The following is a 54895-nucleotide window of genomic DNA, read 5'->3' as shown; positions in this document are numbered from 1 at the left end:
CGAGGCGCTGGCCAGCGGCGTGCCGGTCGCCGCCTACCCGGTTACCGGCCCGATTGACATCATCGAGGAGGGTTCCGGCGCCGGGGCACTCAGCGAAGACCTGCGCGAGGCCTGTCTTGCGGCGCTCGGCTGCTCGCGCGAAAACGCAAGGCAGCTCGCCCGCAAGTTCACCTGGGAAGCGGCTTCGAAACAGTTCCTGAACAATGTGCTCATCGCCCAAGGGCGGCCGAAACTGCCGGCCCCACGCGGCGGAATTCGACCTTCGGCGGTGTAGTCGCTCGCTTTTGGCACCCTCTTCTCCCCGCTGGGAAGAAGAGGGCAGTATGCCTTACCGCTTCTTCTTGCGTCCCTCGAACGGGTTTTCACCCGCCTTGAAATGCATGCGGATCGGCACGCCCGGAATATCGAAATCGGCGCGCAACCCGTTGATCAGGTAGCGGATGTAACTTTCCGGCAGCGCGTCGGGCCTGGTGCAGGACACCATGAAGGCCGGCGGGCGGGCTTTGACCTGGGTCATGTACTTCAGCTTCAGCCGGCGGCCGGAGACGGCCGGTGGCGGATGCTGGGTCTGCACGCCGTCGAGCCAGCGGTTGAGCCTGGCGGTCGAGATGCGCTTGTTCCACACTTTGTCCGTGTCGATGATGCTCTGCATCAGCTTGTCGAGCCCGTAGCCGGTCTGGCCGGAAATCGGCACGGCGCGAAGCCCCCGCGCCTGCGGCAGCAGCCGCTCGGTCTTTTCGCGCAGATCCGCGAGCACCGCCTGGGTATCCTCAACGAGATCCCACTTGTTGAAGGCGAGCACGGCGGCGCGGCCTTCACGCAGCACCAGGTCGACGAGCTGCAGGTCCTGTTTTTCGAACGGAATGGTCGCGTCGAAAACGATCACCACCGTCTCGGCGAACCGGATCGAGCGCAGCGCATCGGCAACCGAGAGTTTTTCGAGCTTCTCCTGGACGCGCGCCTTCTTGCGCATGCCGGCGGTGTCGAACATCTTGATGGTGCGGTCGCGCCATTCCCATTCGACCGAGATACTGTCGCGGGTGATGCCCGCTTCCGGTCCGGTCAAAAGGCGGTCCTCGCCGAGGAAGCGGTTGATCAGCGTCGACTTGCCGGCATTCGGGCGGCCGATGATGGCGACACGCAGCGGCTTGGTCTCGTCGTATTCCGGCTCGGCCTCGTCCTCGCCCTCATCCGCAAAATCGGAATCCCGGACGTCTATATTGGTCTCCGCCTCGTCATCGTCTTCCGGAAACGCCCGCTCCTCGCCGAGCGCCTCGACGATCGCGTCGCGCAGGTCGATCATGCCCTGGCCGTGTTCGGCCGAGATCGGCACCGGCTCTCCGAGACCCAGCGTATAGGCATCGTAGAAACCGGCGTCGGAACCGCGCGCTTCCGACTTGTTGGCGACCAGCACGACCGGCTTGCCGCTGCGGCGCAGAAGCTCGCCGAAGGTCTTGTCGAGCGGCGTCAGGCCCGACTTCGCGTCGACCACGAACAGCGTCAGGTCGGCATCGTCGACCGCAGCCTCGGTCTGGGCGCGCATGCGGCCCTCGAGCGTCTCGGGTCCCGCCTCTTCGAGACCGGCGGTATCGATGATCGTGAATTTGAGGTCAATGAGCTTCGCGTCGCCTGGGCGGCGGTCGCGGGTGACGCCCGGCGTGTCGTCGACAAGCGCCAGCTTCTTTCCAACCAGGCGATTGAAAAGCGTGGACTTGCCGACATTCGGGCGTCCGACGATGGCGACGGTGAAGCTCATTCTGTATCCTTAAAGCCCTGGGCGAAAACCGTCAGGGCGCCTTGCCTGAAGAGGCGATGTTGTCGAGCATGATCTGCGCGCGGTTGGCGACGTTACGCGGCGCAGAGGCATCATTGGCAATTTGCTGGAACCATTCCTTGGCTTGCGCGAAGTTGCCGGCCTTGTAGGCGGCAAGACCAAGCGCCTCGCGGGCGGAATTGGCAAGCGGGTTGGCCGGCACCGCCATCGGCTGCACTTCGGCGGCCACCTGTTCATAGGTACCGTTGTCGATCAGCAGCCATGCGGCGCGCATCCTGGCAAGGTCGCGCATCGCCTGCGGCGCTGCATTGTCCTTGCCGATTGCCGAGAAGGTGGCGATCGCCCCGGCTGCATCACCCTTGGACTGCTGCACCGAGCCGGCGCGCAGCTTGGCGAGCACGGGATAGGCACCGGTGCCGTCCTTTTCGAGTGCTCCGAAGGCGGCGAGCGCCTCGTCGTTCTTGTTTTCCGAAGCAAGCTTCAAGGCTGCCAGGAAACGGTCGCCGGACTGCGAGGAATTATGCGTGTCCCAGTACTCGTAACCGCGGTAGCCCGCCGTACCGACGACGATCAGCACGGCCACACCGATCACGATCCTGCCGTAACGCTGCCATGCACCCCTGAACTGATCGGAGCGAAGTTCCTCGTTCACTTCGCGAATAAAACTGTCGTCGTCCTGCGCCATCAAAGTCTCCGGCCCAACCGGCCCATCATGCGGAAAAGCGCCTTCTAGCCTATTTTCCCTGAGATGTAAGGCCCCCCTTAACTCCTGTCGCGCAAAAGTGGGCGCCGGTTTTGCCAAGACGGTGAGCGCAAAGCCAAAAACACCCGCCCGGGAGCGCTCGTAGGCGGCCTTTCGGCAGGAATCCGCACTTAAACCCAACCGCTCAAAGCTTTGCCTTATTCAGCGGCCACAAAGCCGGCTGCCCTTTGCCATGATTCAGGTACCTTATGCGTTCGCTTGCCCTCCCCCTCGCCCTCTGTCTTCTCGCCGCGCCCGTCGCAGCCAACGCCGCCGACAATACCTCTGGCAACCCGAAACAGCTGGTGATGGTCTCCTTCGACGGCGCCGGCGCCAACAATCTCTGGCAGCGCAGCCGCGATCTCGCCCGGCGCACCAATGCCCACTTCAGCTATTTCCTCTCCTGCACGCTGGTCATCGAGCGCGCCAATGCCAAAAGCTATCAGGGGCCGAACGAGAAGCCCGGCAAATCGAATATCGGCTTTGCCCAGACGGCTGCAGAGGCCCGCGAAAGGCTCGGCCACGTCTGGCAGGCGCATCTCGAAGGCCACGATATTTCCAGCCATACCTGCGGCCATTTCGACGGCAAGGACTGGACGGCGGCAGATTGGACCACCGAGTTCAGTACCTTTCACGACGTGATGACCGATGCCTGGAAGACCGTCGGCGCCGGATCGGAGGAACCTCCAGGTTGGAAGAATTTCGTCGCGACCGGGATCACCGGTTTCCGCGCTCCCTATTTTTCCATCGGTCCCGGCCTGGGCGAAGCCGAAAGACGGGCCGGCATCCGTTATGACGCCAGCCTCGTCACCAAGGGGCCGACGATGCCGGAGGAAAAGGGCGGCCTCATCCGCTTCGGGCTGCCGCTTATCCCGGAAGGCCCGGCGGGTCGGCCGATCATCGCCATGGACTACAACCTCTTCATCCGTCATTCCGGCGGCATCGACAATCCGAGCAGTTCCGCCGAATTCGAGGAGCGCGCCTATTCCGCCTTCAAGGCCGCTTTCGACAAGGAATATGACGGCGACCGCATCCCCCTCCAGATCGGCCTGCATTTCGTCGAAATGAACGGCGGCGCCTATTGGCGGGCAATGGAACGGCTCGTGACCGAAGTCTGCGGCAAGCAAGACGTCGCCTGCGTGAGTTATTCGGCGGCGATCAGGCTGATCCGCGAACGGGAGAAACCGCGGGTGGCGTCAGGGCTGTAGGGGTCCTTTGCCGGGGACGATTTCCCGCGTCTGCGGAAAACCGGTCCAGCCTCGTCAACCCCTTACCCGCATTCACGTCCCCGTCCATCCCCGCCTCCCGAAACCCGCTCCATAATCGACCCGTCATCGGATGGGAAACCGGGTTCGCGAACCGGCATTCTCCTCCAAGGGTTCTCGGACCCCGGTTTCCGGTGACGGCCGTCGAACGTGGTGGAACGGGAACTGACAACTCCCGAAAAGCTGCAGGAACCGGTCGGAGCAGGCAAAACCACCTACCTCCCATATACTCGACGCCGCCTGCCCCATTCCCAAACCAAAACCGCGCCGGGGTGACGTCCGGCGCGGCCAAAAATGCTGTCCTAAGACCTGTTACCCAAATCAATAAGGCTTGTCGGCCGCCAGCTCGCCGGCTTCGGCTTCCCGCTCCAGGTAATGCTGGTCGATGGTCGGCAGGGGCTGATCGTCTATGGCCGCTTCGAAGGCCTTGAGGCGCTTGTGGATGGAGAGCAGTTCGATGATCGTCGACCAATAGCTCACAAGATATTGGAAGCTGTCACTGACTTGGCCGAAGGCGGTGGAAATCTGTTGCCAGATGCCGAGCGTAATACGGCCGGCGACGAAAGTCGGCACCAAGATAAACATAAGAAAGATCGCGTCCAACTGGCCAAACGAATAACGTGCGACGTTGAAATAGAGATAGTGCCAGTACATTCGGAAATAGTTGCGCCGCACGTTACCGAACAGTTCACGTATGGTGACCGGATCGGCGCGATCCACATGGTCCTCACCATAGACCAACTCCTTGCGGTACGCCGCCTCGACGCGCTGGTTACGGAAATTCAGCCCCGGAAGCTTGATGCCGGCAAGCGCCAGAAGGCCGGTGCCGAACAGTGACCAGATAATGGCAAGCCAGAAAAGCGCATGGGGAATGGCGCCTATGATGGGAAGATCGCTGACATGTTGGGACATATTGAACAACAGGGGCAGAAAGACCACCAGCGTCATCACGGAGTTGATGAGGGCCACGCCTAGTCCTTCGAGAATATTGGCAAATCGCATTGTGTCTTCCTGCACACGTTGCGAGGCTCCTTCAATGTGACGGAGCTTGTCCCATTTCGACATGTAGTAGTCGTTCATCGCGGTGCGCCAGCGAAATACGTAGTGGTTGGTGAAAAAGGCGGTTACGACGCTGAGAACGACCCCGACGAAACCTATCTCGAAGAAGCGGAGTTGGAAATCGTAGAACTGCCATGCCGTAATGCCCGGTTCTCGGGCCAGTGCGCGCTGCAGGAGATCGAAGAAGGGGCCACGCCAATTGTTGACGGCGACGGATATCTGGACGCTGAAGTACGCGATAAAAATGATGAAAGCGGAGCCCCAAATTGACCAGTTCGCCCACGGATGATCCCGCTCGATCAGCTTCCAAGTGGAACCGAAGAGCACTACGAAGATCGTGAAATACAAATAGAACCAAAGATTGTCCGATGTGAAAAAGAAGCCCAGCCCAACTGGTGGCTGCACGCCCTCTGCAAGCGGCGGCAACCCAACGGCCGCCCCAATCTGCGGTCCAACCGTATACCAGACAAGAATACAGATCAGTGTCCAGATCGCAGCAGAAGTAAAGAACAGTTTAGGTCGGGGAAAGAATGAGTGGAACACGGAGCTTGGGCTTTCCTGAGTTCGAGTCGACGGGATGTCGGAACGACTATTGAGCCGGAAACTAAGGCAGTTCCAAGGGAGCGGCAATGGCCGCGTTCCGTGGTTACGTAATTGTAACCGTGGGATTATTAGGAGGCGCTGCGCGCAACCGGGAGTGCGAGCAGGACGCAGACGACAAGCGCCGCCGCCGCAATCAGCGTCGGGGCGACAAAACTGCCGCCGCTTGCTTCGGCGATCCAGCCGGCCACGAGCGGGCCGATGATCTGGCCGGTGCCGAAGGCGGCGGTGGCCGAGGCGAGCGCCCGGCGCGGGCTTTCCGGCGAGAGTTTCCGGCCGATCTGCAGCCCATAGGCGGTGATCACCATGAAGGTGACGCCGAGCAGCAGCCCTCCTACAAGCGCCCCGACGGTCGGCGGCAGCATCACCGAACCAAGCACCCCGACCATCTGCAGCCCGAGTGCTGCGGTATAGGCCCTGGCGAGCCCGAAGCGATTGAGCACCGGCCGCCACAGGATCAGCGAGACGGCGGCGGCCGAACCGGTCAGGAACCAGGCCAGGAATTCGACGATCGGGCCGGCATTGCCGATCCGCGCGATGGTGACGAGGAAGGTCGCGGTGATCACGTAGCCGAAGCCGAACAGGCCGTAGGAGGCAGTGAGCAGCACCAGCGGCCTGCGCCATTCAAGCGGCGGCTCGACCACTGAGCCGGTGCCGATCGCCTGTTTCGGCAGGATCCAGGCGACTGCGGCGAGCACGACGAGCACGATCGCCGCACCGGCAAGCCAGTTCATGCGCCATCCATGTGCGCCATCGCCGGCCATCGCGTTGACGACGAAGACCAGCGCCGAAGACAAGGCGATGCCAAGCCCGACACCGCCGAAATGCAGGACGTTCACATTGTCGCGGCCGACCGCATAGGGCAGCACGATCGACGAGGTGAAGATCATCGCAAGCGCGCTCGCAAGCCCTGCCAGAAACCGGATGACGGTGAAGGCGACGACGGAGTTCGTCGCAGCCATGGCGGCAAGCAGGATCGCGGTCGCCAGAAGCCCGCAGAGCGCCACCTTGCGCTCGCGCCCGGCCGCCCAGCCATAGGCCGACAGGATGGCGCCGGCGAGATAGCCGGCGAAATTGCCGGCCGCGATATACCCCGCGTCGGCCGCCGAAAGAGGGATTCCCGTCATCATCCCGGGCAGGATCGGCGTGTAGAAGAAGCGCCCGAAACCCATCGCCGCCGCCATTGCGATCGAGCCGGCAAAGCCGATCAGCAGGGGGCGGTGCGAATAACTCGTATTGATCTGCAGCATGGAACGGTTATCGCAGCCGCGCCCGGCCGCGGCAAATAAGGAATTTTCATTGCAGCGATGCACCGGAATGATGGATCGATATACAAGCGATCGTGCATGTGCCGCGACGATTTGGTGCAGTGCATGACGGAAATCGTCTTGCTGCTGACATGAAAGCCAGCCAATCTCTCACCCATCGCCATCGGGGCGCGGAGGCATGCGCATGGAACATGACCTGACCCTATCCGAAGTACTCGTCGATCCGTTGATCACCCAGCTTCGCCAGGCCGACTCCGTCGGTTACGCCGCTTTTGCACAATTGCTGCAGAGCGCAGCCCGCGTCCATACGCGCCAGATGCTTGGAAACCTTCAGACAGAGCGTACCGACGCCTTCTATCGTCGTGTCGATGCCGTGTCTGCCGGCAACAAACACAACTGACCGATCTGCCGTAACGGCAGCATTTTTCCGTAACGGCAGAAGTCTTCGCTCAATCGGCGAGGGTCAGGATCAGCGGCCCGTTTCGGGTCGCGACGATCGTATGCTCGTATTGCACGGTGGGTGCCTTGGGATCGCTGTAAAGCGTCCAGGGGTCGCCATTGCCGCCGTCCTCGGCCCAGTTGGCGCCCAGCGACAGGAAAGGTTCGACGGTGAAGACCAGCCCGTCTTCCATCGAACGCGTCTCATGGCGATCCGGCCAGGTCGGGATTTCCTTCGGCTCGTCATGAAGTGTCAGGCCGATCCCGTGGCTCGAAAGATTGGTGATCAGCGTATAGCGGTTCTTCTTGGCGAAGGTCCCGATCGCATTGCCGATGCCGGAAAGCGGCTTGCCGGCCTTGACCTGCTGCAGCCCGGTCCAGAGAGCACGGCGACCGTCGCGGCAGAGCTTTTCGATCTCGCGCTTCACCGGCGGCACCGCGTAGGAGGAGCCCGTATCGCCGAAGAAACCGTCCTTGACGGCCGACACGTCGATATTGACGAGGTCGCCCGCCTGGATCACCCGATCGCCCGGAATGCCGTGGGCGACTTCCTCGTTGACGCTGATGCAGGTGGCGCCCGGAAACTGGTAGCAGGTCTCCGGCGCCGACTGCGCGCCGTTGTCCTCCAGGAACTTGCGGCCGATCGCGTCAAGCTCGCGGGTGGTGATGCCCGGCTCCAGTGCCTTCGCCATGGTCTCCATCGCCTGCGCGCAAAGCCTGCCGATCTCCTTCAGCTTGGCCAGTTCGTCTTCGGTGGAGATAACCATGGTCTGCCTAACGTCCTAACGCGTCCTGTCTCGATCAGGCGCCGGTTTCGCGCCATCGGCCGAGCCCGTCAATTCTTTTCTGATGGCCCCAGTTCTTTTCTGACCAGCGGCGCCACTTTCGTGCCGTAGAGCTCGATGCCGCGCATCACCTGGTCATGCGGCATCGGACCGATCGCCATCTGCAGCAGGAACCGGTCCATGCCGAACACCTTGTGGGCGGCGATGATCTTTTCGGCCACCAGTTCCGGCTCGCCGAGGAAGAGATTGCCGAGCGTCGAGCGCGCCTCGTCGAAATGCGCCCGGTTGGTCGGCCCCCAGCCGCGTTCGCGGCCGATGCGGTTCATCACCTCCGCCTGCGGGCCGTAGAACTGGTCGGCCGCCGCCTCGGTCGTATCGGCGATGAAGCCGTGCACGTTGATGCTGGTCTTCAGCTTGGCCGGATCCTGGCCGGCGCGGCGGGCGGCCTCGCGGTAGAGGTTGAAGAAGGGGGCGAAGCGCGGATATTCGCCGCCGATGATGGCGACCGCGAGCGGCAGGCCCATGGCCCCTGCCCGCGCTACCGATTGCGGCGTGCCGCCGACGGCGATCCAGATCGGCAGTTCCTTCTGCAACGGACGCGGATAGACGCCGCGACCGTTGATCGGCGCGCGCTTCTCACCCTGCCAGGTGACGATCTCCTCGTCGCGGATGGCGAGCAGCAGGTCGAGCTTTTCGGTGAACAGTTCGTCATAGTCGCCGAGGTCGTAGCCGAACAGCGGATAGGATTCGATGAACGAACCGCGGCCTGCCATGATCTCCGCTCTCCCGTTCGAAATGAGATCGACGGTCGAAAATTGCTGGAAGACCCGCACCGGATCGTCGGACGAGAGCACCGAGACGGCGCTGGTCAGCCGGATGTTTTTGGTGATCGCCGCTGCCGCGGCAAGCACGGTGGAGGGCGACGAGACCACATAGTCGGGGCGATGATGTTCGCCGAGCCCGAACACGTCGAGCCCCACCTGATCGGCAAGCGCGATCTCCTCCAGCAGATCCTTGATCCGCCTTGCGCCTTCCGCGCCCTTGTCCAGCGCCGCGGCATCGACATCGCCAAAAGTATGAAGCCCGAGTTCCATCTTGCAAAAATCCATTCGTTGATGCCCGTCAGATAGTTATCGGGCTTGCTTGGCGCAAATGCTATTCTTTCGAAGGGAACGTTCGATGGAATCGATGGGTGCCGGGGCGACGGCCGTCGCCGACCCCCGTGACTTGGCAACCGACACGGGACTACGAGATTTTGGACGCAAACATAGGTTTAGATTCTAAGGGAATGGTAATCCATCGGGCATATTCTTCCCGGCCAACAGGAACAGCGTTTAGGCAATCGAATGAATGACGGCACCGGAAATCGGCCCGACTCGGACTTTCCGAACCTGCAATCATCGAATGACATCCTTATTGTCGAGGATTCCGCCGCCCTTTCGGCCTTGCTGCGACAGCGGATCGAGCGGGAGACTGCCGGCAGGACCTTTTGCTGTGCGAGCCTGGCTCAAGCCCGCATGCTACTGGCGGGGCAGAAGTTCACCCTGGCCCTGACCGGCCTCAATCTGCCTGACGCGCCCCACGGCGAGATTCTTGCCCTGCTTGCCGAATACGCGCTTCCGACGATCGTCTTCACGGCAACGTCCGAGACGGAGGCCACCATCCGCTATACCGAGCGGAAGATCATCGACTACATCGTCAAGAGCGACAACACGACGGTCGATACGGTCGTCAGGACCGTGAACCGCATCCTGACCAACGGCGCCTTTTCCGTTCTCGTCGTCGATGACGCGAGATGGGCCCGCTCCGGTCTGGTCGAGATCATGCAGCGGCAGAACTTCCGTGTCCTCGAAGCCCTTTCCGGCAAGGAGGCCCTGGACATGCTTGCCGACAACCCATCGATCGAACTGGTCATCACCGACTACAACATGCCCGACATGGACGGACACGAGCTGACGAGGCGCATTCGCGCAACCCGGCCTTCGGACGAACTGCGCATCATCGGCGTTTCGTCCTCGTCCGACCGAGGACTTTCCGCAAGCTTCCTGAAGGCCGGCGCGTCGGATTTCATCTACCGTCCCTTCGTCCCGGAAGAGCTGCAATGCCGCATCGACAACAATGTCGAAACGCTGACCCAGCTGAAGCGGCTGCGTTACCTGGCGGAGCGAGATCACCTGACGGGCCTCGCAAACCGCCGCTTCTTCTTCGAGAAGAACCCGCCCCTGGAGCCTGCACCGGCAAACGACGCGGTTGCCATCCTCGACATCGACCATTTCAAATCGGTCAACGATACCTACGGCCATGAGGCCGGGGACCAGGTGCTGAAGCGTCTTGCCAGCACCCTCAAGGAGATGACCATCGACAAGCGATACCTCGCCGCCCGCCTCGGCGGCGAAGAGTTCGCAATCTACATGAAGGATACCAATGCCTTCCAGGCCCATTCCTTCTGCGAGCAGGTACGCAGCCGCGTCCAGACCACCAGCATCCCGGTGCAGGACAAGGACATATCGGTGACCATCTCCATCGGCGTCATGGAAATGGAGGAGCGCGAGACCTTCGGAAACCAGCTCAACGCCGCCGACCAGCTTCTCTACATGGCGAAAAAGAACGGCCGCAACCGCGTCTATTCGAGCCTGACGATACCGGAAGCGCTGATCCCCCAGCCGCAGGAACCGGAGGAACCCCGTACCCGGGTGACCCGGCGCCCCGGCACCCGGTAACTTGTCAGACGGAATTCGAATCCGTTTTCAAAGACTTCCGGCTACCTTTTGAATCGATTTCGAAAGCGCCTTGAGGTGAACCGCCCGAGCCTGGCCCGGGCGGCAGCTCTCTGCTTCAGAAGGTCCTGGCGACCTCTTCGAGCTGGTCGGCGACGATGCCCCAGCCGGCCGTGAAACCCATCTGTTCGTGGGCCTGCTTGTCTTCTTCCGTCCAATGATAGGCCGTTGCCGTGTATTTCGTGCGGCCGTTGCCGAGATCTTCGAATTCGACGACCGCGGTCATGAACGGTTTTTCCGACGGCACCCAGGCGCTCGTATAGGCGTCGGTGAAGACCAGCTTCTTGTTCGGTACGACTTCCAAGTAGATCCCGTAATTGGGGATCTTTTCGCCGTTCGGCCCTTCCATCAGGATGAAGCTCGATCCGCCGGCACGGACGTCCACCCGGGCTTCGGTCACCTTCCACGGCTGCGGGCAGAACCATTCGCCCATGCGTTCGGGCGTGGTCCAGGCCTTGTAGAGCTTGTCGGCCGGAACGTCCATTTCGCGGACGATCTGCAGGGCGTGCTTGGCGGTGTTGGCGGTCATTGTCTGTCTCCCTTGAGTTTTACAAACATCTCATCCGATGCTGAACTAAGGACGTGTGGTTGAGATGAAACCCGACAGGCGCCGCGAAAAATTTTTGGGAAAATTCAGCAGCCCCAACCAAGACCGGTGCGAATCCGGCGATCGTTAAGCCTGGGGAGGCCGATTGAAGCCATCAGACAACTTTAGGGAGCGCCAAGTAGCGCAGATCACCACCAAGATGCATGGGATATAATTCTCCCTGATTCCGCGCACCCCGGAGACCGGCACCAGGCCACGGGTCGGCTAAACCGATATTGAAAATCTGCGGGTTTCCAGGGACGGGAACATAAGCGATGCTGGTCAATACCATGGCATGGGATCGAGTTCCCATAATCAATGGCCGTTCATCATTCAACGCGTCGATGATCATCGAATTGGTCAAACCGGTGATGCCGGCGTCGAAATCATACAAGCCTTCAATTTCCACTGAAAACTCAAGGCCATCATTGTCAACCCAGTCCCGGCTGAGTTGGGAGGAAATGGTGCGACCGGCCATTGCAGGCAGATTGACCTCTCGACCGTAGACAGCCTTGACGATCTCGCGCTGTGAGACGCGATACCCGTGGAATGCAAAGATCATCGAAATGGATGCAGCCCAGCACCACTGATTGAGCTTCTGATCTCGATAGGAGTGCTGAACCCGTGGGAGCTTAACTCCGGATTCGCAAACCTTCCCCATCGGATTCATTGCGGCCATACAGCGACTATAGGCGTAACTGGCCTGCGGAGACACGAGAGAGCCCACTCCCAATGCGGCAAATGACTTGAGTAGCTGACGGCGCTTCATTTTCGACCTTATATGTCAGCACGGCATGCGTGTGGGTGAAATTTGGTGGCTAAATACCTTCCATTGCAGGTCTTGAGTTGCACGCAAGACAACGACCTCGGCACGGCACTGGCCCTCATCGGCACTGAATTTTGATTTGTAAGTTAGCCCTCGATAGAGACCGATGGGCACACCCGTCGGAGAGTTCATTCCGGTCGTTCCAACCAGCAAACGGGACTCCAGCAAACCGAGCGGCACCCGGAAATTTCGGTATGTGACTTCCCAGTCCTGTACATTCGGCACGACCAGACCTTTGGCTTCTTCATCCATAAGATTCCATGCCGTCTGCATGTCACCTGTATCGGTCGCTTGAAGATAGGTAAGGGCAACGGGTTCAACCGGAACCGTAGGCTCCACCAACCGAACGGCCGCGGTCTGCAAGACCGGACTGAACGCCAGCACCACAACAAATAGACCGAGCGCGCCGCCCGCCTTAACCACAGGAACGCCGGCAATGGCGCCGCCCCACTCTATTCCAAGAGCACCCGGTAGAATCGCTCCGACACCAGCGGCAGCAAGCGAAAGAACAACAATAAAAACGTAGTATTGAAACTGCGTGGGATTTGGAAATCCCACAGCGAATACCAGTATGACGGTGACGAAGAAGACGCCGAAACCAAACCCGAGCAGATTGTTTATATTGATTCTTCCGTCGACTAGACCTTGTGGATGATTATTGGCTGGAGGAATAACCATGGAGTTCACCCGCGCTAGAATTTTTGAGTGAGAACCACCCCAGCCGGCACTACAACCCACTGGCTGACGGTATTTCTAATCTCTGATGGCCCACTACCATGGATAGAATTACCTAGCTCGCAAGATGAGTCAACCGTACCTTGTCTCTGCAGGCGAGTACCATCGGGAACCTATAAATTAGAAAGCGAAAATATTATTTATGACTACGGAGAATTATTTCTTCGCTTCAGCAGCGCGCCCATTCCGGACCCCAATACACAAACCGACTAACACGGCTACGTATCGGCAACACCGAGCTTGTCGATCTGCTGGCGGATGTGGGCGCATTCGGCGGCTGAATTGGCAAGCGCAATCGCCCGGTCGAAGGCCTCGCGGGCTTCACGCCGTTGGCCGGCCTGCATCATCAGCCCGCCCTTGACCCCGTGGAAATAGAAATAGCCATCGAGCTTGTCGGCAAGCGGCGCGATCATGTCGAGCGCAGCCTCCGGCCCTTCGAGCTTCGAGACCGCGACCGCCTTGTTGAGGGTGACGACCGGCGACGGCTGGATGCGCTCCAGCAGTCCGTAGAGCATGGTAATCTCCTTCCAGTCCGTATCCTTCGGCGTCGCCGCGCGGGCATGCAGCGCCGAGATCGCCGCCTGCACCTGGTAGGGGCCGGGCTTGCGGTGCCGGATCGCCTTGTCGAGCAGCGCCAGGGCCTCGTTGATCAGCTTGCTGTCCCAGCGGCTGCGGTCCTGGTCCTCGAGCAGCACGATCTGGCCGTCCTTGTCGATGCGCGTTCTGGCACGCGAGTGCTGCAGCAGCATCAGCGCCAACAGGCCCATGATCTCCGGCTCGGCGGGAAAGATCCGCAGCAGCAGCCGGGCAAGCCGGATCGCCTCGTCGCAGAATGCGGCGCTGTCGGGATTGGTGATGCCGGCGGAATATCCCTCGTTGAAGACCAGATAGATCATCGATGAGACGATGCCGAGCCGTTCTGCCCGTTCCGAAGGCCCCGGCGTCTCGAACGGCACGCCGGCCTTGGCGACGCGGGCCTTGGCGCGGGTGATGCGCTGTTCCATGGCGCTGTCGCCGACCAGGAAGGCCCGGGCGATCTGCGCGACGCTGAGGCCCGAGACGATCCTGAGCGCCAGCGCGACCTGCTGGGTCGCCGGCAGGTCCGGATGGCAGCAGATGAACATCAGCCGCAGGATGTCGTCGCGGTAATGGGAGTTGTCGAGCCGGTCGGCCATGTCGCCTTCGGCATCCGACAGATCGGAGAAGGCTTCCTCCTCCGGCAGCGGATCGTTCTTGGAGCGCTTGCGGACCACGTCGATGCCGCTGTTGCGGCCGACGAAGATCAGCCAGGCGGTCGGATCGCGCGGCGGCCCCTTGTCCGGCCAGGTCTTGATGGCGCGCAGGCACGCCTCCTGGAAGGCTTCTTCCGCGGTATCGAGATCGCGGAAGTAACGAAGGAGCGCGCCGAGCGCCTGCGGCCGGGCCGCCGTCAGCGCAAGATCGATCCACGCAATATCTGTCATGTCTTGGTCTCGCTATTCTTGATCTCGCCGGGATGGAAGACGTAGAAGGGCCGGATTTCATAGGAGCTGGAGCCGGGATTGACCGCCGAAAGCGCCTTCGAGAAGGCGACTGCTTCTTCCAGCGTCTCGGCCTCGAGCGTGTAGAAACCGAGCAGCACTTCCTTGGTTTCCGCAAACGGCCCGTCGAGCACCAGCGGCTCCTCCTTGCCTTTTCGCACCGTGGTGGCGGCGGTCGTCGGCATCAGCCGCCCGACCGGGCCGAGCTTGCCGGCCTGTGCGTAGGGCGTCTGCACCTCGATGAGCTTCGCCATGACGGCATCCTCTTCCTCCTTGGACCAGGCGAAGACGGTTTCCTCATGGGCGTAGCAAAGGATGGCGTAAAGCATGCGTAGCTCCTTCTCCTAATGAAGACGAAGGATTAGCGCGGGTGCCGACAGGACGCAGCAATTTTTTGTGGGATCAGCGCCGACCGGTCGGGCTGGTGCCGAACGTTTCGCGGAAACGGCGGGAGAAATGCGACCGCGAGGCGTAACCCGCCGCCTCCGCCGCCGCGATGCTGGAGGCGCCCGAGGCAATTGCACTGTGGGCCGCCTTCAGGCGCTCGCGGCGCAGAATGGCGCGAAAGGACGTGCCCTCAGCCGTGAGATGACGGCGCAGCGTCGAGGCGCCGATACCTAGCTCTCCCGCCATGTCGGTGACGCTCCAGGGCTCGGAGGGTGCGGTGGCGATCAGCCATGCGACCTCTTCCGAAAGGCTCTGGCGAAACAGCGCCCGCGCCTCCGGCAGAGGCCTGAGCAGCGCCAGGACCTCGGTCAGCCTCAGGCGCTTGATCGTTTCACTTACGGCCCCGTCGGTGACCGCTGCCGCCGCATGGCAGAGCGCTTCCACGAGATCTTCGCCGAGCGGGACGCCGAACGAACCCGCCTCGCCGCCTTCCAGTCGCTCCGTTGCCGAAAGCGGAGCAATCCCCTCCGGCAGCGACGGAACGTCGAGGCGCAGTGCAACGTAGAACCCGGTCGTCTCGTCGGGAATGTTGACGACATCCATCGGCACCTTGCCCGGCAGCACGAAGACGGAGCCCGGCGGGAAGGCATGCGTCCGGTCGCCGAGCCAGATTTCCTTCTGGCCGTAGAGCACGATGCCGATCATCGGATCTTCGAGCTCGAGCGCCTTCACCTTTTCCCGGTCGAAACAGCAATAGATGAACAGCTGCTCCGCATAGGCGTTCATGCCGGGCTTTAGCCGCCCCGCCACCATCGGGCGCAGGCGGTCGAGCAGGCGGCGGGAAAGATCGGGCAGGCGCTGAGTGACGATCAGGTTCATCGCCGCACTATAGCGCAGGACCGACGATGAAAAACACTTCACGTGAGCGTTTCGGGCTCAACCGGTTAAAAATCCGGCCCTGACGGGATCTCGAAAGCAGGCAGAAGGCGTGGCTTCAACGCAGGAGACTTTTGATGAAGACCTCAGCCACTCTTTCCACCCTTGGCGCTTCCATTCTGGCCGCGGGCGTCGGCCTCCTCGCCCTGTCCGGCTCCGCCCAGGCCGCAGCCGATCTCGAACTGTGGCGGCTCGATTGCGGCTCGGTCGTGGTCAAGGACCTGTCGAGCTTTTCCGATACGTTCGCTTATAAAGGCGAAAGCCGCACCCTGACCGACAGCTGCTACGTGATCCGCCACGGCGCCGATTACCTTCTCTGGGATACCGGTCTGCCGGCCGCCCTGATCGGCAAGACGGCGGACCTCTCACAGCCGCTGGCACCGTCGCTTGATATCGACATCCCGACCCAGCTCGCAAAGATCGGCATCAAGCCGGACCAGATCGGCATCGTCGGCATCAGCCACAACCACTTCGACCATATGGGCCAGGCCTCGACGTTTGCGAAGGCAACGCTGATGATCGGCGCCGCCGACTGGGAAAGCCTGCACGAAAATCCCCTGCCCTTCGGGGTCATGCCGGCGCTCGTCCAGCCGTGGATGGACGGCAAGGCGAAGATCGATCCGGTCTCGGGCGATCGCGACGTGTTCGGCGACGGTTCGGTGATGATGCTGGCCATGCCCGGCCATACCAAGGGTGAGACCGCACTGCTCGTCAAAATGCCGCAGAGCGGACCGGTGCTGCTCTCCGGCGACGTCGTACATTTCGAAGAGCAGATCGGAAACCACGGCGTGCCGCCCTTCAACATCGACCGGGCCGAAAGCCTGGCCTCGATGGAGCGTATGAACCGGATCGCCAAGCAGCTGAACGCAAAGCTCATCATCCAGCACGACGCAGACGACGTCGACAAGCTGCCGGCTTTCCCGGCCAGCGCCCGCTGACTTCGATGAGATCGCCACTGGCGCATCGCGCGCCGGTGGCTATATTCCGCGGGAACAAAAACTCTGCCTCCCAAGGAACCCCGATATGGCCGACCTTTCCGCCTTCCCGATCACCTCCAGATGGCCCGCCCAGAACCCGGACGTGCTGCAGCTCTATTCGACACCGACGCCGAACGGCGTGAAGGTTTCGATCATGCTGGAGGAGATCGGCCTGCCCTACGAGCCGCATTTCATCAATATCGGCGCCGACGAGACCTGGGGTCCGGAATATCTGTCGCTCAACCCGAACGGCAAGATCCCGGCGATCCTCGATCCGCACGGCCCCGGGGACAAGCCGCTGGCGCTGTTCGAGAGTGGCGCAATCCTCGTCTACCTGGCGGAAAAGACTGGCAAGCTGATGTCCGCGGATCCGGCCAGTCGCTATGAGACGATCCAGTGGGTCATGTTCCAGATGGCAGGCGTCGGGCCGATGTTCGGCCAGCTCGGCTTCTTCCACAAGTTTGCCGGCAAGGACATCGAGGACAAGCGCCCGCGCGACCGCTACGCCAAGGAATCGCACCGCATCATCCGCGTCATCGAAAGCCGGCTTGAAGGCCGCGACTGGATCATGGGCGACGAATTTTCGATCGCCGACATTTCCATGCTTGGCTGGGTGCGCAATCTGATCGGCTTCTACGGCGCCGGCGAGTTCGTCGAATACGACCAGCTGAAGCGCGTGCCGGAATGGCTGGAGCGCGCGCTGGCAAGGCCTGCCGTTCAACGGGGCCTGGATATTCCCAAGCGTCCGGCCTGACCAGATGCCGTAGCGGCAGCATTCCATCGAGAAAATGGAGATAGAAACATGCCCAAACCCACTCTTCCCATGGAAGGCGGATGCCGCTGCGGGCAGGTGCGGCTAAAAATCAGCGCCCCGCCGATCCTGACCATGGCCTGCCACTGCGCCGGCTGCCAGAAGATGAGCGCCAGCGCCTTCTCGCTCTCCGCCGCGATCCCCTCTGAAGGGTTCGCGGTGACGCAAGGCGAGCCGGTGATCGGCGGCCTGCATGGCAGCGACGCCCACCACTACCACTGCCCGCACTGCAAGAGCTGGATGTTCACCAGGCCGGTCGGCATGGACTGGTTCGTCAACCTGCGTCCGACCATGCTCGACGACGCGCAATGGTTCGTCCCCTTCATCGAGACATATACGTCCGAAAAACTGCCCTGGGCGACGACGCCGGCCGTGCATTCCTACGAAACCTTTCCGCCGATGGAAGCCTATGAGGGCTTGGCGAAGGAATTTGCAGGACGGGATTGATTTTTCCCTACCCGACTGTCGGCATCTCCTTCTCCCGTTCGTCCTCGTATTGTCCGGCATGGACGAGAACGATCCGAACAAGGAGGGAAAATCATGAATGCGAATGCCCAGACGAACGACAAGCAGGCGCAATCGCCCGTCCGCGGCGGCGTGGTCGCCTATCTTCAGCTCGACGGCGCGATGAAGGCTGCCGAATATTACAAAAAGGCACTCGGCGCCGAGATCGAGTCCTTTCATCCGGTGGATGACCAAGGCCGCACGATGCACATCCATCTCTATATCAACGGCAGCTCGGTGATGCTCTGCGACCCATATCCGGACTACGGCCATCCCCTCGAAAAGCCGCAGGCCTTCACCATGATGCTGCCGGTCGACGACATCGATTTCTGGTGGAAACGCGCCGTCGATGCCGGCATGACGGTGGAAACCGAGTTGCAGGTGATGTTCTGGGGCGACCGCTACGGCCAGGTCCGCGACCCCTTCGGCGTCGCCTGGGCTATGAACGCGCCGGTGAAGGGCTGACCTCTTCCACGAAAACCGGCCGCCGCCGGTGATCCGGCGGCGGGCTTTACCGGCCTATCGCACCACGAAGCAACTGATCGACTTGGCCTGCAGGACCGAGCAGGCCCGCGTAGCTGAATCGCCATCCGCAAAACCGACGAAACGGGCGCGGTAGATTTGCTTGCCGCCGTCGGCAGAACTTTCGACGCTCGGCGTGACACGGCCATACCCCTGAGCGAGCAGCGGCACTGCCTTTTCGAGCAGCGCGGATGCCTGATCGCGGCTGGTGGCTGCGGCGATCTGGATGCGCCAGGCCGAGCCCGCCGGCTGCGGGGACGTCATTGTCTGAGACGACGCGGTCGGGGATGGCGCAGCGTTCGGAACAGTGGCCCGGGGTGTTGCATAGAGGTTGGCGATCGCGGTCTTGGGCGTTACGCCGAGCGTGATCTCCTTGCGTGGCGAAGGCGTCGCAAAGGCGAGCGGCAGCGTGTCTTGGGCCGGTCGTTTCTGGGTCTCGAACGCCACCAGACCGCCGGATGCCGCATTGTTGCCGGGCACGTAGCGGTCGAGCAGTGCCGCCATCTGGTCGTCGCGCTTGCGGGCGCTCTTGCCGCCCATGACCACGCCGATCACCCGCCGGCCGTCGATGGTGACGGCGCTGGCGATATTGTAACCGGAAGCGTTGGTAAAGCCGGTCTTGACGCCGTCCATGCCGGGATAGCGATACATGAGGTTGTTGTGGCCGCGCAGGCGCTTGCCGCGGAACGCCATGTTCCTGGCTGAAAACAGCTGGTATTCCCGGGGAAAGTCGCGGATGAGCGCGAGAGCCAGCTGGGCCATGTCCCGTGCAGTGGTCACCTGGGAGTCGTCCGGCAAGCCTGACGCATTGCGGAACACGGTGCGGCTCATGCCGAGCGCGCGGGCCTTCCTGGTCATCATCTCCCCGAAACGGTCTTCCGAACCGCCGAGATAATCGCCCATCGTCGCAGCCGCGTCATTGGCCGAGCGCACGATCATGCCGTTGACGGCCTCGCGAACGGTAATTGTCCGGCCGGCGGGCACACCGAGTTTGGAGGGGATCTTGGACGCGGCATTCGGCGTCATCGGGATGTCCTGATCCCATTTGAGGCGGCCCTCGCGCAGCGCCTCGAAGGTCATGTAGAGCGTCATCATCTTGGTCAGCGACGCCGGATGGTTGCTCTCGTCGGCATTTTCCGACGCGAGAACCTTTCCGCTCTTCACATCATAGATGAAATGGGCGTAGCCGGCCTCGGCCGTACGGCTGACCGCCAGAGAGGCGCCAAGCACCAAAAGGAAAGCCAAAATCTGCTGAATTCGAAACATGCCCGCCCTCTCTAAGTCGTCGGCGAACATATGGCAACGAACATGGTGCGAAAATGACGCATTACAGATTTAAATCTAATTTTAACAAGATGGTTAATTGAAAATAAGGACTTAGGCATTTGTCAGCGTCCTCCTGACAGCATCCTTCCAGCCGCGAATCTTGGAGGCACGGGTCTTTTCGTCCATCTGCGGCTCGAATCGCCGCTGCCGCGCCCAGCTTTTCGCGAACGCCTTCTGGTCGGGCCAGACGCCCGCCTTCGAGCCGGCGAGCCAGGCCGCCCCAAGTGCCGTCGTCTCGAGGATTGTTGGCCGGTCGACGGGAGCGTCGATCAGATCCGAGAGCCGCTGCATTGTCCAGTCGGAGGCGACCATGCCGCCATCGACACGCAGCACCGTGCTGCCGTTGGCGTTGCGCCAGTCCTTCTGCATCGCATCGTAGAGGTCGCGGGTCTGGTAGCAGACCGCCTCCAGCGCGGCGCGGGAGATTTCCGCAGGCCCGGTCGCACGCGTCAGGCCAAACATGGCACCGCGTGCCTCCGCATCCCAGTAGGGTGCCCCAAGCCCTGTGAAAGCGGGCACCAGGTAGACTTCCTGCTGAGGATCGGCTTCTTCCGCCAACTCACCGGTTTGGGAGGCCCTTTCGATGATGCCGAGCCCGTCGCGCAGCCATTGCACGGCGGCGCCGGCGATGAAGATCGAGCCCTCCAGCGCATAGGTCGTCTCGCCGTTCAGGCGATAGGCGATGGTGGTGAGCAGCCGGTTCTTGGAGCGGACCATGTCGGCGCCGGTATTCAACACTGCAAAGCAGCCGGTGCCGTAGGTGGATTTCATCATACCCGGTTCGAAACAAGCCTGGCCGATGACCGCCGCCTGCTGGTCGCCGGCAACGCCGAGGATCGGGATCGCCGCACCGAACAGGCTTTCGTCGGTGATGCCGAATTCGTCGGCGCAATCCTTGACCTCCGGCAGCATGGCGGCGGGGATGCGCAGGATTTCGAGAAGGTCCTCGTCCCAGCGGTTATCGGCGATGTTGTAGATGAGGGTGCGCGAGGCATTGGTCGCATCGGTGACGAAGCTTTTTCCGCCGGTCAGGCGCCAGATCAGGAAGGTGTCGATCGTGCCGAAGCAGAGCTCGCCCTTGGCCGCCCTCGCCCGCGCACCCTTCACGTTGGCGAGCATCCAGGAAAGCTTGGTGCCGGAAAAGTAAGGATCGAGCAGCAGGCCGGTGCGGCGGGTAAACAGTTTCTCGAGGTCTTGGCGCTTCAGCTTCTCGCAGTAACTGGCGGTGCGGCGGTCCTGCCAGACGATGGCGTTGTGGATCGGCTTGCCGCTCTCGCGCTCCCAGACGACGACCGTCTCGCGCTGGTTGGTGATGCCGATCGCGGCGATCTCGGACGCCTCGAGCTTTGCTTCCTTCAGAGCCTGCTTGATCGCCCAGAGCACTGTCTCCCAGATCTCTTCCGGATCATGCTCGACCCAGCCGGATTTCGGGAAGATCTGGGTGAATTCCTTCTGGCCGATGCCGGCGATCCGCATGTCGCCGTCGAACACGATCGCCCGCGTCGAAGTCGTCCCTTGATCGATCGCCAGAACATAACCCGCCATGCCGCTCCTCCCAGTCCATGCAATGCGCCCGGACGGTTTGAGCAGAAGGAACGAAGGAGTGTCAAACGGAAATGGAGAGTCTTGAAAAAGGGGACGCGCTGTTTGCGTGCCCCCATGGCAGAAGTCGTCGGCAGAGATCACCGCGATTTTTTGTAAAGCTTCTGGGCGATCTCGAACATCTCCTCGGGCGCGTAGTCCGGCGTGAATGCGGAGGGCACTCCGACGAGCTGGTGGATCTTGCCGCCCTCCGGCATCCCGTCGACGACTTCGAGTTCGCCGGGCGGGTCGAGCGGCAGGGCGACTTCGCCATTGCCCCAGATGCCCGCCATTTCCTGGTAGTCGCCCGGGCTGAACGTGTAGAGGCGCCGGTGAGAACCTTCGTCCAGATACTTTTGGCATTCCGGAATGTTGGCGAGCGGAATGTTCGGCGTCGGCAGGAATTTCTCGATCTCCACACCCGTGATCTTCTTCAGCGCCAGCGCATAGGCATGCGCGTGAACCGAGCCGCGGACGAGAAGGTAACCGCACACCTCGCGGCCGGTCGGGTCGGAAAGCGTTTCATAGACGCGCAGCTTGTGCAGGCGGGCTCCGCATTCCAGGTGGAAATTGTGGAGCAGGTCGAGCACGACATTGCCGGTCGTGGTGATGAAGTCGTTATTCCAGGAGACGCCGTTGCTGTTGACCGGCATCGCGCCGCCGGCACCGGAGAGGAAGGCGGCCGCAAGCCGGATGTCCTTCATGTCTTCGAAAGGCGCGTCGGAAATGTCCCCGCCAGGCATCGCGTCACCGTCGGGAATGTCGGGGCCGTTGTTGAGCATCGCAACGCCGTTGCTGACAAGCTCGACATGGCCGAGTTCCTCGGCCGTGATGCTCGCGACAAGGCTGTAGAAAGGACGCAGCTTCTCCTTGGAGCGAAAATTGAAGCTCTGGAACATGTAGTTCCCGAGCGTGGACATTTCCCCGTATTTGCCGCCCAGGAGTTCCTGGAGGGCAGCGGCCGCGTTGGGATCGGCCCGTTTGGGCACAGGAAGTTCCGCCTGCAGCTTATCGACGCGCATGAACATAGGATGGTCCTTTTCGTTAGTGGAAGCCGACCTAACCGGACGATCGTCCGAATGTTCCTCGTCCTCTCGACTGAACGTTGCTTTCGCGGCAACGGCGCCCATGACGATGCCGATTGCCAGAACGCGGAATTTGCGCATAACCTGCCGCGATCGTTGCGGCGCACAAGAACGCCGCCCAGGAAAGCTGGATCGCAGGGAGATTTGGGCATGAGCAGAACCGTCGTCGTCACCGGCTCCACAAGCGGCATCGGGCTCGGTGTTGCGAAAGCGTTCGCCGCCGAGGGCGCCAATGTCGTCATCAACGGTTTCGGGCCGGCCGATGCGATCGAGGCGGCCCGCCGCGAACTCGATGCGCTTGGGACCGGCACGGTGCTTTACCATGGCGCCGACATGACCAGGCCCGCCGAGATCGAGGACCTCATCGCGACCGCCGCCAAGACCTTCGGCAAGGTCGACGTGCTGGTCAACAATGCCGGCATTCAGCACGTGGCGAAGATCGAGGAATTCCCGCCGGAAAAATGGGATCAGCTGATCGCCATCCTGCTGACATCGGCCTTCCACACCATGCGCCATACGATCCCGCTGATGAAGGCGACGGGGAAAGGCCGCATCATCAACGTTGCGTCCGCCCACGCACTGGTCGCCTCGCCGTTCAAATCCGCCTATGTGGCTGCCAAACATGGTATTTTAGGACTAACCAAAACGGCGGCCTTGGAACTTGCGGAATTCGGGATTACCGTGAATGCGATATGCCCGGGCTATGTGCTGACCCCATTGGTCGAGAAGCAGATCCCCGATACCGCCCGCGAGCGCGGCATCACCGAGGAACAGGTGAAGACCGAGGTAATGCTGAAGCTGCAGGCGACCAAGGAGTTCGTGGCGATCGAAGAGGTCGCACAGGCCGCAATCTATCTCGCGAGCGATGCGGCGAGGAGCATTACCGGCACGCATATCTCGATCGACGGCGGCTGGACCGCCCAGTAATTGAACAGTAACTGGCCAATGACGGGATGGGCCAGTAACGGAACACAAAAGCCGGCAACGGCGGACGAAGGAGAGAAATGAGCGAAGCCATCCGCTTCATCGTGAATGGAGAAGAGGTCACCCTTGGAGATTTCGGTCCGACGGAAACCCTTCTCGATTATCTTCGCCTGAGGCGGCGGCTGACGGGTACCAAGGAAGGCTGTGCGGAGGGCGACTGCGGCGCCTGCACGGTGCTGATCGGGCGGTTGACGGAACACGGCCTGCGCTACGAAAGCGTCAATGCCTGCATCCGGTTCTTAGGGTCACTGCACGGCACGCATGTGGTGACCGTCGAGCACCTGGCCGGCCGTGACGGCGCGCTACATCCGGTGCAGCAGGCGATGGTCGATTTCCACGGCTCGCAATGCGGCTTCTGCACCCCCGGCTTCGTGATGTCGCTTTATGGCCTGTGGCTCTCGAACGGCACGCCGACGCGGGCCGATATCGAAAGCGCGCTGCAGGGCAATCTCTGTCGCTGCACCGGCTATGAGCCGATCGTCAAGGCGGCCGAGCATATCTCCGTCAACCGGCCGAGCTCGCTCTTCGATCCGCTGGAGCGCGACCGCATCCAGATCATGGCAAAACTCTGGGGCATTCATTCTGGCAACGACACGACCATCATCACCAAGGATGGCGCCCGCTCGATCGTGCCGGCCTCCGTCGCCGCCTTTGCCGATATCCTTGCCGACGAACCCGAGGCGACGATCGTCGCCGGGGCGACCGATGTCGGCCTGTGGGTCACCAAGCAGATGCGGCTCCTCAATCCGGTGATCTTCATCAACCACCTGACCGAGCTGCAGTCGATCACATCGGACGAGACCGGCATCACCATCGGCGCCGGCGTCAGCTATACCCAGGCCTTCGACGTGCTGTCCGACGAGATTCCCGCCTTCGGCCGGCTGATCGACCGGATCGGCGGTTGCCAAGTGCGCAACATGGGGACGATCGGCGGCAATATCGCCAACGGTTCGCCGATCGGCGACACTCCGCCGCCTCTGATCGCGCTCGGGGCCGAACTGACGCTGCGCTCCCATTCCGGCCGCCGCACCATTGCGCTCGAGGACTATTTCCTCAGCTACGGCAAGCAGGACCGGTTGCCGACCGAATTCGTCGAGAAGGTTTTCGTGCCGCGCCCGGCAGAGGGCAGCCATTTCGCGGTCTACAAGATCTCCAAGCGCCGCGACGAGGACATCTCGGCGCTCTGCGGCGCCTTCCATCTCGTGCTCGATGCCGACGGCAAGGTCGAGACTATCCGCATCGCCTTCGGCGGCATGGCGGCGACCCCGAAACGCGCGAAACACGTCGAGGACGCGCTCCTCGGCGAGGTCTGGAGCTGGGGTGCCGTCTCGGCCGTGCGCGACGCGTTCGAGCAGGACTACCAGCCCCTCACCGACTGGCGGGCGAGCGCGGAATACCGCAGCCTCACCGCCCGCAACCTGCTCACCCGCTTCTTCCTCGAAACCGCCGGAGCGCCTGCGGAACTCCGCCGGTTCGAGCTGGAGGAGGCGTGATGGACAAGACCACGTTCGACACCAAACCGATCATCAACGGCCGCATGCACGTCTCGCTGAAACATGATTCAGCGCATAAGCACGTCACCGGAACCGCCGAATATATCGACGATATTCCGGAACCCTCAGGTACCCTGCACGGCGGCCTCGGGCTTGCCGACCGGGCGCATGCGGAAATCGTCTCGATCGATCTTTCGGCGGTGAAGAGCGCACCCGGCGTCGTCTGGGTGATTACCGCGGAGGACATTCCGGGCTTCAACGACGTCGCCTCGACCGGGCAGCACGACGAGCCGCTGCTTGCCACCACCAACGTCCAGTTCCACGGCCAGATCATCTTCGCCGTCATTGCCGAGACCCGCGACCAAGCCCGCCGGGCGGCAAAGCTCGCAAACATCGAATATCGCGACCTGCCGCACTGGACCGATATCGACAGCGCCCGCGAAAACGACGCGCCTTATGTCGTCGAACCGATGACGCTGAAGCGCGGCGAGCCGGAAACCGAGATCGAAAACGCGCCTCTGCGGGTCCAGAACCACATGTATATCGGCGGCCAGGAGCATTTTTACCTTGAAAGCCATATCGCACTCGCCATGCCCGGCGAGGACGACGAGGTGATCGTCTGGTCCTCCACCCAGCATCCGAGCGAGGTGCAGCACATGGTGGCGCACGTGCTGGGCGTCGCCAGCAATGCGGTGACCGTGCAGACCCGCCGCATGGGCGGCGGTTTCGGCGGCAAGGAAACGCAGGGCAACCAGTTCGCGGCACTCGCGGCAATCGCCGCCAAGAAGCTGAAGCGGGCGGTGAAATTCCGCCCCGACCGCGACGAGGATATGTCGATCACCGGCAAGCGGCACGACTTCCGCGTCGACTACGACGTCGCCTTCGACGAGGAAGGCCGCATCCACGCGGTAGACGCGATCTATGCGGCACGCTGCGGTTTTTCCGCCGACCTTTCCGGCCCGGTCACCGACCGCGCCCTCTTCCATGCCGATTCCAGCTATTTCTACCCGCATGTGCGCCTGACCTCGCAGCCGCTGAAGACCCATACGGTCTCCAACACCGCCTTCCGCGGTTTCGGCGGGCCGCAGGGTATGCTCGGCGGCGAACGGATCATCGAGGAGATCGCCTATGCGGTCGGCAAGGACCCGCTCGAGATCCGCAAGCTGAACTTCTATGGCCAGCGCGGTTCGAACCGGACGATGACCCCCTACCACCAGGACGTCGAAGACAACATCATCGCGAGGGTTGTCGACGAGCTGGAAGCCTCCTCCGAATACCAAGCCCGCCGGCAGGCGATCCTGGAGTTCAACTCGCACAGCCCGGTGATCCGCAAGGGCATCGCCCTGACGCCGGTGAAATTCGGCATCTCGTTTACCATGACCGCCTACAACCAGGCGGGCGCGCTGGTGCATATCTACAATGACGGTTCGATCCACCTGAACCACGGCGGCACCGAGATGGGCCAGGGCCTCTATACCAAGGTGGCGCAGGTGGTGGCCGATACGTTCCAGGTCGATATCGACCGGGTGAAGATCACAGCGACGACCACCGGCAAGGTGCCCAACACCTCCGCCACCGCCGCCTCGTCAGGCACCGACCTCAACGGCATGGCCGCCTATGACGCCGCCCGCCAGATCAAGGAACGGCTGATCGATTTCGCCATGCGGCAATGGAAGGTCGGCCGCGACAAGGTCGAGTTCCTGCCGAACCGCCTGCGGATCGGCGGCGAGATCGTGCCCTTCGACACGTTCATCCGGGCCGCCTATTACGACCGCGTGCAGCTCTCCGCCGCCGGCTTCTACAAGACGCCGCGCATCCACTGGGACCGCAAGGCGGGCCGCGGTCGGCCGTTCTATTATTTCGCCTATGGCGCCGCGGTTTCGGAAGTCTCGATCGACACGCTGACCGGGGAATACATGGTCGAGCGCACCGACATCCTCCACGACGTCGGCAAGTCGCTCAATCCGGCGATCGATATCGGCCAGGTTGAGGGCGCGTTCGTTCAAGGGATGGGCTGGCTGACCACCGAGGAACTGTGGTGGGACGACAAGGGGCGGCTGCGCACCCACGCGCCCTCGACCTATAAGATCCCCCTCGCCTCCGACCGGCCGAAAGTGTTCAACGTCAAGCTCGCCGAGTGGGCCGAAAACGCCGAACCGACCATCGGCCGCTCCAAGGCCGTCGGTGAGCCGCCGTTCATGCTGGCGATCTCGGTGCTGGAGGCCTTGTCGATGGCCGTGGCAAGCGTGGCGGATTATTCGGCCTGCCCGCGGCTCGACGCGCCGGCAACGCCGGAGCGCGTGCTGATGGCGGTCGAGCGGCTGAAGGCGATGTGATGGCTGCGGCCGCGGCATACCCCCCTCTGCCCTGCCGGGCATCTCCCCCTCAAGGGGGGAGATCGGATGTGGCCAACTCCCACTCCCTCTCGAAGGGACGGGCTTACGTCGCGGACAAGGCTGAGACTGGGGCGGAACAGTGCGTCCTGCCGATCTCTCCCCTTGTGGGGGAGATGTCCGGCAGGACAGAGGGGGGTGCCTAGTGCGCGACCTCACCTTCCCCGCCTTCATCACCACTCACCCACACTCAATCCTCGTCGAAATCCACGAGGCGAAGGGCTCCACGCCCCGCGAAGCCGGCACGTTCATGCTGGTCGCCGACAACGCGATCTGGGGGACGATCGGCGGGGGGCAGTTCGAATATATGGCGATCGACAATGCTCGGGCAATGTTGTCAGGCGGCGGCGAGGCGGTGATGGATATTCCGCTCGGGCCGGAGATCGGCCAGTGCTGCGGCGGCCATACCCGGCTTGCCTTCCAGCCGTTGATGCCGGAGCTGGCGGAGACGCTGGAAAAGCGCCTGCGCGACGAGGAGGACGACCGGCCGGCGGTCACGCTGTTCGGATCGGGTCATGTCGGCCAGGCGCTCGCAAGGGCGCTGGTCCCCCTGCCCTTCGCGGTGACCGTCATAGAGACCCGCGCCGAAGCGCTGGACGACCTGCCGGCCGAAACGGAAAAACACCTGACCGCGATGCCGGAAGCATTTGTCGAAAAGATCCCCGCCGGCGGCGCGGCGATCATCCTCACCCACGACCATGCGCTGGATTTCCTGATTGCCCAAAAGGCACTGGCACGCACCGACCTTGCCTATGTCGGCATGATCGGCTCGCGGACCAAACGCGCCACCTTCGCCAACTGGCTGAAGCGCGAAGGCGGAGGCTATGAAACGCTCTCCCGTCTCGTGCTGCCGATCGGGGGCATGGCGGTCAGGGACAAGCGCCCGGCCGTGATCGCAGCACTCGTCGCCGCCGAACTGCTTCAAACCTACGCCGCGCGGCAGGCGCAGATCTCAAAGCGGCAGATCCCGACCGCCTGAGCGCCGTTTCCCGTCCCAGAATGCCGCCTCGCGGCTTTGCGGCCCGGCTTCCGGGAGCGCGACATCACCGCGCAGCTCGTCCGGCAGTGCCGGGATGCTTGGACCCGCGGGCTGCAGGAGCCTGTGGAAAAACCGGCCGAGCTGCCGCCAGGCGGACACCGGGCGGGAGGATTTCAAAGGCAACGGGTAGGCGTCCGCGGACAGCATGGTTGCTCCACATCGACAGGAGAGGATTATTTGGTTGCGACCATCAATGGAGCCGATTGCCGGGAAATTCCAATTCAAATACAGTCGGTCGCGATCAAGAGAACTTATCGATGAAATTATCACGCCGGTTTCCGCTGAATGCACTTCGGGTCTTCGAGGCCGTCGCGCGCCTGGAAAACTTCACCCGCGCCGCGGAAGAACTCGGCATGACCCAGACGGCGGTGACCTACCAGATCAAGCTCTTGGAGGATTTTCTCGGCGACACAGTTTTCCTGCGCCGTCCACGGGCGCTGAAACTCACCGAAACGGGTGAAAAGCTGCTTCCGAAGGTGGCGGAGGCTTTCACGCTGCTGACCGAAGCGGTGCAATCGACGCGGAACGGCATTGAGGAAACGTTGGAAATCCACTCGCCGCCCACATTCGCGGCCCAATGGCTCTCGCCGCGCCTCGGGACCTTCCAGGCCGAATATCCGCAGATCGCGGTGCGCCTGTTGCGCCAGATGGACGTCGGCGGACAGCAGCGCACATGGCCCGACATCACCATCCACATCGGCGCGGAACCGCTGGAGGGGCTGGTCTGCCATCCGCTTCTGCGACTGGACTATTCGCCGATGCTGGCGCCGCATCTCGCCGAGACCGTCGGCGGCATCACGCAGCTGACGGACCTTCTGAAGCTGCCCTGGATTTCCAATACGAGGGGTTGGTGGCGCGAATGGTTCGACGCCGCCGGCATCGACCCCAGCACGATCCGGCATACGGGTCTCAACGCACTTGGCGCGCTCGACCTTGAAGCCAAGGCCGCGATTGCCGGCGACGGCGTCGCGATGCTGAGCCCGTTTTTCTTCCGGGACGACCTGGCATCGGGGCGGCTCGTCCAGCCCTTCGACCTCTGCCTCGGCGACGGCCAAGCCTACTGGCTCGGTTATCAGCCGGCACGGCGGAACACCTCCAAGATCAAGGCATTCACGGCATGGATCCAGTCGGCCCTTGCCCATGACCTCGCGACCATAGGCAAAAACCTGACCGGGGCGGTCGCTTAAAGGCCGGGCAAGCTGATCGTCGGGCAAGCCGCCCGCGGCCGCTGCACGCTTCAAAGGTTCCGCTGCGAATAGAGAAGCCGTGCTGCACGGAACGCGCCCTCGTCCTGCGGCCCGCGCTTGTCGCGGCCATCGAGCAGGCCGAGGTCCCGTTGCCAGGATTGCGGCATTTCTTCCAGATCGAGGGTGTTGCGGCGGACTGCCAGACGGCGGCCGATCGCGGCGGCAATGCCGAGCTTCGGGAGAAACTGCTCGAACGGCCGGTTGAGGATTGAAAACATCTCTTGCCTCCAACGGGGATACCCCGTTTTCATTTGATCGATATGGAGGTAATTTGCGCCGGAAAATCTCGGTAATCCAATCGAATTACCGTCTGCATGGATCAAGAGACCTTATCTATGAAGATGTCGAAACAGTTTCCGCTGAATGCGCTTCGGGTGTTCGAAGCTGCCGCCCGCTTGATGAGTTTCACCCGGGCCGGCGAGGAACTCGGGCTCACCCAGACGGCGGTGAGCTACCAGATCAAGCTTCTGGAGGACACGCTCAGTGAACAGCTTTTCCTGCGCCGGCCGCGGCAGGTCTCGCTGACGGAAGCAGGGGAGCGGCTGGCGCCGAGGATCACCGAGGCTTTCGCGATCATGGGCGATGCGCTCACCACCCTGCACGACGCATCGGAGGGCACGCTGATCATCCATTCGACGGCGACCTTCGCCTCGCGCTGGCTGGCGCGCCATCTGGGCACCTTCCAGCTCGAAAACCCGGGCGTTGCCGTCAGGCTGGAGACATCGCAGGAGATGATCGATTTTTCGCGGGCACAGGCCGACATTGCGATCCGCAGCGGCAAGGGTGAATGGCCGGGCCTGCGCGGGCATTTTCTGATGCGCAATCATTTCACACCGATGCTGAGCCCGGATTTCGCCGCCACGATCGGCGGCGTGAAGACGCCCGAGGACATCCTGAAGCTCAGGATCATCGATCCGGGTGATCCCTGGTGGCCGGTCTGGTTTGCCGCAGCCGGCCTGCCGGATGTCGATCTCACCGGCCGGCCGGTGAGCAGGTACGGGGCGCAGGCCTTCGAGGCCGCCGCCGCGATCGCCGGCCAGGGGGTCGGGATCCTGCAGCCGGAATTTTATGCCGACGATATCGCACTCGGACGGCTGGTCCAGCCTTTCGACATTCTCGGCTATGACGGCAGCGACTATTGGCTCGTCTACCCGGAAGCCCGCAGGAACTCCAAGAAAATCCGCGCCTTCCGCGACTTCATGCGGAAAACCATGCCGACATTCCGGGACTAGGGTCGGGACCCTGCAGTCGGTTTTCTATCCGCCGCTTTGCTGGACGGAAAACCGGCTGGACATGTTACTTCTGGCCGCTGACGGCCTCTAATAGCTCATATCCGGCGCGTAGAAGCAGCGCAGCGTATCTTCGGTCGGATAGAGGCAGAGATGATATTCCTCGTCCTGGCTTCTCCTCGCCTGGCTCTGCGGCAACCTGAAATCATGCGGGCGCGTGATCAGCCGATGATCGCCCGGACCCAGGATGATCTCGTAGCCGCCGTCGATGATCTTGACGTTCTTGGTCGAGATCATCTGGCAATCGCCGGTATGGTTGTCGCCATTGCAACAGAAGCCGTCATATTTCCAGGTCACGCCGGTCGCGCTGTGTGCCTCGTGGGCACTGGCCGAACCGATCTGGATGCAGGACGCGTACGCAATCATCACACCTGTCAGAATACCACGCATGAGCTTAGTCTCCGTTGATGAATGCCCCCATCACCGGCTCGAACCGCACGCATTACCAAGCTTTCGCCGGCTGACTTGCAACTGTCACAATACGTGAGTCGATCTGACCAATTAACCCTTACTTATCGCGATGCACAATTAAGAACACTCTACTATTGCCAATCATGGGGATCGCGCGAAAGGAACTCGAAGCTGCCAGCCCCGGTTCCGTTGCGGAACAAAAAGTGTTCCCGGCAGCGCCCCCTTCCCTTGGCCGGGTTTTTTCCCCAAAGTGACGAGTCGGGGGGCAAAAAGGGGAAGTCTGAATGTATGAATATGCCGTCGCCTGGGAATGGCTGAGTTTCGCCGCCCGCTGGTTCCATGTCATCACGGCGATCGCCTGGATCGGCTCGTCGTTCTATTTCATCGCGCTCGATCTGGGACTGACGAAGCGCCCAAACATGCCCGCCGGCGTCTATGGCGAGGAATGGCAGGTACATGGCGGCGGCTTCTACCACGTCCAGAAATACCTGGTGGCGCCGGCACAGATGCCCGAGCACCTGACCTGGTTCAAATACGAGAGCTATTTCACCTGGATTTCCGGCTTCCTGATGCTCTGCATCGTCTATTACGGCGGCGCCGACCTGTTCCTGATCGACCGCACGGTGATGGATCTCGCGCCCTGGCAGGCGATCGGCCTGTCGCTCGCATCGCTGTCTGTCGGCTGGATCATCTACGACCTGCTCTGCAAGTCGCCGCTGGGGAAAAACACCTGGGGGCTGATGGGCCTGCTCTTCCTGGTGCTGATCCTCATGGCCTGGGGCTATACGCAGGTATTCTCCGGCCGCGCCGCCTTCCTGCATCTCGGTGCGTTTACCGCGACGATCATGTCGGCCAACGTCTTTTTCATCATCATTCCCAACCAGAAGATCGTCGTTGCCGACCTGATCGCGGGGCGCACGCCGGACCCGAAATACGGCGCCATCGCCAAGCAGCGCTCGCTGCACAACAACTACCTGACGCTGCCCGTCATCTTCTTCATGCTGTCGAACCACTATCCGCTGGCATTCGCGACCCATTTCAACTGGGTGATCGCCGCACTGGTCTTCCTGATGGGCGTGACGATAAGGCACTGGTTCAACACCACCCATGCCCGCAAGGGCAAGCCGACCTGGACCTGGCTGGTGACGGTGCTGCTCTTCATCGTCATCATGTGGCTCTCGACCGTTCCGAAGGTGCTGACCGGCGAGACCGAGACCTCGATGACCCCGGTCGCCCAGCAATTCGCCGCCAACGCCCATTTCGGCGCAGCAAGGGACGTGGTGCAGGCGCGCTGTTCCATGTGTCATGCGGCGGAACCTGTTTACGAGGGTGTCAGTTTCACCCCTAAATCCGTCAAGCTGGAAACGGACGCAGAGATTGCCGCCCACGCGCGGGAGATCTATATCCAGGCGGGCCGCAGTCATGCCATGCCGCCCGGCAATGTCACCGCCATCTCGCCGGAAGAACGACGGCTGCTGGTGGCCTGGTACGAAAGCACGATATCCCAATGACCCAGATGCTGATCCGCGGACGGCTGCTTTCCTTCAAGCGCGCTCCGCACTCCCTGACCGACACGGACAGTTACGCCTATGAAAGCGACGGTGCGCTGCTGATCGACGAGGGCAAGATCTCGGTTGCCGGCAGCTACGGAACGGTGAAGGCGATCGCGCCCGAGGGCATCGAGGAAATCGACCACCGCCCACATCTGATCCTGCCCGGATTCATCGACATGCACCTGCATTTTCCGCAGATGCAGGTGATCGCCTCCTATGCCGCCAACCTGCTCGAGTGGCTGAACACCTACACCTTTCCGGAGGAATGCCGGTTCGTCGAAAGCGAGCACGCGGCGCGCATCGCCACATATTTCTATGACGAGCTGCTGCGCCACGGCACCACGACGGCGGTCGCTTATTGCTCCGTCCACAAGACCTCGGCCGACGCCTTCTTTGCCGAAGCGCTGAAGCGCGGCATGTGCATGGTCGGCGGCAAGGTGATGATGGACCGCAACGCGCCGCAGGGCCTGCTCGACACGCCGCAGATGGGTTATGACGAAACGAGAGCCGTGATTGCCGACTGGCACGGCAAGGGCCGCTGCCACGTCGCCATCACGCCGCGCTTCGCGATCACCTCGACGCCCGCCCAGATGAAGGCCGCGCAGGCGCTGGCGCTGGAATTTCCCGACCTGCATATCCAGACGCATCTCTCCGAAAACCACGAGGAGATCCGCTACACGGGCGAACTCTATCCGGACGCCAGGGACTATACCGACATCTACGCCCATTACGGCCTTCTCGGGCCCAAGACCCTGCTCGGCCACGCGATCCATCTCTCCGACCGCGAAGCCGACGTGTTGTCCGAGGCCGGCGCCGTCGCCGTCCACTGCCCGACCTCCAACCTCTTCCTCGGCTCCGGCCTGCTCCCGATGAAATCGCTGATGCGGCGGCAAAAGCCGGTCAGGGTGGCGGTCGCGACCGACATCGGCGGCGGCTCGAGCTATTCGATGCTGCGCACCATGGACGAGGCCTACAAGATCCAGCAGCTCCTCGGCGAGCGCCTGAACCCGCTCGAAAGTTTTTACCTGATGACAAGGGGCAATGCCGAGGCGCTTTCGATGGCGGCACATATCGGCACGCTGGAGCCCGGCACCGATGCCGACCTCGTGGTGCTGAACGGCGCCTCGACGCCCGCCATGCGGCTGCGGATGGAAACGGTGAAGACGCTGGCCGAGGAACTCTTCCTGCTCCAGACCATGGGCGACGACCGCGCCGTGGTCGAGACCTATGTGGCGGGCAGGGCGATGAAGGGCGAGCTGGATCGACCCGCCGTCTGAGGGCATTGCAACCTTCTCGGCCGGGTCAGCGCTTTCTGGCGGCCTTGTAAACTTCGGAGCGCTCGCGCCTGCCGACGGCGACGACCACTACCGTGATCCTCTCGTCCTCGACGCGATAGACCAGCCGATATCCGGGCGACCGCAGTTTGATCTTGTAGTGATCGGCCATGCCATGCAAGGCATCGGCCGGTACGCGCGGATGTGTGAGCCTTTCCGCTAGCTTCTTCTTGAATTGCTCCCGGAGCGTCGCGCCGAGCCTGTCCCATTCCTTGCGGGCGGAGGGTAGAAACTCCAGCCTAAAGGTCATCGAGGCTGACCGGCACGCCCTTTTCCGTCGTCCGCGCCTTTGCGATTTCGGCAAGCGCCTGATCGTCAAGGGCATCGATCATGGCCTCATAGGTGCTGGCGGGCACCATATAGGCCATGATCCGGTTGTGATTGAGGATAGCGACCGCAGCCCCGGAAGCACCCTCTACGATGGCCGTCGGGTTCTTCTTCAGATCGGAGACACTGACGGCGACTTCTGCTTCGACGCGCTGCATAATTCTATCTTTCCCGCCAGTGAATTTGACCTGCTTCAAGTACGAATTTCAGCATCAAATATCATACCTCTCCAGCCAAATCTATGAGGACCAAGCCGACCACTTGTCCGCCGCCGCCTCGACGTCCAGGCTTCTGAAGGGAGTGGCGAGCAGGTGAGCGAGGCGTCTGGCATCGCTGCCCGACGAATGCCTGGACGCACCGCGGGAAACCCGATCATTTTCGGTGACCAGAGCCGAAAATTTATGCTAGTTCCTTGCCCGTCTTGTCTCCCCGCCTTCGAAAGCAATTCGACTGATGTCCAAACCGCTGACCATCGCCGATCTCAAAAACCTTGCCCGCCGTCGCGTGCCAAAGATGTTCTTCGACTATGCCGACAGCGGCGCCTGGACCGAGGGGACCTACAGGGCGAACGAGGAAGACTTCTCCAAGATCAAGCTGCGTCAGCGCGTACTGGTCGACATGACCAACCGCACGCTTGAAACCACGATGATCGGCGAAAAAGCGGCTATGCCCGTGGCGCTGGCGCCGACCGGCATGACCGGCATGCAGCATGCCGACGGTGAAATGCTGGCCGCAAAGGCGGCAGAAGAATTCGGCGTGCCTTTCACGCTGTCGACCATGAGCATCTGCTCGATCGAGGACGTCGCCTCGGTAACCACCAAACCCTTCTGGTTCCAGCTCTACGTGATGAAGGACCGCGGCTTCGTCGAACGGCTGATCGGCCGCGCCAAGGCGGCGAAATGCTCGGCGCTCGTCGTCACCGCCGACCTGCAGATCCTCGGCCAGCGCCACAAGGACCTGCGCAACGGCCTCGCCGCTCCGCCGAAGCCGACGCTCAACGCCGCCCTGCAGCTCGTGACGCGCCCGAGATGGTGCCTGGAAATGCTGGGGACCAAGCGCCGCGGTTTCGGCAATATCGTCGGCCATGCGAGCAATGTTTCGGACCTCTCCTCGCTCGGCGCCTGGACGGCGGAACAGTTCGACCCGCGGCTTTCCTGGGACGATATCCGCTGGATCAAGGACCTCTGGGGCGGCAAGATGATCATCAAGGGAATCCTCGACGAAGAGGACGCGCGCGCCGCCGCCGACACCGGCGCGGATGCGATCATCGTCTCCAACCACGGCGGCCGCCAGCTTGACGGCGCCCCCTCCTCGATCAGCATGCTGCCGAGGATCGTCGAAGCGGTCGGCGACCGGATCGAAGTGCATCTGGATGGCGGCATCCGCTCCGGCCAGGACGTGCTGAAGGCGGTGGCGCTCGGCGCCCGCGGAACCTATATCGGCCGGCCCTTCCTCTACGGCCTCGGCGCCATGGGCAAGGAAGGCGTCACCACGACACTCGAGATCATCCGCAAGGAACTCGACATCACCATGGCGCTGTGCGGCAAGCGCGATGTCCAAGATATCGACCGCAACATCCTCGCCAACATGCCGTTCTGACGACTGCCGAGAGTGGTCGGTGCTGCGATCAGCACCAGCCGCCCTTGCCGGCGCCCGGTCGCCTGGCCAGGCCCTCGTTGACAAGGACATCGGCGAGCGAGCGGCCGTTGCGCGTCACTTCGCGCAGCTTGTGGCCTTCGATCTCGTCCTCGTTGCCTTGCCAGGTGACGAGTTCGAACGGGCCGGAATCCAGGAAGGCGCGCACCCGCAGCTCCGCATCGCTAGCCTTGATCCGCTCCGCCTCGCAGCGCGGCTTCTTGATGTCGGGCACCTCGATGCCGACCAGCCGGATCTTCTGGCCGTGGAACACGAAACGGTCCGCGGCCACGACGCAGTCGTCCTGCTTGGCCGAACCGCACAGATAGAATTTCGCCTGATAGGCGCCGGCGAGGCTCTCGCTGCTCCTTGGCTGTTCGGCGGCCTTCTGCATTTCCTCGATGACCGGCTTGCCGATAGGCGCAGGCGGGATGATCGCGGCGGTGTGGCTCTGATCGGGAGCAGCCGCCGGCTTCGGCGCCATTGGGCGGTGCGACGGCCCGGAACTTGCCTGTACGGGCTTTGCGGGCACCGGTTTTGCGGCAACCTGGACCTGGCTGCCGGACGTCAGGCCTTTGACGAAACGCCGGGCCTCCGCGGAATTCTCATAAAGCGCGATACCGCCGGCCACCAGCGCCAGCGCCCCGAGCCAGGGCCAGAGCGAGGAACCGGAGCCCGACGACCGCTTCGGCGAACTCTTGCGCCGAGAACCGGATTTGCCGCGCGTTTGAGCCATGACGATCTCTCCTGTCGAATCGGAAAGAAGTATCGGGGGGAAGGATTGCCGAAAGGTTTCCGCTCCTTCAGGCAAGGATTGATATTGTGTATGAGTGTGTATAAATTCAGCCGATGAAAAGCGCCGAGGTCATCGCGCTGTTGCGCCGGGATGGTTGGATGGAGGTTGCCCAGAAGGGCAGTCATGTTCAGTTCAAACATCCGCAAAAACCGGGCCGTGTGACCGTGCCCCATCCGAAGCGCGATATTCCGCTCGGCACATTGCGCAGTATCGAGAAACAAGCTGGACTGAAGCTGAGGTGATCATGAGCAACTATATCGGCCTGATCCATAGGGACGCGGAGAGCGACTACGGCGTCTCCTTCCCGGATTTTCCGGGTGTGGTCACCGCCGGCGCGACGCTCGACGAGGCGCGCCATATGGCGGAGGAGGCGCTTGCCCTTCACGTCGAAGGCATGGTCGAGGATGGCGAAACGATCCCGGAACCGTCGAGCCTTGAAAGCGTGATGGCAGATCCGGACAATCGCGACGGTGTGGCGATCCTCGTGACGCTGAAAAGCCAGACAGCCAAGGCCGTCCGCATCAATATCACGCTGCCGGAAGACGTGCTGGAACGGATCGACCGTTTCGCGGCGGATCATGGCCTGTCGCGATCGGGTTTCCTGGCCCGTGCAGCAAGCCACGAGATCGAACGCAGCACCGGCTGAAAACCTACCCCGCCCGGCCGGTCGCCAGCGCCACCGCCCAGTCGGCGCGGCCGTTTTCGGCGGCGAGGCGCGACATCGCCAGGTGATCGTAGGACACGTTGCAGAATTGCGGTGTCCAGCCGGCGGAGGTCTTTTCCAGGATCGCGTAGGACGCCATGGTGTGGCCCGTTTCCACCTTGTGGAAATGCGGCGTATCGTCGTCATAGGCCGGGCAGCCGACGCTGCCGGGATTGACGATCAGCCGGCCATCGGACAGTTGCACCGCCCGCGGAATATGGCTGTGGCCGCAGAGGATCAGCGGCTGCTCGATGCCATCAGCCAGCGCCTCGATCTCCTCCAGCGGCTTCAGGAAGACATGGCCTTCGCTCGATACCTGCTCCAGCCAATAAACGCTGTCCGACTGCGGCGTGGCGTGGCAAAGATAGGCCTCGTCCCGATAAACGGCGCTGAACGGCAGCTTGCGCAGCCATTGCAGATGGCGCGGCGCCAATTGCGAAAAGGCGTGCACTTCCCATGACGGCATGGCGTCAGCCGGGTTTTCGATCAGGTACCGATCATGATTGCCGCGCACCGTCAGCGTCGCCATCGTATCGAGAAGGAGCAGCAGGTCCGCAGTGCGCCCGGCCTCAAGCGGGCCGCTCAGGCAATCGCCGAGATTGACGATTTCGGTAATGCCCTGTGCGTGAATATCGGCAAGCACCGCTTCGAGCGCTACGCAATTCCCGTGGATGTCGGCGATCGCGGCAAAACGCATCAGCTCCCCCGATAGGTGGAATAACCGTAGGGCGAGAGCAGCAGCGGCACATGATAGTGCGCCGTCGTGTCGGAAATGCCGAAACGGATCGGGATCACGTCGAGAAAGGCCGGCTCGGCAAGTGCGACGCCGCGGGCTCGAAGGTAGGCGCCGGCGTGGAAAACCAGTTCGTATTCGCCGGCAAGAAAGGTCTCGCCAACCAGAATCGGCCCGCCATCGACGCGGCCGTCGCTGTTGGTGACGATGGTCTTCAGCCTCTCGCGAGTCTCGCCGTTCAGCCGGTAGAGATCGATCGAAAGCCCCTCCGCAGGCGTACCGCTGGCGGTGTCGAGGACATGGGTGGTGAGACCCGTCATAGGCTTGGCTCCGCGATGAGATACGGGGTCTCGAAGAACGCTTCCTCATAATTTGCGGATGTGTTGTCGCGATCGACGACCAGGAAATCGCTGACGACGCCGATCGCCATCAGGGGATGATGCCACGAATTGGGGAAATAATTGACGCCCTGATGCGGTTGCACGAGAAAGACCTGCGGCTTGCCCGGCCGTCCGCCTTCGTCATCCGAAACGGCAATCAGGAACGGCTGGCCGGAGATCGGCGAAAAGCTCTGGCTGGCGAAAGGATGCCGCTCCATCATGGTGATCGCGTAGGGGAACTGCCGCGGCTTGCTGCGGAAGATACTGAAGATCAGCCGCTCCGGCTCGCCGATCACCACAGGCTCGGCGAGCGCATGATAACGCTCGGTCGTGCCGTCGTTGATCAGCCGCATGGTCGCCGGATCGGCCTCGATGACATCACCAAAGAGCGCGAAGGCTTCCTTTGTGAGGGGCAGGATTTCCAGATATTCGGTCACGTCATTCGCCTTCGATCATTCGGCTTCGTTATTCGCCCTGGGCACGCCAGTTGCGCAGGGAGTCGAGCTGGGACAGAAGCTGCGGCAGCGAGGTTGTCACCGTCTCCAGAACGATGGGAAGCTCCAGCTCGTAATAGTCATGGACGACGAAATTGCGCATGCCCTTCATTTTCGACCACGGAATTTCCGGATGATCGACGGGGAAGTCGGGATGATGCGTCATGATCCTCGCGGCACTCTCGCCGATCAGGATCAACGCCATGCCAACCGCCATCTGCGTGCGAATGTCGCCGAGAAACCTCTCCTGCTCCATCCCCGCCACGAAGTCGCAGGCTTGAAGTGCTGCGGAATGCATCTGGTCGAGATATTCCCTCAGGCGGTCAGCACTCATATGGGAGCCGCTTCCGACAGTATCCGGTCGCGCATCGAGTTGCGGATGCCCCCGGACGTGACGAGATCGACCTTGACCTGAAGCAGCGTTTCGAGCGTGTCCTGCAGCCCGCCGAGATCGAACAGGGTGGTGCCGGGGAGCGCATCGACAAGAATGTCGATATCGCTGTCCGGTCCGTCCTCGCCGCGCGCAACGGAGCCGAAGACACGCGGGTTCGCCGCGTTGAAGCGTGTTGCCGCTTCGCGTATAGCCTCCCGGTTCTTCTCCAGCACTTCCGACGGTCTCATGGCGGCGTCACTCCTGATATCGCCAATATAAGCGACGGAAGGGATCGGGGAAAGAAGCGTCCAAGACCTCAATGTCCCGGAAGCAGCGATTGCAGACGCAGGAGCGCGATCTTTTCCACCTGGGCGGTGGCGGTATCGAATTCCTCTTCGGCCGTGTTGTGGATGCGCTTCTCGAAGGCGGCCAGAATGTCGTCCTTGGTGAGCCCCTTGACCGCGATGATGAAGGGGAAGCCGAATTTTTCCATGTAGGCGGCGTTGAGCTCTGTGAAGCGGGCGTGTTCCTCGGCGCTCAACCGATCGAGCCCCGCGCCTTCCTGTTCCTTCTTGCTGTCCTCGGTCAGTTCGCCGGCGATCGCCAGCTTGCCCGCAAGGTCGGGATGGGCGCGCAGCACGCCGAGGCGTTCCTCGCGGCTTGCCCGCCGGAAGATCGAGGTGAGCGCGTCATGCACGCTCTTGGACGTCAGCGGCACCAGCATCAGGCCGGCGTCGTAGGCGCGTTCGGCGATGAAGGGCGAATGCTCGAACACGCCGCCGAACATCTGGATGAAATCGCCGCGGGCGGTCATAGGGCGCCAGCCGGCTTGTGATGCTCATGCCAGTGCCTGGCGATCTCGATGCGCTGCGGGATCCAGACCTTGTCGTGGCTGAGCACATATTCGATGAAACGCTTCAACGCGGCGGCGCGGCCGGGCCGCCCGACGAGGCGGCAATGGAGGCCGACCGACATCATCTTCGGCACGCCTTCCCTGCCCTCCTGATAAAGCACGTCGAAGGCGTCCTTCAGGTAGGTGAAGAACTGGTCGCCGGTGTTGAACCCCTGCGGCGTCGCAAACCGCATGTCGTTGGTCTCCAGCGTATAGGGGATGATTAGGAACGGTTGCCGGTCAAGACCGGGTACCCAATAGGGCAGATCGTCCGCATAACTGTCGGAGGAATAGAGAAAACCGCCCTCTTCCATGACCAGTTTCAGCGTGTTGTCGGAGGGCTTGCCCTGGTACATGCCGTAGGGCCGCTCGCCGACGAGTTCGGTATGCAGGCGCACGGCTTCGAGGATGTGTTCGCGCTCCTTTGCCTCCGGGAAATCCTTGTATTCCAGCCAGCGGTAGCCGTGGCTGGCGACTTCCCAGCCGGCTTCCTTCATGGCGGCGACCGCTTCCGGGTTGCGGGCCATGGCGAGCGTCACGCCGTAGACGGTGGTCTGCACCTTGAGTTCGGTAAACATCCGAAACAGCCGCCAGAAGCCTGCACGCGAGCCGTATTCGTAGATCGATTCCATGTTGAGGTTGCGCTGGCCTGGCCAGGGGGCAGCGCCGACGATTTCCGACAGCAGGTTTTCCGAGGCCGGATCGCCGTCCATGATCGAGCTCTCGCCACCCTCCTCATAATTGATCACGAACTGGACCGCGACATGGGCGCCGCCCGGCCATTTCGGATCAGGGGTGGAACGGCCGTAGCCGACGAGTTCGCGCGGATAGTCTTTTGCCTGCATGGGTCACCTTCGACGAATGAGGCCGGACGGTAGCGCACCCTTTCCGGCCATGTCGAGATGGAAACGACGCTTAGAGGCCGAGCGCCCGAAGGATCGCGACCGAGGCGACCCCGAGTGCCACGGAAACGAGCATCGGCAGCCGAAGTGCCGCAAAAGCAGTCACCGCGCAGGCCAAGGTTTCAGCGATCCCGGTAGCAAACGCAGTCGGCGCGACGACGGCCATCAGCACGGCGGGCGGAATCGATTCGATCGCCTTGCGGCGGCTGCCTTCAAGGGAAACGTGGCGGATGAGCACGAGGCCGCTCAACCGGGTGAGCGCGGTCGCGGCCGCCATGGTGAGGATGGCAATGAGCGTGGCGAGATCGACAGTCATGGCGTCACCTCGATATCCCGGGATTTGCCGGTCACCAAGGCGGCGGCAAGGCCGGCGATGGCACCTGCGGCGATATACCAGACGCCCGGCACGAAATGTTGGGTGGCGACGGCGGCGGCACCGCTCGCCAGCAGCACGGCGCCGGTTTCCGGTCCCTTCCAGAAGCCCATGACCAGCACGATGAAGACGGCCGGGAAGGCGAAGTCGAGCCCGAGCACCACCGGGTCGCCGAGAAAGGCACCGAGCGCGGCACCAGCCAACCCCGAGAGCACCCAGGCGAGATAGAAGGGCATGGCGAGGCCGGCGAACCAGGCGGGCGTCAGCCGCGCCACCTTGGCCCGGAACTCCGCCATCGCCCAGATTTCGTCGGCGAGGAACAGCATCGAGAGATAGCGCGCCGGCTGGCTGAAAGCCTCCATCCTTGTGCCGAGCGAGGCGCTCATCAGCACGTGGCGAATGTTGACCAGAAGGGCTGCAAAACCGATACCCGTCCAGGAGGCCGGATGGGTCCAGATATCCATCGCCACGAATTGCGAACCGCCTGCAAAGACGAGCGCGCTCATCAGGCCGGCTTCCGCCGGCGACAGGCCTTTAGTCGCCGCCACCGCCCCGAAGACGAGGCCGATCGGGATGACCGCGGCGATCAGCGGCGAGATTGCCCGCATGCCGCTGAGGAAGTCTTGCAGTTTCGTATCGTCGTTCATCCAACAACCTTGATCTAACGTCAGAGCACGTCGCTCCCTCACCCGGCCTCCGCTTCGCTCGGCCACCCTCTCCCCGAGGGAGGAGAGGAGGATTCGAGACGCTGCGGCATATACCTTCTCCCCTCGGGGAGAAGGTGCCGGCAGGCGGATGAGGGGAGGATTAAGGCGACCGACATCTACCGTCTTGAACGAAAGTGATCAGCGAGCCCGGTATTGCCCCGGCGTCAGCCCGGTGCGGGCCTTGAAGTGGCGGGTGAAATGGGCCTGGTCGGCAAAACCGCATTCGAGCGCGATCTCGGCCGGCTGGCCGCCTTCCCTCAACCGCTTGCGGGCCGCACGGATGCGGATATCGGTCAGGAAGGAATGCGGGGTGATGTGGAATTCCTTGCGGAACGCGCGGATGAGGTGGGCGCGGCTGAGACCCGCGACGGTCGCGAGTTCCTCCAGCCCGACATCGGACGCAAAATGCTCGGTGAGGTAGTCGCGGGCCTGGCGCACGGCGGTGCGCTCGGTCGAATCGGCCGGCACGATGATCGAACTGCCGTGGCGACGGAACATTGCGTCGAGCACCAGGAACATCGCTTGGCTGGCTTCGAGCGCGCCTGAACCCTCCTCCAGCGTCCGGTGCGCCTCGTGGAAAGCGTCGGCGAGCGCCTGGTCGTGGAGGAGCTGGATGCCGAAGGCGGGCGTGCCCCGGAAGGGTTTGCCGGTGACGTCTTCGAGTATCTCGCGCAGCAGTGCGACATCCGGATAGATCATCCGGTAGCGATAACCGCCACCCCGCGGCGCCCCGTCATGTGTCTCGCCCGGATTGATCAGGTAGAGCCCGCCCGGCCCGGCGCTTTCGCGACTGCCCTTGATGGTGCAGACCTGCATGCCCTGCTCGATCGCACCGATGCTGAACGTATCATGCGCATGCGGCGCAAATTCGTGGGTGAGAAACGTCGCGCGCAGGCATTCCATGCCGCCGAAGCGATCGTCGCGCCAGAAACGGGTCACCTCTGCCGGCATCAGCGGCATGTGGTCGGTGGCCTGTTCCTGCGAGATATTCTCCATGGGGAGAATATAGCAGATGAGAGCGCGGTCGCTCTTGAACAAAAGTGCGCCGCCGGCACCCAAAATCTCAGGCGATCTTGCGCGCCGCCACTCGTCCCATCGGGTGCAGCGAATGCACCTGGAAGGGCGCGCCGGGCTCCTCCTCGATGAACAGCGCCAGGTTGGCGATCTCGACCGGCTTTTTCAGATAGGGCTCGAAATAATCGCGCAGCGCAATTTCGAAACGCGGCATCTCGACCGGCGACAGCGGGCCGGTCAGGGTCATGTGGAAACGAAATTCGTCCATCACGTAAGGGTGGCCCCAGCGATACAGGTTGGCGAATTGCGGCGCCGAGAGATCGCCTGAATCGCTGCGCTCCAGCTCGGCTTCCGACAGCGGCGTGCGGAAATTGTCAAACTCCTGGACGACGGAAGCGGCGAGGAACCGGGCGGTATCGCACGGGACGACCGGCGCGAGGCCGAAGAAATTGCCGAGCCGGACGACTTCGAGCTTCGGCAGTTCGAACGGGCTGTGGGTGCCGGCAAAGCGCATCAGATGGCGCAGCAGCATCGGCTCGGTGCAGTCGGGTGCCAGCCGGAACGGCGCCTTCAGCGTCGCATGGAAACCGTAGCGACGCGGCAGCGCGGTATTGAAGGCGATGTCGTGGATGCCGATGCCGCGGATCGCCGGCGGCTCCATCGCCTCGCCCGAAAAGGCATTGCGACCGAGCCACTGGGCCGCGGCAAGCGTCAGCGGATCATGCGCCGGAGGCGTGAAATGAATGGCATAGCGCATGCGTCACCTTCTGAACGTCCTTTTCAGCAACCCCGTGTTTTACGCATTGCTCAACAATCCCTGCGTGGGGGTTAAGTGATTTGCGTGACAGAATAACGACGCGAAGGAGCGAAAGTTCGCGTTTAACGCGAGGCGACGGCAAGGTGATTGGCGAGCGTGAACGACGCCGGAAGCCGCATTTCCCGGCCGTTCAGGGCGTTGAGGGCAGCATCGGCCAACCTGTGCGCGATACCGAAGCTCACCTTGAAACCACCCGTGAGCGCGATCACTCGGGCGTGATCGGGGTGTGCGCCGACCATTGGATCGCGGTCGATCGCCTTCGGCCGCAATCCCGCCCAGCGTTCAACGACCGGGGCCTGGGCCAAGGCCGGCACCAGCGCCCGGGCGCGCGCGATCAGCTCGTCCAGCTGGGAATCGGTCGAGGACGGGTCGCCGAATACATCCTCGCTGGTGCTGCCGACCGCGACGTGACCGCCCTCATGGGCGACCACATAAAGGCCGTTCAGGAAGATCACCGGCAAGGCGGGGTCGATATCGGCCTTGAGGAGCGCTGCCTGCCCTTTGACCGCTTGGCCGATCGCATGGTTCAGCGGCGGCGAGATGCCCTGAAGCAGGGGGAAGGACCGGTAGCCGGCCGAGACGATGCAGTGACCGAAGGCGACGCTTTCGCCGCCACGGAATATAATCCTATTCGCGACTGGATCGATCGCCTCCGCTTCGATGCCTTCCACGATCTGCACATTGCTGGCCGTCCGCAGATAAGCGACGAGCGCCGAGACGAGGCCGCGCGGCGAAACCCGGGCGGCAAACGTGTCATGCACCAGTCCGGCACCCGCGAAGGAGGCATCCGGCCATCCTTTTTGCGGCGGGCGGTCGAGCACATGCCAATGGAAACGGCGGTCGCCGCGCCGCCAGCAGGCTTCCGCATCGGCCGAGTGCCCGAGCGCGATCTTCCGTAAGTGCGGCTTCGGCAGCGGGATCAGCCGGCCGGAGCGGCGGTAGCCGCAGACGACGCCGGTCTCGGCTTCGAGCTCGCTGATCTCGTCTTCCAGCGATAGAAGTGCATCGAACTGGAACTGTTTCTTGTCGTTCCACTTGTCCGGCATGTGCGGCATCAGGGCGCCGAGCAGCCCGCCGCTCGCCGCCTGCCCCAGCGGGCCAGCATCGACAAGCAGGGTATTGATACCGAGCCGCTCGGCCTTGACCGCCGCCCAGAGGCCCATGATGCCGCCGCCGAGGATGACGAGATCGGCGGAGGGTGGGAGAGCATGAGATTGACCGCCGAAGCCGGCAGGATTATCCGCATGTCCCATGAGCGACCGTGATCCTGAAATTCGTGTGACCGAAAGCCAGACCTTGGACTGGCATGACGGCGATATGCCCTATTCGCAAAAGTTTGGCGATCACTTTTATTGCCGCACCGACGGTCGGCTGGAATGTGGCCACACGTTTCTGGCCGGCAATGGCCTGCCGGAGCGCTGGGGCCTGCCTGAGCGCTGGGAAAGGCACCGGCCTTTTCGGATCGGCGAACTCGGCTTCGGCACCGGGTTGAACTTCTGCGAGACCTGGCGGCAGTGGAAGCTTGTCCGCCGCACAGGCGCGAAGCTTCATTTCACCTCGTTCGAGCTTTACCCGATGCAGCGTGACGAGATCGACCGGGCGCTCGCCCGCTGGCCGGAGATCGATGCGGAACGGCAGGCGCTGATCGAGGCCTGGCCGGACAAACCCGCTGGCCACGTCGTGATCGACGCTGACGCCGAGACCCGGTTGACGGTCGTCTGCGGCCCTGCGTTCGAAGGCGTCTCGGTGGCGGAGGCCGATTTCGACGCCTGGTTCCTCGACGGTTTCGCGCCGTCGCGCAATCCGGAGATGTGGTCGCCGGAAATCATGCAGGCGATCTACAACAAGACCTTATCAGGCGGCACGTTCGGCACCTATGCGGCCGCCGGCTTCGTGCGGCGGAACCTGCAGGCCGCCGGTTTCACGGTCGAACGGCGGGCCGGCTTTGCTGGCAAGCGCGAGATGTTGTGCGGCATAAAACCGGCGCCCTGATCGGCTCCGCCCAACGCAAAACAGCCGGCCCTGAGACCGGCTGCCATCCATCATGTCGCGCGCCACCTATTGGCAGACGCGCAGGCTTTCCATGTGCCAGCCGCCGTCATAGGCGTTGCGGACGCGGCGGTCCTCGAACCAGCAGCGCGGCCGAGGCGGCGGTGGCGGATCGATGTAGCGCGGCCCGCCGTCATTGGCGAGAGCGCCGCCGATCAGGCCGCCTATGACGCCGGCCGCCAGGCCCCCGGCGATTATGGCGCCGTCGTTGTTACGATGTCTGCGGCGGAGGCGGAGGACCACGGCGATCGTATCGGTCGTATCGATCGTATCGGTCGTAGTGTCTGTCCCATTGCTGGGCCGCTGCTTCACCGGCGGGTACCACGATGCTAGTGCAGGTGGCCGCCAGGATCAGCGCCGAGACAATTATCTTCTTCATCACAAGCGTCTCCGTTTCCACCGAGCGCCTGCGAGCGGCAGGAAAAGGCCCGATATTCCCGGACAATGCACATGCCCTGCTTAACGCTCCCTGAACGGAAAACCGCCCGCGGCAGAAAGCCTGTGACAGGATCGACCAGCTCTGCGGAAGCGGAGCCGCCGCGCAAGGTTTCGCTTCGTCCCAACCAGCGGCGGACCTGGTTGTCGCTCCATAGCGGCGAAACGCGCGCATGCCGCTCCCGATCGAGCGCGGACCACCCCCCACGTCCCTGGAATTACAAAATACGTATCAGCCAGTACTTCTCGTCATTCATTGTTGGGCCTTCCCGTCCGCGTAGCGCCTTCATACTTTTACGTGAAAATTGTCGCCGCATACACGGGATTGGAGCATTAGATGAACTTCATGGACTCCCACCATATTCATGTCCTCGGCGGTCAATATGCGGTGTCCGCCGATCCCGATATGATACTGATGACCGTTCTCGGCTCCTGCGTCTCGGCCTGCATCTATGATACGGTCACCAATATCGGAGGGATGAATCATTTCATCCTGCCGACGTGTGGCGGACTGGATATCGCTGAACGCCCGGAACGTTATGGTGATCTGGCCATGCGGACGCTGGTCGACGATCTTTATGGTTTCGGTGCCGAACGCCGAAATCTCAGGGCCAAGCTCTTTGGCGGCCGCACGCGAAAGTCGAGCGGCTACGATCCGGGCTCTCTCAATTCCGCATTCGCCAGGCGGTTCCTTCTGGAAGAGGGCATCAAGCTTGTCGACACCAGCCTCGGCGACGATCTGGCGCGCTGGATCACGTTTCAACCGACGACAGGCAAGGTGCAGATGAGGATTACCGACACCATGCCCGCTCCCTCGGTTGCCGGGGCGGCGCGGGAAAGGCGATATTGAAAGGGTTGGATACGTCCTGCCCGCTCAGCTTGAAACGGAACTCACGATCGCGCCGCCGAGCCAGTTGCGGACCTTGGCTTCCAGTGCCTCCGGGCTGATCGGCTTGGAAAGATAATCGTCCATGCCGACCTGGAAGCAGAGTTCGCGGTCGCTTTCCAGCGCATGCGCCGTGACGCCGATGATCGGGGTGTGGGTTCCCGTCTCCTGTTCGAGCTCGCGGATCTTCTGGGTCGCCTGATGCCCGTTCATGATCGGCATCGAGACGTCCATGATGATGACAGCCGGATCGTGCTTTTTCCACGCCTCGACCGCTTCCGCTCCGTTCTTGACGATCTGGAACAGCCAGCCGGTGGTCTGCAGGATCTGGGTGAAGACGATCTGGTTGACCTCGTTGTCCTCGGCGACCAGCACGTCAAGCGTCGGCGCCGCCTGCATGGGCGGCGTGGAGACGAGCGCCGCCGGCTGTTCGGCAACCACCGGCGTCGAAGCAACCAGAGTGGGTGCGGCAACCGGCGCGAGGGTCCGCACTGTGGCCTGAGGGCGAGCAGCCGCCTGCCCCGCTTCGACCGCCCGCCGCTTGGTGCGGATCGAGCGGACGACGTCGATGATCGTGCTGCGCAGCAGATTGGCGCGGGCCGGCTTCATCAGATGGGCCTGGACGTTGAGCGCGGCAAACATGCTGTCGTCGCCGGCCATGTCCATGGAGGTCAGGAAAACCACGCCGGTGCCGTCGAAGCGCACGTCGCGCCTGAGGTGCTTTGCGAAATCGAGCCCGTTCATCTCGGGCATGTGGTAGTCGAGCACGATCGCGTCGACGGTGACGCCAATACGGGCGGCTTCGTTGAGGATCGCCAGACCCTCGGCGCCGCTCTCGGCTGCGACCGTATCGAAGCCCCACATGGTGAGCTGCTCGTTGAGGATACGGCGGTTGACCGCATTGTCGTCGACGACGAGGATGCGGGCGCCGCTCGTGTTGATCGGCAGGCTGGTGAGCACATTGCGTTCGCTGACCACCTCGAACGGCAGATGCACGGTGAAGACCGAGCCCCGTCCGACTTCGCTGGTCACGTCGATATAGCCGCCGAAGAGTTCGGTGAGGCCGGCGGTAATCGCAAGCCCCAGGCCGGTGCCTTCGTGGCGGCGCGTCGAGGACGTATCGACCTGCGAGAATTTCTCGAAGACCGACTTCAGTTTCTCTTCGGGAATGCCGAGCCCGGTATCCTCGATGCGGATCGACAGCATCATCTCGCCGGGACCCTTTGCCTCCGACCTCAGGTCGATGAAGACATGCCCCTTTTCGGTGAATTTCACCGCGTTGCCGACGAGGTTGGTGATGATCTGGCGGAAACGCCCCGCGTCGCCCATTACCGTCTCGCGGATCGAGACGTCGCCGCGCACGATGAGTTCGATATCCTTCTCGGCGGCCGATGACGACAGAAGCGTCGCCACGTCCTCGATCGCCTCGACCGGGTCGAACGGCGCCTTGCGCAACGTCATTTGCCCGGCATCGATCTTGGAGAAGTCGAGAATGTCGTTGATGATCGTCAGGAGCGCGTTGCCCGACTTGACGATGATATCGATGAAAGTCTTCTGGCGGGTGTCGAGATTGGACTTGGCGAGCAGTTCGGCCATGCCGAGCACGCCGTTCATCGGCGTGCGGATCTCGTGGCTCATGTTGGCGAGGAATTCCGACTTCGCCCGGTCGGCGGCCTCGGCGCGGTGCAGGAGGCGGGTCAGTTCCTCCTCGCGGCTCTTCATTTCGGTAACGTCGGTGAACACCGCCAGCCAATGGTCGCTGCCGGTAAGCTTGGCCTCGACATGGATCCACTTGCGGCCTTCGACGCGGAAAGCGGCAAATACCGGCTTGCCGGCTGCGACATTGTCTTCCCAGGCCTTGAGGGTCGCCGCCGCCTCCTCGGGCGTGCCGAGATCGCCGCGCTCGACGCAATGGCGGAACAGATCGCGCCACAGGCCTCCGGCGCGCACCTTCGCGGCCGGTATGTCGAGCATGGCCGGCAGCGCATCGTTGGAGAAGATGATCTCACCGTCATGCAGGATGAGCAGCCCTTGAGACATCGCGCTCGTCGCGTCGCGCATCAGCGCGCCATGGGTTTCGAGCGCCGCACGGGCCTCCTGGATCTCCTGCTCGCGCTTTCGGACAGCCGTGATGTCCATGTAGCTCAGCAGGATCTTTCCGCCGGAAAGCTGGGTGCCGGAAATGACGATCACCAGACCGGTGCGGCTTTTCACCTCGATCGGCGGCCGCTCCTGGCCATCGGTCAAGGCGGCGATGCGCTCCTGGTAGATTTCCTCGAAGCTGCTCGTCGAGCCGCTATAGATGCCATGGTCGAAATTGACCTTGAGGAAGTCCCGGTAGGAACGGCCGGGCAGATCGAACTGCTCTCCGGCATCCCAGAAGGAATAGAAGGCCGGGTTGGCGTATTCGAACAGGAACTGCTCGTCGAGGATCGCCACGCCGACGGGCATGGTGTGCAGGATCGTCTGCAGATCCTTGCCCATCTTCTCCGCCTTGTTCTGCGCCTCCTTTATGCGGGAGACGTCCATGCGCGAGCCGACGAGGTTGTGGGCGCCGTCATTGGTGGTCACCCGGCGCAAATGCGTGATGACCGGGACAACTGTTCCGTCGGGAAAGGTGATGTCCTCCGACTTCTCGATGTCCTCGCCTGTCATTACCCGGTCGTTCTCGACACGGAAACGATCGGCCGCGTCGGGGAACATTTCCATTTCGGTCTTGCCGAGAAAATGGCTCCTGGGCTTGCCGAGCATCGCCTCGTAGGCGGCATTGGCATAGGTGAGCTGGCGGTCGCTGTTTCGCACGAACACGGGCACCGGCAGATCTTCGAGGACCGCGCGGAACAGGTCCGTCTCCGAGACATGGGTGCGCAGGAGCATTTCCTGCTCCTTGAATTCGGTCACGTCGTGGCGGATGGCGATCAGCAGGCCGTTTTCGAGGCGCTTGTTGATGCTCCGCAGCCAGCGCCCGTCGGAAAGCTGGTCGGTGCTTTCGGAATAGGGAAGCTCGAACGGCTTCATCCGCTCGGCGATCCATGCGTCCTTGCTCGGCGCATCGGGACCGAAACTCGCCGGCGACACGCGCTGGCGGCGATCATAGGCAAATCCGAGGATATCCTGGAGGGTGATCCCCGGCTGGATATCGATCGAGATCGACGCAAAATGGTTGATGAGCTGGGAATTGCAGTAGAGCAGGACGTTGTGCTTGTCGTAGATGCCGATACCCATTTCGAGCATGTCGAGGGCATCGTCGAGAAGCGCATTGTTGAACGGCGAGAACGGCGCGATGGGCCTTGCACCGGTGATCGAGGTGCCGGCAACCGGGGTGACCAGCTTCGGTCCGAACCCGGCATCAATGCCCGGAACCGCTGCAAACGTGCCGAACAGATAGGTGTGGTCGTCTTCCGTGAGGAAACGTTCGATATGGATCTCATGGCGGACGACGCCCGAGCGGTCGAAGCAGAGCGCCGTCTCGTCGGTGCCGAAGACGATCGCCCGGCATTCCTTTTCCTTGCGGTCGGCATCTTCCGGCGCGCCTGCAAGGCCGCGGCTGGTATTGCCGGCAAAATCGCTCGGATGCATGCCGAAAAGGCGCGCATAGGCGGCGTTCACCGCCACGTAGATGAGGGCGCTGTCCTTGATGAAGGCGGGCTCGGCGAGATCGTTGATCCGCTCGCACGCCGTTTTCAAGAGTTCGCTTTCCGTGTCCACCTTCCCCCGCTCCTTCGTGCCGGCCGATATCCGGCTCGATTCGTTTGTCTCCCAATCGACTGATAACACCATAGCGAGTGTTAATATCGTGTTGTTGAAACGGTACGACTTATCATCTTTGGCATTTGTCAATCGGAAGCTCGGGCCTTCTGCTGAAAATACAGCCCTAGGTCGAGTGCCGACATTGGACGCCCGCGGTTCGGATGAAAGCTGTCGCGGATCGATCGGGAAGGAGAATCGAAGGCTTGGCCGATTTTGCACCGCCAAATCTTTGCCATGAGAATGCCACGATCTCGCCATGATCTCCATTGGCGATTGCTCAGGCTTGACGAAAATCAACCGAAAGCCGCATGAAGCTGAACGTCCGTTCAGACTATCGGGAAATCGTCTTCATCAATCCGCCGCCTTTGCGCGCCACGATTTCTGCACCCCTTGAGGACAAAAAGGGAAAGGAAAAGAACATGTCGGCACTGAAGAAGACGATATCACTCGGCCTCGTCGCACTGTCCGTAGCGGGCGCCCTGACGGTGACCGCTCCTGCGGCTGAAGCCCGCGACCGCCATCGCGACGTCTGGCCTGGCGTGGCGGCTGGCCTTGCCGGCGGCATCATCGGCGGCGCGATCGTCGCCGGATCGCAGCGGCCGGCCTATGCCGAGCCTGAATATGTGGAGCCGGAATACGACTATGCTCCCCCGCCCCCGCCGCCCGTTTATTACCGCCGCGCCTATTACCGCGACTACCCGCCGGTCTGCGAGCTCGAATGGCGCCGCAACCGCTATGGCGAACCCTATCGCGTCGAAGTCTGCTCGCGCTGATCCGCAAGGCTGATCGCATATCCTAAAAGGCCTGTTTCCGCCGCCGGCGGAGGCAGGCCTTTTGCTGTGGTGGAGACATTCTGAGCGCCGCGTCTGCCTCGGCGGGGAAGCCGCTCCATTTCGCGATTGCGAAACATCTGCTTGACTTTTGCCCGGAAAACCACCAAATGCGCTTCAGCTTTCACCTTCCGGCCGCCGCGTGAGTTGGCCCCGCGTCATTAAAGACACCGCGAAGAAGGAACAAGGCGCACAGATAGATCGCCCTCGATCCCGGAGGGTTTAAGCGCTGGAGAGCAATTTCCAACTTGCAAGTTCCCACTTCACGCGGGGTTCTTGACGCCAAAGGCAGACCGGACGGCATGGTGCCAGTCCGGCGATACGCTTTTGGCGCCCCGAAAAGGTATTCGACTTGACGAATTTCCACGAGCTTGGTCTGTCCAAGCAGACCGTAGCCACTCTGTTTGCGCTCGGTTACGAAACGCCGACCCCGATCCAGGCCCAGGCCATCCCCCAGCTTCTCGAAGGCCGCGACATGATCGGCCTTGCTCAGACCGGCACCGGCAAGACCGCCGCATTCGGTCTCCCGATCATCGAAATGCTTGCCAAGGACCCGAAGCGTCCTGACAACCGCACCACCCGTACGCTCATCCTCGCTCCGACCCGCGAACTGGTCAACCAGATCGCCGCCAGCCTGAAGAGCTACGTGCGCGGCACGCCGATGAAGATCAACGCCGTCGTTGGCGGCGCCTCTATCAACAAGCAGCAGCTGCAGCTCGAAAAGGGCACCGACATTCTCGTCGCCACCCCGGGCCGCCTGCTTGACCTGATCGCCCGCCGTGCCATCGGCCTGACCGCGGTTCGTTACCTCGTTCTCGACGAAGCCGACCAGATGCTCGATCTCGGCTTCATCCACGATCTGCGCAAGATTTCCAAGATGGTGCCGAACAAGCGCCAGACCCTGCTCTTCTCGGCCACCATGCCGAAGGCGATCGCAGATCTTGCCTCCGACTTCCTCAAGGATCCGGTTCAGGTCTCGGTCACGCCTCCGGGCAAGGCTGCCGACAAGGTCGAACAGTTCGTTCACTTCGTGGTCGGCAAGAACGACAAGACGGACCTTCTGAAGAAGTCGCTCGAAGAAAACCCGACCGGCCGTGCCATGGTCTTCCTGCGCACCAAGCACGGCGCCGAGAAGCTCTCCAAGCATCTCGAGCATATCGGCTTCAAGGTCGCCTCGATCCACGGCAACAAGAGCCAGGGCCAGCGCGAACGCGCCCTCAAGGCCTTCCGCGACAACGAGATCCGCGTTCTGGTCGCCACCGACGTTGCTGCCCGCGGCATCGACATTCCCGGCGTTACCCACGTCTTCAACTACGATCTCCCGGAAGTACCGGACGCCTATGTTCACCGCATCGGCCGTACCGCACGTGCCGGTCGTGACGGCATCGCGATCGCCTTCTGCGCTCCCGACGAAGCGCGCCTGCTGCGCGACATCGAGCGCCTGATGAACATCGAGATCACCACCGCATCCGGCGAACGCCCCGAAGGCGGCCGCCAGCCACGCGGCGGAGCCGGCAACAACAACCGTGGCGGCGCGGCCAAAAGCGGCCGTGGCGGCAACGGCCAGGCACGCGGCAACGGCGAAGGCCGTCCCGAGCGCCGCGACCGTCCGGCCCGCAAGCCGTTCTTTGCAGCAGAAGGTGCCGAGGGCGGCGACCGTCCCCAGCGTCCGGCTCGTCCCCATGGTGATCGCCCGCAGCGCGACAACCGTCGCAACGACGATTTCCGCGGCCAGCGCCGCGGTGAGGACGCTCCGCGCCCGGAAGTCGACAACGACCTGACGACCACGTCGGATTTCCGCCCGGCCAAGAAGCAGTTCGGTCCCCAGAACGGCGAAGGCCGCCCGGCGCGCACCGAGCCCCGCAAGGAACACCGCAAGGGCGGCAATGGGGCTCAGAACCCCCATGCCGCACACGGCGCCCATGAGCCTGCTGCCCAGCGCAACAACCGCGGCCCGCGCGTCGAAGCCGCCCGGCCGGCCGCTGGCGGCAACGGAGGCCCGGTAAAGTTCGGCAACGACAACCGCTCCGGCCAGCAGGGCCGCACACGCCGCCCGGCGTAAGGGGAAACCCTGCCTGAGAAAACAAAGCCAAGAGGCCGCTCGCGCGGCCTCTTTTTTTGTCATTTGACCGCAGCGTTCCCGCCGTCCGCATAGAGCGCGGACCCTGCCACGAAGCTCGCCATAGGGCTCGCCAGGAAAAGTGCGGCCCGGGCGATTTCCTCAGGCTGGGCGATGCGCTTGAGGGCATGCAGGCCCGCCGCCCATTCCTTTTGCGCCGCGTCGCCCGCCATCGGGGTGTCCGTGCCGCCCGGCAGCAGCGCATTGGCGCGTATGCCGCGCGCTCCGTAGTCGGCGGTGATCCCTTTCACCAGACCCATGATCCCGGCCTTCGATGCGCCATAGGTCCCCATGCCGGGGATGCCGACGCTGGTGCCGACGAAGGTGGAGGTGAAGATGATCGACCCGCCGCCGCGCTCAAGCATCGCCGGGATCTGCAAGCGGGCGCCGAGGAAGGCACTCGTGAGGTTCATGGCCAAGGTATGCTGCCACT

General features: G+C 62.5%; 58 protein-coding genes and 1 pseudogene (2 of these 59 running past the window's edge). 23 read left to right on the top strand and 36 right to left on the bottom strand.

The annotated features are described in order from the left end of the window. Positions 1–274 carry the final stretch of a glycosyltransferase family 1 protein gene (locus tag C5J24_RS01180; RefSeq protein WP_105414979.1) on the top strand. The gene continues 788 nt to the left of window position 1, outside the view, so only the last 274 of its 1062 coding nucleotides appear in the window; its start codon lies off the left edge, out of view; it ends in the stop codon at positions 272–274. Between the two features lie 54 nt (positions 275–328). Here the strand turns inward: C5J24_RS01180 and der are convergent, their stop codons facing one another. Both der and C5J24_RS01170 read right to left on the bottom strand, forming a co-directional pair. Beyond that, positions 329–1756, bottom strand: a complete 1428-nt coding sequence (der, locus tag C5J24_RS01175; protein WP_105414977.1) for a ribosome biogenesis GTPase Der — start codon at positions 1754–1756, stop codon at positions 329–331. Between the two features lie 31 nt (positions 1757–1787). Further along, positions 1788–2459, bottom strand: coding sequence for a tetratricopeptide repeat protein (locus C5J24_RS01170; protein WP_105414975.1), 672 nt, complete (start codon positions 2457–2459; stop codon positions 1788–1790). 266 nt (positions 2460–2725) lie between these two features. On the opposite strand from C5J24_RS01170, the gene C5J24_RS01165 reads away from it, so the two are divergent. Further along, complete coding sequence (locus tag C5J24_RS01165; protein WP_105414973.1) at positions 2726–3724, top strand: polysaccharide deacetylase; 999 nt, start codon at positions 2726–2728, stop codon at positions 3722–3724. A 378-nt stretch (positions 3725–4102) separates the two neighbouring features. On the opposite strand, the gene sbmA is transcribed toward C5J24_RS01165, so the two are convergent. Both sbmA and C5J24_RS01155 read right to left on the bottom strand, forming a co-directional pair. Then, on the bottom strand, positions 4103–5383 hold the full coding sequence (gene sbmA / locus C5J24_RS01160) for a peptide antibiotic transporter SbmA (protein ID WP_105414971.1): 1281 nt from the start codon (positions 5381–5383) through the stop codon (positions 4103–4105). Positions 5384–5511: 128 nt separating this feature from the next. Next, positions 5512–6690: a YbfB/YjiJ family MFS transporter gene (locus C5J24_RS01155; RefSeq protein WP_105414969.1), complete on the bottom strand. Its 1179-nt coding sequence runs from the start codon at positions 6688–6690 to the stop codon at positions 5512–5514. 202 nt (positions 6691–6892) lie between these two features. Here C5J24_RS01155 and C5J24_RS01150 point away from each other — a divergent pair, with 202 nt between their 5' ends. Beyond that, positions 6893–7108: a hypothetical protein gene (locus C5J24_RS01150; RefSeq protein WP_046632826.1), complete on the top strand. Its 216-nt coding sequence runs from the start codon at positions 6893–6895 to the stop codon at positions 7106–7108. Between the two features lie 49 nt (positions 7109–7157). Here C5J24_RS01150 and map read toward each other — a convergent pair whose 3' ends face one another. Next, the gene (gene map / locus C5J24_RS01145; RefSeq protein WP_105414967.1) at positions 7158–7913 is read right to left on the bottom strand and encodes a type I methionyl aminopeptidase; all 756 of its coding nucleotides are present in this window, start codon (positions 7911–7913) and stop codon (positions 7158–7160) included. A 68-nt stretch (positions 7914–7981) separates the two neighbouring features. Next, positions 7982–9025: an LLM class flavin-dependent oxidoreductase gene (locus C5J24_RS01140; protein ID WP_105400917.1), complete on the bottom strand. Its 1044-nt coding sequence runs from the start codon at positions 9023–9025 to the stop codon at positions 7982–7984. A gap of 252 nt (positions 9026–9277) precedes the next feature. Here C5J24_RS01140 and C5J24_RS01135 point away from each other — a divergent pair, with 252 nt between their 5' ends. Further along, positions 9278–10651 (top strand): diguanylate cyclase, encoded by a 1374-nt coding sequence (locus C5J24_RS01135; protein WP_105414965.1) that lies wholly within the window; start codon positions 9278–9280, stop codon positions 10649–10651. A gap of 115 nt (positions 10652–10766) precedes the next feature. On the opposite strand, the gene C5J24_RS01130 is transcribed toward C5J24_RS01135, so the two are convergent. The 6 genes from C5J24_RS01130 to C5J24_RS01105 all read right to left on the bottom strand — a co-directional run bounded on the left by C5J24_RS01130 (position 10767) and on the right by C5J24_RS01105 (position 15683). After that, positions 10767–11237, bottom strand: a complete 471-nt coding sequence (locus tag C5J24_RS01130) for an SRPBCC family protein (RefSeq protein ID WP_105414963.1) — start codon at positions 11235–11237, stop codon at positions 10767–10769. Between the two features lie 172 nt (positions 11238–11409). Beyond that, the gene (locus tag C5J24_RS01125; protein WP_105414961.1) at positions 11410–12063 is read right to left on the bottom strand and encodes a papain-like cysteine protease family protein; all 654 of its coding nucleotides are present in this window, start codon (positions 12061–12063) and stop codon (positions 11410–11412) included. 15 nt (positions 12064–12078) lie between these two features. Next, the gene (locus C5J24_RS01120) at positions 12079–12798 is read right to left on the bottom strand and encodes a DUF4019 domain-containing protein (RefSeq protein ID WP_105414959.1); all 720 of its coding nucleotides are present in this window, start codon (positions 12796–12798) and stop codon (positions 12079–12081) included. Positions 12799–13073: 275 nt separating this feature from the next. Further along, the gene (locus tag C5J24_RS01115; RefSeq protein ID WP_105414956.1) at positions 13074–14318 is read right to left on the bottom strand and encodes an RNA polymerase sigma factor; all 1245 of its coding nucleotides are present in this window, start codon (positions 14316–14318) and stop codon (positions 13074–13076) included. Continuing rightward, positions 14315–14704, bottom strand: coding sequence for a YciI family protein (locus tag C5J24_RS01110; RefSeq protein ID WP_105414954.1), 390 nt, complete (start codon positions 14702–14704; stop codon positions 14315–14317). Before C5J24_RS01110 ends, C5J24_RS01115 begins: the two co-directional genes overlap by 4 nt. 73 nt (positions 14705–14777) lie before the next feature. After that, positions 14778–15683, bottom strand: coding sequence for a helix-turn-helix domain-containing protein (locus C5J24_RS01105; RefSeq protein ID WP_245446478.1), 906 nt, complete (start codon positions 15681–15683; stop codon positions 14778–14780). 92 nt (positions 15684–15775) lie between these two features. Here C5J24_RS01105 and C5J24_RS01100 point away from each other — a divergent pair, with 92 nt between their 5' ends. From C5J24_RS01100 to C5J24_RS01085, 4 genes are all read left to right on the top strand, one after another. After that, entirely contained in the window at positions 15776–16636 is an 861-nt protein-coding gene (locus C5J24_RS01100) for an N-acyl homoserine lactonase family protein (protein ID WP_105414950.1), read from the top strand. A gap of 85 nt (positions 16637–16721) precedes the next feature. Beyond that, positions 16722–17429 carry a glutathione S-transferase family protein gene (locus tag C5J24_RS01095; RefSeq protein WP_105414948.1) on the top strand — a complete coding sequence of 236 codons (708 nt, stop codon included), beginning with the start codon at positions 16722–16724 and terminating at the stop codon, positions 17427–17429. Between the two features lie 48 nt (positions 17430–17477). Further along, positions 17478–17933, top strand: a complete 456-nt coding sequence (locus C5J24_RS01090) for a GFA family protein (protein ID WP_105414946.1) — start codon at positions 17478–17480, stop codon at positions 17931–17933. 93 nt (positions 17934–18026) lie between these two features. Further along, positions 18027–18455 (top strand): glyoxalase/bleomycin resistance/extradiol dioxygenase family protein, encoded by a 429-nt coding sequence (locus C5J24_RS01085; RefSeq protein ID WP_105414944.1) that lies wholly within the window; start codon positions 18027–18029, stop codon positions 18453–18455. Positions 18456–18509: 54 nt separating this feature from the next. Here C5J24_RS01085 and C5J24_RS01080 read toward each other — a convergent pair whose 3' ends face one another. The 3 genes from C5J24_RS01080 to C5J24_RS01070 form a co-directional block, all read right to left on the bottom strand. Beyond that, positions 18510–19769, bottom strand: coding sequence for a D-alanyl-D-alanine carboxypeptidase (locus C5J24_RS01080; protein WP_105416543.1), 1260 nt, complete (start codon positions 19767–19769; stop codon positions 18510–18512). A 120-nt stretch (positions 19770–19889) separates the two neighbouring features. After that, a complete protein-coding gene (gene glpK / locus C5J24_RS01075; RefSeq protein WP_105414940.1) occupies positions 19890–21383 on the bottom strand; it encodes a glycerol kinase GlpK in 1494 nt (497 codons plus the stop codon). 137 nt (positions 21384–21520) lie between these two features. Continuing rightward, on the bottom strand, positions 21521–22447 hold the full coding sequence (locus C5J24_RS01070; RefSeq protein WP_046635573.1) for a manganese catalase family protein: 927 nt from the start codon (positions 22445–22447) through the stop codon (positions 21521–21523). A gap of 207 nt (positions 22448–22654) precedes the next feature. Here C5J24_RS01070 and C5J24_RS01065 point away from each other — a divergent pair, with 207 nt between their 5' ends. The 4 genes from C5J24_RS01065 (at position 22655) to xdhC (ending at position 28353) form a co-directional block, all read left to right on the top strand. Next, positions 22655–23431, top strand: coding sequence for a 3-hydroxybutyrate dehydrogenase (locus tag C5J24_RS01065; RefSeq protein WP_105414936.1), 777 nt, complete (start codon positions 22655–22657; stop codon positions 23429–23431). Positions 23432–23508: 77 nt separating this feature from the next. Further along, entirely contained in the window at positions 23509–24981 is a 1473-nt protein-coding gene (gene xdhA, locus C5J24_RS01060; RefSeq protein ID WP_105414934.1) for a xanthine dehydrogenase small subunit, read from the top strand. Continuing rightward, positions 24981–27317, top strand: coding sequence for a xanthine dehydrogenase molybdopterin binding subunit (gene xdhB / locus C5J24_RS01055; RefSeq protein WP_105414932.1), 2337 nt, complete (start codon positions 24981–24983; stop codon positions 27315–27317). The genes xdhA and xdhB overlap by 1 nt, the downstream gene beginning before the upstream one ends. Before the next feature lie 202 nt (positions 27318–27519). Then, on the top strand, positions 27520–28353 hold the full coding sequence (gene xdhC, locus C5J24_RS01045) for a xanthine dehydrogenase accessory protein XdhC (protein ID WP_105414930.1): 834 nt from the start codon (positions 27520–27522) through the stop codon (positions 28351–28353). Here the strand turns inward: xdhC and C5J24_RS01040 are convergent. Then, positions 28327–28560, bottom strand: a complete 234-nt coding sequence (locus C5J24_RS01040) for a hypothetical protein (RefSeq protein WP_105414928.1) — start codon at positions 28558–28560, stop codon at positions 28327–28329. The two genes, xdhC and C5J24_RS01040, sit on opposite strands and share 27 nt — an antisense overlap. A 110-nt stretch (positions 28561–28670) precedes the next feature. Here C5J24_RS01040 and C5J24_RS01035 point away from each other — a divergent pair, with 110 nt between their 5' ends. Then, on the top strand, positions 28671–29600 hold the full coding sequence (locus C5J24_RS01035) for a LysR substrate-binding domain-containing protein (protein WP_105414926.1): 930 nt from the start codon (positions 28671–28673) through the stop codon (positions 29598–29600). Between the two features lie 50 nt (positions 29601–29650). On the opposite strand, the gene C5J24_RS01030 is transcribed toward C5J24_RS01035, so the two are convergent. Then, the gene (locus C5J24_RS01030) at positions 29651–29878 is read right to left on the bottom strand and encodes a hypothetical protein (protein ID WP_105414924.1); all 228 of its coding nucleotides are present in this window, start codon (positions 29876–29878) and stop codon (positions 29651–29653) included. A gap of 96 nt (positions 29879–29974) precedes the next feature. Here C5J24_RS01030 and C5J24_RS01025 point away from each other — a divergent pair, with 96 nt between their 5' ends. After that, the gene (locus C5J24_RS01025; RefSeq protein WP_105414922.1) at positions 29975–30892 is read left to right on the top strand and encodes a LysR substrate-binding domain-containing protein; all 918 of its coding nucleotides are present in this window, start codon (positions 29975–29977) and stop codon (positions 30890–30892) included. 87 nt (positions 30893–30979) lie between these two features. On the opposite strand, the gene C5J24_RS01020 is transcribed toward C5J24_RS01025, so the two are convergent. Further along, positions 30980–31339, bottom strand: coding sequence for a hypothetical protein (locus C5J24_RS01020; protein ID WP_105414920.1), 360 nt, complete (start codon positions 31337–31339; stop codon positions 30980–30982). Positions 31340–31644: 305 nt separating this feature from the next. On the opposite strand from C5J24_RS01020, the gene puuD reads away from it, so the two are divergent. Further along, complete coding sequence (gene puuD / locus C5J24_RS01015; protein ID WP_105414918.1) at positions 31645–32871, top strand: urate hydroxylase PuuD; 1227 nt, start codon at positions 31645–31647, stop codon at positions 32869–32871. Next, on the top strand, positions 32868–34190 hold the full coding sequence (gene guaD / locus C5J24_RS01010; protein WP_105414916.1) for a guanine deaminase: 1323 nt from the start codon (positions 32868–32870) through the stop codon (positions 34188–34190). Before puuD ends, guaD begins: the two co-directional genes overlap by 4 nt. 25 nt (positions 34191–34215) lie before the next feature. Here guaD and C5J24_RS01005 read toward each other — a convergent pair whose 3' ends face one another. Both C5J24_RS01005 and C5J24_RS01000 read right to left on the bottom strand, forming a co-directional pair. Next, complete coding sequence (locus C5J24_RS01005; protein ID WP_105414914.1) at positions 34216–34497, bottom strand: type II toxin-antitoxin system RelE/ParE family toxin; 282 nt, start codon at positions 34495–34497, stop codon at positions 34216–34218. Continuing rightward, complete coding sequence (locus C5J24_RS01000) at positions 34487–34732, bottom strand: type II toxin-antitoxin system Phd/YefM family antitoxin (protein ID WP_105414912.1); 246 nt, start codon at positions 34730–34732, stop codon at positions 34487–34489. The genes C5J24_RS01005 and C5J24_RS01000 overlap by 11 nt, the downstream gene beginning before the upstream one ends. Positions 34733–35027: 295 nt before the next feature. Between C5J24_RS01000 and C5J24_RS00995 the strand changes: the two genes are divergently transcribed. Further along, positions 35028–36173 (top strand): alpha-hydroxy acid oxidase, encoded by a 1146-nt coding sequence (locus C5J24_RS00995; protein WP_105414910.1) that lies wholly within the window; start codon positions 35028–35030, stop codon positions 36171–36173. 28 nt (positions 36174–36201) lie between these two features. On the opposite strand, the gene C5J24_RS00990 is transcribed toward C5J24_RS00995, so the two are convergent. Beyond that, complete coding sequence (locus tag C5J24_RS00990; RefSeq protein WP_105414908.1) at positions 36202–36945, bottom strand: hypothetical protein; 744 nt, start codon at positions 36943–36945, stop codon at positions 36202–36204. A gap of 113 nt (positions 36946–37058) precedes the next feature. Here C5J24_RS00990 and C5J24_RS00985 point away from each other — a divergent pair, with 113 nt between their 5' ends. Both C5J24_RS00985 and C5J24_RS00980 read left to right on the top strand, forming a co-directional pair. After that, entirely contained in the window at positions 37059–37247 is a 189-nt protein-coding gene (locus C5J24_RS00985) for a type II toxin-antitoxin system HicA family toxin (RefSeq protein ID WP_105400397.1), read from the top strand. A gap of 2 nt (positions 37248–37249) precedes the next feature. Beyond that, on the top strand, positions 37250–37651 hold the full coding sequence (locus C5J24_RS00980) for a type II toxin-antitoxin system HicB family antitoxin (protein WP_105414906.1): 402 nt from the start codon (positions 37250–37252) through the stop codon (positions 37649–37651). Positions 37652–37655: 4 nt separating this feature from the next. Here the strand turns inward: C5J24_RS00980 and C5J24_RS00975 are convergent, their stop codons facing one another. The 12 genes from C5J24_RS00975 to C5J24_RS00920 all read right to left on the bottom strand — a co-directional run bounded on the left by C5J24_RS00975 (position 37656) and on the right by C5J24_RS00920 (position 45646). Continuing rightward, positions 37656–38405, bottom strand: a complete 750-nt coding sequence (locus tag C5J24_RS00975) for a metallophosphoesterase (RefSeq protein WP_105414904.1) — start codon at positions 38403–38405, stop codon at positions 37656–37658. Further along, entirely contained in the window at positions 38405–38761 is a 357-nt protein-coding gene (gene uraH / locus C5J24_RS00970; protein ID WP_105400395.1) for a hydroxyisourate hydrolase, read from the bottom strand. The genes C5J24_RS00975 and uraH overlap by 1 nt, the downstream gene beginning before the upstream one ends. Beyond that, positions 38758–39258: an ureidoglycolate lyase gene (locus C5J24_RS00965; protein WP_105414902.1), complete on the bottom strand. Its 501-nt coding sequence runs from the start codon at positions 39256–39258 to the stop codon at positions 38758–38760. Before C5J24_RS00965 ends, uraH begins: the two co-directional genes overlap by 4 nt. A gap of 28 nt (positions 39259–39286) precedes the next feature. Then, positions 39287–39649, bottom strand: coding sequence for a DUF86 domain-containing protein (locus C5J24_RS00960; RefSeq protein WP_105414900.1), 363 nt, complete (start codon positions 39647–39649; stop codon positions 39287–39289). After that, the gene (locus tag C5J24_RS00955; protein WP_046635257.1) at positions 39646–39936 is read right to left on the bottom strand and encodes a nucleotidyltransferase family protein; all 291 of its coding nucleotides are present in this window, start codon (positions 39934–39936) and stop codon (positions 39646–39648) included. The genes C5J24_RS00960 and C5J24_RS00955 overlap by 4 nt, the downstream gene beginning before the upstream one ends. A gap of 68 nt (positions 39937–40004) precedes the next feature. Next, entirely contained in the window at positions 40005–40502 is a 498-nt protein-coding gene (gene uraD, locus C5J24_RS00950; protein WP_105414898.1) for a 2-oxo-4-hydroxy-4-carboxy-5-ureidoimidazoline decarboxylase, read from the bottom strand. Continuing rightward, on the bottom strand, positions 40499–41425 hold the full coding sequence (gene puuE / locus C5J24_RS00945; protein ID WP_105414896.1) for an allantoinase PuuE: 927 nt from the start codon (positions 41423–41425) through the stop codon (positions 40499–40501). The genes uraD and puuE overlap by 4 nt, the downstream gene beginning before the upstream one ends. Before the next feature lie 70 nt (positions 41426–41495). Continuing rightward, on the bottom strand, positions 41496–41798 hold the full coding sequence (locus tag C5J24_RS00940) for an AzlD family protein (protein WP_105414894.1): 303 nt from the start codon (positions 41796–41798) through the stop codon (positions 41496–41498). After that, the gene (locus C5J24_RS00935) at positions 41795–42502 is read right to left on the bottom strand and encodes an AzlC family ABC transporter permease (RefSeq protein ID WP_105414892.1); all 708 of its coding nucleotides are present in this window, start codon (positions 42500–42502) and stop codon (positions 41795–41797) included. Before C5J24_RS00935 ends, C5J24_RS00940 begins: the two co-directional genes overlap by 4 nt. Positions 42503–42700: 198 nt before the next feature. Continuing rightward, on the bottom strand, positions 42701–43558 hold the full coding sequence (locus C5J24_RS00930) for an AraC family transcriptional regulator (protein ID WP_105416541.1): 858 nt from the start codon (positions 43556–43558) through the stop codon (positions 42701–42703). A 67-nt stretch (positions 43559–43625) separates the two neighbouring features. Beyond that, complete coding sequence (locus tag C5J24_RS00925; RefSeq protein WP_105414890.1) at positions 43626–44333, bottom strand: DUF1045 domain-containing protein; 708 nt, start codon at positions 44331–44333, stop codon at positions 43626–43628. 122 nt (positions 44334–44455) lie between these two features. After that, positions 44456–45646 carry an FAD-binding oxidoreductase gene (locus tag C5J24_RS00920; protein WP_105414888.1) on the bottom strand — a complete coding sequence of 397 codons (1191 nt, stop codon included), beginning with the start codon at positions 45644–45646 and terminating at the stop codon, positions 44456–44458. Between C5J24_RS00920 and mnmD the strand changes: the two genes are divergently transcribed. Continuing rightward, positions 45645–46385 (top strand): tRNA (5-methylaminomethyl-2-thiouridine)(34)-methyltransferase MnmD, encoded by a 741-nt coding sequence (gene mnmD / locus C5J24_RS00915; protein WP_105414886.1) that lies wholly within the window; start codon positions 45645–45647, stop codon positions 46383–46385. The genes C5J24_RS00920 and mnmD overlap by 2 nt on opposite strands. Before the next feature lie 66 nt (positions 46386–46451). Here mnmD and C5J24_RS00910 read toward each other — a convergent pair. Further along, positions 46452–46821: pseudogene (locus C5J24_RS00910) on the bottom strand (hypothetical protein). Between the two features lie 393 nt (positions 46822–47214). Here C5J24_RS00910 and C5J24_RS00905 point away from each other — a divergent pair. After that, positions 47215–47727 carry a chemotaxis protein CheD gene (locus C5J24_RS00905; protein ID WP_105414884.1) on the top strand — a complete coding sequence of 171 codons (513 nt, stop codon included), beginning with the start codon at positions 47215–47217 and terminating at the stop codon, positions 47725–47727. Between the two features lie 24 nt (positions 47728–47751). Here the strand turns inward: C5J24_RS00905 and C5J24_RS00900 are convergent, their stop codons facing one another. Next, the gene (locus tag C5J24_RS00900) at positions 47752–51471 is read right to left on the bottom strand and encodes a response regulator (RefSeq protein ID WP_105414882.1); all 3720 of its coding nucleotides are present in this window, start codon (positions 51469–51471) and stop codon (positions 47752–47754) included. 350 nt (positions 51472–51821) lie between these two features. Between C5J24_RS00900 and C5J24_RS00895 the strand changes: the two genes are divergently transcribed. After that, positions 51822–52286 carry a hypothetical protein gene (locus C5J24_RS00895; RefSeq protein ID WP_371673487.1) on the top strand — a complete coding sequence of 155 codons (465 nt, stop codon included), beginning with the start codon at positions 51822–51824 and terminating at the stop codon, positions 52284–52286. A gap of 409 nt (positions 52287–52695) precedes the next feature. Next, positions 52696–54405, top strand: a complete 1710-nt coding sequence (locus C5J24_RS00890) for a DEAD/DEAH box helicase (RefSeq protein ID WP_105400383.1) — start codon at positions 52696–52698, stop codon at positions 54403–54405. Positions 54406–54464: 59 nt separating this feature from the next. On the opposite strand, the gene C5J24_RS00885 is transcribed toward C5J24_RS00890, so the two are convergent. Continuing rightward, positions 54465–54895: the 3' portion of an SDR family oxidoreductase gene (locus tag C5J24_RS00885; protein WP_105414880.1), read on the bottom strand. 313 nt of this gene lie beyond the right edge of the window; the window shows 431 of its 744 coding nt (coding positions 314–744); its start codon lies off the right edge, out of view — the gene reads right to left on this strand; it ends in the stop codon at positions 54465–54467.

It is taken from the genome of Neorhizobium sp. T25_27 (assembly GCF_002968565.1).
Lineage (GTDB): Bacteria > Pseudomonadota > Alphaproteobacteria > Rhizobiales > Rhizobiaceae > Neorhizobium > Neorhizobium tomejilense.
The sequence above is the reverse complement of the archived record's forward strand: the minus strand, read 5'-3'. Positions and strand labels throughout refer to the sequence as shown.

Excerpts from the sequence above, each read along its gene's own strand:
- guaD (WP_105414916.1), top strand. The coding sequence starts at position 32,868 with ATGACCCAGATGCTGATCCGCGGACGGCTGCTTTCCTTCAAGCGCGCT.
- C5J24_RS00925 (WP_105414890.1), bottom strand. The coding sequence starts at position 44,333 with ATGCGCTATGCCATTCATTTCACGCCTCCGGCGCATGATCCGCTGACG.
- C5J24_RS00920 (WP_105414888.1), bottom strand. The coding sequence starts at position 45,646 with ATGGGACATGCGGATAATCCTGCCGGCTTCGGCGGTCAATCTCATGCT.
- C5J24_RS01170 (WP_105414975.1), bottom strand. The coding sequence starts at position 2,459 with ATGGCGCAGGACGACGACAGTTTTATTCGCGAAGTGAACGAGGAACTT.
- C5J24_RS01165 (WP_105414973.1), top strand. The coding sequence starts at position 2,726 with ATGCGTTCGCTTGCCCTCCCCCTCGCCCTCTGTCTTCTCGCCGCGCCC.
- C5J24_RS01025 (WP_105414922.1), top strand. The coding sequence starts at position 29,975 with ATGGATCAAGAGACCTTATCTATGAAGATGTCGAAACAGTTTCCGCTG.
- C5J24_RS00940 (WP_105414894.1), bottom strand. The coding sequence starts at position 41,798 with ATGACTGTCGATCTCGCCACGCTCATTGCCATCCTCACCATGGCGGCC.
- C5J24_RS01120 (WP_105414959.1), bottom strand. The coding sequence starts at position 12,798 with ATGGTTATTCCTCCAGCCAATAATCATCCACAAGGTCTAGTCGACGGA.
- C5J24_RS01065 (WP_105414936.1), top strand. The coding sequence starts at position 22,655 with ATGAGCAGAACCGTCGTCGTCACCGGCTCCACAAGCGGCATCGGGCTC.
- C5J24_RS01110 (WP_105414954.1), bottom strand. The coding sequence starts at position 14,704 with ATGCTTTACGCCATCCTTTGCTACGCCCATGAGGAAACCGTCTTCGCC.
- C5J24_RS01135 (WP_105414965.1), top strand. The coding sequence starts at position 9,278 with ATGAATGACGGCACCGGAAATCGGCCCGACTCGGACTTTCCGAACCTG.
- puuE (WP_105414896.1), bottom strand. The coding sequence starts at position 41,425 with ATGCAGGCAAAAGACTATCCGCGCGAACTCGTCGGCTACGGCCGTTCC.
- C5J24_RS01115 (WP_105414956.1), bottom strand. The coding sequence starts at position 14,318 with ATGACAGATATTGCGTGGATCGATCTTGCGCTGACGGCGGCCCGGCCG.
- C5J24_RS00955 (WP_046635257.1), bottom strand. The coding sequence starts at position 39,936 with ATGAGACCGTCGGAAGTGCTGGAGAAGAACCGGGAGGCTATACGCGAA.
- C5J24_RS00905 (WP_105414884.1), top strand. The coding sequence starts at position 47,215 with ATGAACTTCATGGACTCCCACCATATTCATGTCCTCGGCGGTCAATAT.
- C5J24_RS01140 (WP_105400917.1), bottom strand. The coding sequence starts at position 9,025 with ATGGAACTCGGGCTTCATACTTTTGGCGATGTCGATGCCGCGGCGCTG.
- C5J24_RS01005 (WP_105414914.1), bottom strand. The coding sequence starts at position 34,497 with ATGACCTTTAGGCTGGAGTTTCTACCCTCCGCCCGCAAGGAATGGGAC.
- C5J24_RS01125 (WP_105414961.1), bottom strand. The coding sequence starts at position 12,063 with ATGAAGCGCCGTCAGCTACTCAAGTCATTTGCCGCATTGGGAGTGGGC.
- C5J24_RS01000 (WP_105414912.1), bottom strand. The coding sequence starts at position 34,732 with ATGCAGCGCGTCGAAGCAGAAGTCGCCGTCAGTGTCTCCGATCTGAAG.
- C5J24_RS00985 (WP_105400397.1), top strand. The coding sequence starts at position 37,059 with ATGAAAAGCGCCGAGGTCATCGCGCTGTTGCGCCGGGATGGTTGGATG.
- C5J24_RS01035 (WP_105414926.1), top strand. The coding sequence starts at position 28,671 with ATGAAATTATCACGCCGGTTTCCGCTGAATGCACTTCGGGTCTTCGAG.
- uraH (WP_105400395.1), bottom strand. The coding sequence starts at position 38,761 with ATGACGGGTCTCACCACCCATGTCCTCGACACCGCCAGCGGTACGCCT.
- C5J24_RS01095 (WP_105414948.1), top strand. The coding sequence starts at position 16,722 with ATGGCCGACCTTTCCGCCTTCCCGATCACCTCCAGATGGCCCGCCCAG.
- map (WP_105414967.1), bottom strand. The coding sequence starts at position 7,913 with ATGGTTATCTCCACCGAAGACGAACTGGCCAAGCTGAAGGAGATCGGC.
- C5J24_RS01100 (WP_105414950.1), top strand. The coding sequence starts at position 15,776 with ATGAAGACCTCAGCCACTCTTTCCACCCTTGGCGCTTCCATTCTGGCC.
- C5J24_RS01020 (WP_105414920.1), bottom strand. The coding sequence starts at position 31,339 with ATGCGTGGTATTCTGACAGGTGTGATGATTGCGTACGCGTCCTGCATC.
- xdhA (WP_105414934.1), top strand. The coding sequence starts at position 23,509 with ATGAGCGAAGCCATCCGCTTCATCGTGAATGGAGAAGAGGTCACCCTT.
- C5J24_RS00895 (WP_371673487.1), top strand. The coding sequence starts at position 51,822 with ATGAAGCTGAACGTCCGTTCAGACTATCGGGAAATCGTCTTCATCAAT.
- C5J24_RS01070 (WP_046635573.1), bottom strand. The coding sequence starts at position 22,447 with ATGTTCATGCGCGTCGATAAGCTGCAGGCGGAACTTCCTGTGCCCAAA.
- C5J24_RS01130 (WP_105414963.1), bottom strand. The coding sequence starts at position 11,237 with ATGACCGCCAACACCGCCAAGCACGCCCTGCAGATCGTCCGCGAAATG.
- mnmD (WP_105414886.1), top strand. The coding sequence starts at position 45,645 with ATGAGCGACCGTGATCCTGAAATTCGTGTGACCGAAAGCCAGACCTTG.
- glpK (WP_105414940.1), bottom strand. The coding sequence starts at position 21,383 with ATGGCGGGTTATGTTCTGGCGATCGATCAAGGGACGACTTCGACGCGG.
- C5J24_RS00990 (WP_105414908.1), bottom strand. The coding sequence starts at position 36,945 with ATGGCTCAAACGCGCGGCAAATCCGGTTCTCGGCGCAAGAGTTCGCCG.
- C5J24_RS00935 (WP_105414892.1), bottom strand. The coding sequence starts at position 42,502 with ATGAACGACGATACGAAACTGCAAGACTTCCTCAGCGGCATGCGGGCA.
- C5J24_RS01155 (WP_105414969.1), bottom strand. The coding sequence starts at position 6,690 with ATGCTGCAGATCAATACGAGTTATTCGCACCGCCCCCTGCTGATCGGC.
- xdhB (WP_105414932.1), top strand. The coding sequence starts at position 24,981 with ATGGACAAGACCACGTTCGACACCAAACCGATCATCAACGGCCGCATG.
- C5J24_RS00930 (WP_105416541.1), bottom strand. The coding sequence starts at position 43,558 with ATGGAGAATATCTCGCAGGAACAGGCCACCGACCACATGCCGCTGATG.
- C5J24_RS00960 (WP_105414900.1), bottom strand. The coding sequence starts at position 39,649 with ATGAGTGCTGACCGCCTGAGGGAATATCTCGACCAGATGCATTCCGCA.
- C5J24_RS01040 (WP_105414928.1), bottom strand. The coding sequence starts at position 28,560 with ATGCTGTCCGCGGACGCCTACCCGTTGCCTTTGAAATCCTCCCGCCCG.
- C5J24_RS01030 (WP_105414924.1), bottom strand. The coding sequence starts at position 29,878 with ATGTTTTCAATCCTCAACCGGCCGTTCGAGCAGTTTCTCCCGAAGCTC.
- C5J24_RS01085 (WP_105414944.1), top strand. The coding sequence starts at position 18,027 with ATGAATGCGAATGCCCAGACGAACGACAAGCAGGCGCAATCGCCCGTC.
- C5J24_RS00980 (WP_105414906.1), top strand. The coding sequence starts at position 37,250 with ATGAGCAACTATATCGGCCTGATCCATAGGGACGCGGAGAGCGACTAC.
- C5J24_RS00995 (WP_105414910.1), top strand. The coding sequence starts at position 35,028 with ATGTCCAAACCGCTGACCATCGCCGATCTCAAAAACCTTGCCCGCCGT.
- puuD (WP_105414918.1), top strand. The coding sequence starts at position 31,645 with ATGTATGAATATGCCGTCGCCTGGGAATGGCTGAGTTTCGCCGCCCGC.
- C5J24_RS01090 (WP_105414946.1), top strand. The coding sequence starts at position 17,478 with ATGCCCAAACCCACTCTTCCCATGGAAGGCGGATGCCGCTGCGGGCAG.
- C5J24_RS00975 (WP_105414904.1), bottom strand. The coding sequence starts at position 38,405 with ATGCGTTTTGCCGCGATCGCCGACATCCACGGGAATTGCGTAGCGCTC.
- C5J24_RS01150 (WP_046632826.1), top strand. The coding sequence starts at position 6,893 with ATGGAACATGACCTGACCCTATCCGAAGTACTCGTCGATCCGTTGATC.
- der (WP_105414977.1), bottom strand. The coding sequence starts at position 1,756 with ATGAGCTTCACCGTCGCCATCGTCGGACGCCCGAATGTCGGCAAGTCC.
- uraD (WP_105414898.1), bottom strand. The coding sequence starts at position 40,502 with ATGACCGCCCGCGGCGATTTCATCCAGATGTTCGGCGGCGTGTTCGAG.